This window comes from Brachybacterium timonense, assembly GCF_900258505.1.
Lineage (GTDB): Bacteria > Actinomycetota > Actinomycetes > Actinomycetales > Dermabacteraceae > Brachybacterium > Brachybacterium timonense.
Window position 1 is genome coordinate 115,344 of the sequence record NZ_LT984895.1, and the last position, 57,671, is coordinate 173,014.

Below are 57,671 nucleotides of genomic sequence, written 5' to 3' on the forward strand. Positions count from 1 at the left end.
CGCTCGACTATGACTCCACCTCCAAGGACCTGCAGCGCGTGGTCAAGACGAAGAAGACCGAGCTGCTGTTCTTGGCGTTGTTCCTACGTCTGCTGGAGCCAGGTGGCCGCGCAGCGGTGATCGTGCCTGACGGGGTGCTGTTCGGGTCGAGCAAGGCCCACAAGGATCTGCGCAAGAAGTTGGTCGAGGAGCAGAAGCTTGACGCCGTGGTGAAGCTGCCCTCGGGTGTGTTCCGCCCGTATGCGGGTGTGTCGACTGCGATTTTGCTGTTCACGAAGACGGACTCGGGCGGCACGGATGACGTCTGGTTCTATGACGTGCGCGCCGACGGTTTCTCTCTGGACGACAAGCGCAACCCTGTCGAAGCCAACGACCTGCCCGACGTGCGGGCGCGGTGGGCTGAGCGCAACGGCGCCGAGAAGGAGCGCGCTCGCACCGAGCAGTCGTTCTGCGTGCCGAAGGCAGAGATCGCCGAGCAGGGCTATGACCTGTCCTTGAACCGGTACAAGGAGATCGAGTACGAAGAGGTGGAGCACCGCTCCCCCGCAGAGATCATCGCCGACATCAAGCAGCTCAATGCCGAGATTGACGCGGGTCTCGCAGACCTGGAGGGGATGCTGGGATGAGGTATGCGCGCGTTCCCCTGGGGGAAGTTGCGGCGGTCGAACGTCGCAGCATCAAACCTGATGCTATTGATCTTGATCTGCCTTACCTTGGGTTAGAACACATCGAGCGCGGCGGACACATCCTCGATCATCCCACGGCAGGAGAAGCCGAACTCAAAAGTTCGAAGTTTCTCTTTACGCCACAACACTTGCTTTACGGAAAACTCCGTCCATATCTAGCTAAGATTGCACTGCCGCAAACTTCGGGCGTTTGCAGCACGGACATCCTCCCCGTCCTTCCCGGGCCTTCTCTGGACCGATCCTACCTCGCCCACTACCTCCGACAGGAGGCCATGGTCGAGTTCGCAAATTCTCGATCCTCGGGAGCCAACCTTCCACGCCTCAGCCCCATGGCTCTAAAGCAGTTTCCCATTCCGCTTCCACCCCTGGAAGATCAGCGACGCATCGCGGCGATCCTGAACCAGGCCGACGCCATCCGCACAAAGTACCACCGATTCCGTGCGCATCTTGAGGCTTTACCCAACTCGTGGTACCGATCGAAATTCTCGTCGACATGGCCGTTGATTCCACTATCGGAGCTCATCACAAGCCACCAGATCGGACTTAATCGTCGCGCATCTGCCCAGGGGCCCGATCTCGCGTACGAGTACGTCAAAATGGACGCCATCACATCGAGAGGAACACTGCAGCTCGACACTCTGACACGAATCGACGCCAACCTCTACGAGGTTAGCAATTTTACCCTGGAAGAGGGCGACCTAATTTTCAATACTCGTAACTCGCGTGATCTCGTTGGAAAATCCGCTGTTTACTGCGGGCCGCCCCGTCTTTATAACAATAACATCATGCGGCTTCGCTTCAAAGACTCGACTACTGCTCCATTTGTTCACGCTTACTTTTGGTCCGCACGTGGTCGATACGATCTCGAAGCTATCAAGTCGGGCACCACGAGCATCTTCGCTATTTACGCTAAAGACCTGCTGCGACTCCCAATCCCGCTCGCAGACGCAGGCACTCGGCAGAGTTACGCGAACATAGTGTTGGCCTCCCGTGCTAAATTAGATAAACTACGATCGATCTTGGATAAGCACGACGAACTCTTCGCCTCCCTCCAGTCCCGCGCGTTCACCGGAGAACTCTGATGGGAAACTTCGCCTTCCTGAAGCCTGAGTGGCCCACGATCTACGAGAGCTGCGCGAAGGCGGAGTCGTACCTGACCAGTGACCCGTCCACGGCGTGCATCCACGCCCGTCGGTCGATCGAAGTGCTGGTCATGCACCTGTACCGTCTGCGCGGCCTGCGTGAGCCCTACCGGCGGGACCTCGCCGCACACATCGCCGATGCGCAATTCAAACAGCTCACCGGGCAGGGTATCTCCACGAAGCTGCAGCTGATCAAGAACGTCGGCAACAAGGCCGTGCACTCCACGCAGCCGATCCCGCCGCAGACCGCACTGCAGGTGATGCGCGAGCTGTACCTGGTGATGGTGTGGGCCGCCTACCACCATTCCGCCGCACCGAACAGCGTGCCGATGGGCAAGCAGTTCGATCCACATCTGGCCGCACAGTCCGCTCCCCTCAGCCGCACCGAAGTCATCCAGCTCGCGCAGAAGTTCGCGGAGCAAGACGAATCCCACGCCCGTGAGCTTGAAGCCCGCGATGTTGCTCTCGCGGATCGTGAAGCCCGCCTGGCCGAACTCGAAGAACAGCTCGAGCAGGCGCGCGCCCAGGTGAAAGCCGCGCAGCAGGCGAAGACCCTGCCCGAGACACAGGACTACCGCGAAGACGAAACCCGCGACGCGTTCATCGACCTGCTGCTGCGCGAAGCTGGCTGGGCGCTCGATAAACCGCGCGACCGCGAATACCCCGTCACCGGGATGCCCACCACAAGCGGTGAGGGCCGCATCGACTACGTGCTGTGGGGCGCCGATGGTCTGCCGCTCGCCCTGGTCGAAGCCAAACGCACCCGCCGCTCTGCTCTTGAAGGCCAGCAGCAGGCGCTGCTGTATGCCGAGGCTCTGGAGAAGCAGTTCGGTCGTCGGCCGATCATCTACTACAGCAACGGGTACGAGCATTACCTCTGGGACGACGCCTCCGGCTACCCGCCCCGTGCCGTGCAGGGTTTTGCCACCGCCGGGCAGCTGGAGCTGCTGATTCAGCGCCGCAGCACCCGTCGGCCGCTTGCTGCTGAACCCGTCGATACCAGCATCGCTGGCCGCTACTACCAGACCCGCGCCATTGCCGCGATCGGCGACGCCTTTGACCACCGCCAGCGTCACGCACTTCTCGTGATGGCCACCGGCACCGGCAAGACCCGCACGTCCGTCGCACTCGTCAAACAGCTGATGAACGCCGGCTGGGTGAAGAACGTGCTGTTCCTTGCCGACCGTCAAGCCCTCGTGGGACAGGCTCACGGTAACTTCGCCGAACACTTCCCCGAATCCGCCCCGGTGAACCTGCTCAAGGATCCCAACCGTGCAGGTCGCACCTACTTCAGCACCTACCAGACGATGATGGGCCTCATCCAGCAAGTCGACGGCGACCAGCGCCGCTTCGGGTCCGGCTTCTTCGACCTGGTGATCATCGATGAAGCGCACCGCAGCGTGTACGCCAAGTACGGCTCGATCTTCGAGTACTTCGACTCTCTGCTGGTGGGTCTGACCGCCACCCCGAAAGACGAGATCGACCACAACACCTACCGGCTCTTCCAGCTGGAAGACGGCGTCCCCACCGACGCCTACCCGCTCGATCAGGCCGTCACCGACGGCTACCTCGTGCCACCCACCGGCATCTCCGTGGGCACCACCTTCCTGCGCCGCGGCATCCGCTACGACGACCTCACCGAGGACGAAAAAGACGCCTGGGACACCACCGACTGGGGTGAGGACGGCCCGCCGGACGTCATCGAGCCTGACGAAATCAACCGGTTCCTCTTCAACGAAGACACCGTGGACAAGGCACTCGCCCTGCTCATGGACTCCGGCCACAAAGTCGCCGGCGGTGACCGGCTCGCCAAGACGATCATCTTCGCCAAGAACCAGCGTCACGCCGAGTTCATCGCCGCACGGTTTGATGCCGGATGGCCGGAACTCGCCGGTCGCTTCGCCCGCGTGATCACTCACGGCATCTCCTATGCCGGCAAGCTCATCGACACCTTCAGCGACCCCACGTCAGACCCGCACATCGCAATCAGTGTGGACATGCTCGACACCGGCATCGACGTGCCCGACGTTGCCAACCTCGTGTTCTTCAAACCCGTGCGGTCCAAAACCAAGTTCTGGCAGATGATCGGGCGCGGCACCCGGCTGCGTCCGAACCTCTACGGCGACGGCAACCACAAGACCGACTTCTACGTATTCGACTTCTGCGGGAACCTCGAGTTCTTCAGCCAGAACCTGCCCACCGCTGAAGGCTCCACCCAGAAATCACTGACCCAGCGGATCTACGAACACCGCCTGGCGCTCGTGACAGGCCTGGATGCCGCCCACGGCGATGCAGACCTGCGCCGCTCCACCGCCGATCTGCTGCACGAGTTCGTCTGCGGGATGACCCTCGACAATGTGCTCGTACGTCCGCACCGTCGGCTCGTCGAACGATTCAGCGACGCTGCTGCCTGGCACGAACTCAGCACTGACGACGCCCACGACGCCCTCCAGCTCGGTGGTCTGCCCACCGCCGCCGCGCTCGGCGCTGAACCGGCCAAACGATTCGACCTGCTGATCCTGCGCCGCCAAGTCGCCCAGCTCGACGGCGACACTGCCCTGGCTGACCGCCTTCGCGAGACCATCCAGGCCATCGCCACCGACCTGCTGGGCCGCACCGCCATTCCGATGGTCGCCGCGCAGGCCACCTTGCTGGAAGAGATCACGGAGGAGCAGTGGTGGGTTGACGTCACCGTGCCGATGCTCGAACTCGTGCGCCTGAGATTGCGGGACCTGGCAGGGTTCGTGGTCACCGACGGTGCCCGCAACCCCGTCTACACCGACTTTGCCGACACCCTCATCGATGCCGAGGACATCGACCTGCCCGGTACGACCCCCGGCATGAACTGGGAGCGGTTCGTCATCAAAGCCTCCGACCATCTGCGTGTGCACGAGAATCACCTGGCCGTAAAAAAGCTGCGACGCAACAAGCAGCTCACCCCCACCGACCTTGGCGAGTTCGAGAACATGCTCTACGACCTCGGGGCACAGCAGACCCACCTCGACCGCGCCACCGCTGAAGCAGGCGGACTCGGCCTGTTCCTCCGCTCGCTCGTCGGCCTGGACCGGGAAGCTGTGGTGGAGGCGTTCTCCCGGTTCCTGGATGCCGACACCCACACCGTGGAGCAGATCCGGTTCATCGAGATGGTGATCGACGAACTCACCGCCAACGGGGTGATGGAACCGGGCCGGCTCTTCGAATCGCCCTACAGCGACACCCTTCCCCGCGCCGATGTCATGTTCCCCGAACGCGACCTGCACGGAATCGTCACCACCCTGCGTGACGTGAAGGCGCGCGCCATCCCGGAGAAGGAAACAGCCTGACCTCAGCGGCCGCCGCGCTGGGCGTCAGCGCAGCGGCACCGTGAGCACCTGAACGGGTTCCTCCGCTGATGACGGCACCAGTTCCAGCGCCCCGTCGGCCTCCCGCAGCTGCGGGGCCACGCGCCCGCGATCCATCCCGTCTGCCCTGGTCGCGCACCCATCCGCAGAGCCGCTCGCGCCGCCAGATGCAATCTCCACTGTGCCGCGCAGTGCCGCGGCAACCGCCGCTGGCAGACGGTACGGACCCGATGCCGGATCCAGGTCCAGGACGTGCAGATCCTCGTCGGTGCGCGTGAAGCGCAGGCGACCAGGCGGGCGATGCACGGCCGGATCCGTCCACGGCCGCGTGCCGTAGATCGCCTGACCGTGACGGTCCAGCCACGCGCCCAGGCCCTCCAGGGCGCGGCGCTGCAGCGGCGGCACCGTCCCGTCGGCCTGCGGGCCGACGTTGATCAGCAGGTTCCCGTTCTTGGAGACCACATCGGCCAGCAGCCGCACCAGCGCAGGCGCATCCAGAGCATGCTCCTCGGACTCATCACGGTTGTACCCGAAGGAGAGTCCCAGACCGCGAGTCGCCTCGAACACGTTCTCCTGCACAGTGTCGAGGTCCTCGTACTCGCGGGTGAGCACACCGTTGACCGGCGCGCCCCAGCGGTCGTTGACCATGCCGCCGGGCGTGCGGGCCAGGTGTTCGCGGAACAGCTGCGGCAGCGAGTTGGGGCCGGGCAGCTTCCCGGCGTCGGGCCATTCGAGGTCGTTCCACAGGATGTCCGGGGCGAAACGGTCCATGAGTTCACGCAGCTGCGCGGCAGCGAACGCCGCGAAGGCTGCATCATTGCGGCGGAAAGCGAACAGCTCATCATGCGAGGTGATCGGTGGGAAATCGGTGACGTGCCAGTCCAGCGCCCCGGAGTAGTACAGGCCCAGCCGCAGCCCCGCCTCCCGGGCGGCGCGGGCGAAACCGGCGATCAGGTCACGGCCGGGTCCACGTCGGGCAGCAGTGAACGTGGTGGTGGCCGAGTCCCAGAGGCAGAAGCCATCGTGGTGCTTCGTGGTGGGCACCAGGTAGCGGGCGCCGGCGCGCCCCGCCAGCTCCGTGATCGCCTGCTCGCTGCCAGCGGCCGGATGCCAGGCCTCGGCGAAGTCCTCGTACGTCGTGCCGATTCCGTGAACCTGTTCGTGGCGGATCGCGGTGGGGCTGCCGGGGATCCGCACGGTATTGGCGTACCACTCGGCGTACTGGTGGCGGGCGTACGCGTTCTCGGCGGTCACATCGGAGCGGTCCAGCACGTCGGCCCAGGCGGGAACCGAGTACAGGCCCCAGTGGACGAACACGCCGAGCTTCGCGTCGCGGTACCACTCGGGGATCGGCAGCGGCGGATAGTCGGCGGCGGGGGCGGCATCCTCGGGGCCCTCGCGGCCATCGAATCGGATCATCATCGGCTCCTGGGTGGGGGTCATCCGTCGGCTGCATCCGCGTCGATGACAAGATGGGCCCAGCCTAATCAACCGCTTCAGTTCGGGAGCTTCCATGTCCACGCCGCACCGCCTGCCCCGCATCGCCATCGCGGGCATCGCCATCGAGTCCTCCACCTTCACGCCATACCTCTCCGGCGAGGCGGACTTCGAGGTGCGTCGCGGCGCCGAGATCCTGGATCGCTACCCGTTCTTCGCGGAGCCGACGGCATCCGGCGCAGCCCTTCGGCAGGCCGCCGAGTATGTGCCGGTCCTGCATGCGCGCGCTCTTCCCGGCGGGGTGCTGCGTCGCGAGGCCTACGACTCCTGGCTCGCCGAAATCCTTGACGGCCTGCGCGACGCGGTGGCGCAGCAGCCGCTGGACGGGTTCTTCTTCGACATCCATGGCGCCATGAGTGTGCAGGGCCTGCAGGACGCCGAAGGGCATCTGATCACCGCCATCCGGGAGGTGATCGGACCGGACGTGCTGGTGGGAACGGCGATGGACCTGCATGGGAACGTGTCCGAGACGCTGTTCGACGCCTGCGACCTCATGACCTGCTACCGGCATGCGCCGCACATCGACGCCTGGGAGACGCGCGAGCGCGGGCTGCGCGACCTGGTGGAAGCCGCCACCGTTTCGGTGGCAGCCGGGCATCCCGTGCGGCCCGCGAAAGCGCTCGTGCATGTGCCGATCCTGCTGCCTGGTGAGAAGACCTCCACGCGGATCGAACCGGCGACAAGCCTGTACGGGCGGATTCCTGCGCTCACCGAGCGTGACGGGGTCACCGACGTGTCGTGCTGGATCGGTTTCGCGTGGGCGGACCAGCCGCGCTGCAAGGCCGCGATCGTCGCCTTCGGTGATGACGCCGCGGCGGTGGAGGACGCAGCCCTGGAGCTTGCGCGAGAGCTGTGGGCGGTGCGGCACGATTTCGTGTTCGTTGCCCCGACGGGCACGTTCGAGGACTGCCTGCAGGAGGCGGTCGCCTCGGATGCGCGCCCCTTCTGGATCTCGGACTCAGGCGACAACCCTGGCGCCGGCGGGGCCGACGACACGACATACTGCCTGGCTGGACTGCTGGCCAGCGCGGAGATTCGACGCGGGGACGTATCGGCGCTGATGGTGTCGCTCGTGGATGAGGTCAGCACCGTAGAGGCCTGGCGGCTCGGCGTGGGGGCCGACGGTGACTTCGCGATCGGTGGCCGGATCGATGCGCGTGAACCGGGGCCGGTTCAGGTGCGTGCCCGGGTGGTGGCGCTCGACGAGTCCACGCCGACGGGACATGCGGCCGTGCTGCAAGTGCTGGCCGTTGAGGATGGTGACGAGGCTGAGGCGGCTGGGCCGTCGGGGGCGTCTGGGTCATCAGCTGGGGCGCCGCGTTGGGTGCCGACGGGCCTGCAGGTTGTGGTCACGGCGCGGCGGTCGCAGTTCGCCACGGCCGACATGTTCGAGCGCCTGGCCCTGTCGATGACCGGCCCGGACGTGGTGGTCGTGAAGATGGGCTACCTCGAGCCTGACCAGTACGCTGCTGCGGCTGATTGGCGGCTCGCCCTCACGCCCGGCGGGGTGGACCAGGACCTGCTGCGTCTGGGGCATGAGGCCATCGACCGGCCGATGATCCCCTTCGACGCTGAGATCCCCGAGCCGACGGCAGCAGACGTTCGCCGGGGGTGACGAGGGGCCCAGCCGGTAGGACCTGGGCGGGGGTTGCCGGGGCACGGCCGGGCGTCCGGGCGCGTCCATGAGCGCCTTGTCGATGCGAACGGTCCCAGCCGGGCATCTCTCGTGGCGGGGTCCTCCCCCGGGCCGGTTATCCACATCCGCGGCGGTCCCGTGGCGTGGGCTGGTGGGGTCTGCCTACCGTGCTGGTGTCCCCGAGCCCGGATGAGTCGAGGTCCCCGCATGCAGCGCCGCACTGTCTCCGCCACGCCCCATCACGCCAAGCACAGCGATCACGCTGCTCTCTCGCCTGAGGCGATGCTGGCTGGCCCTGCCGGTGCGCCGCCTGGCGCCGGGCACAGCGCCTCCACTGGCCTGATGCCTAGCGCAACACCTGCCCGCTCAGGGAGGCAGCGCCGTGGCGCACGCGTGCTCGCCGCATCCGCCGCACTCATGCTCGCCCTGTCTGCCTGCGGTGGAGACGAGCCGCCCGACAACGGCCTCGACGGCACCATGCCCGATCTCAGCACCAACAGCGACAACGGCGGCGCCAGCGACAACGGCGGGACCGACAACACAGCAGCAAGCGACGCCGGCGGCGACAGTGGTAGCGATGACCTTGCCGCGAGCATCCCCGCTCCTGACCCCGCCGACTATCCCGGCATGGACCAGAACACCCCCGAAGGCGCCGAACAAGCCTTCAAGTACTACATCGCCGTCCTCACCTGGGCACACCAGACCGGGGACACCGAACTCCTTTCAACTCTCCACAGCGACGACTGCAGCAACTGCAAAGGTTTCGAATCACGCATCGAAACGCTTCGTGACTCGGACTCTCTTTGGGTAAGCGCAACCGTAACCCCCGGACACTCCGAAGTTATGGATGCGGAGAACTTCGATCACGAAGTCGGCTATATATACACCATCGATCGGAGTTTTCGAAATAACTCCATCGATGCACAGTCCGACGAACCGGAAGTCGTGGAGGTATCCACCGTCGGTGGACTGACATGGGTCGATAACTCGTGGATAGTCGGCGGATACTCGTCTGATCCGCGGGAGGTTTCGGCGTCGTGAGAAACCATATATCACGTCACATTCTACCAGGTCTGGCAATCTTCTCGCTTATTCTTACACTCGGGGGACATTACTCTCTTGCCGCTCCTACTGAGAACACCTCGGACTCGTCGGACTCATCACAGAGCGACGCAGAAGAACAACGGGAGGATTCACCCGATGATCCTCCTCCCAGCGATCAGTCGGCCTACGAGGGAAAAGCGGACGATGACAAACTCATGACATCTGGACAATCTTTTCGAGATAAGCTTGATCCCGGATCCACGCCTACGGATCGCACAGGCCAGGGACATAACTCATCGAGGCGTGGTCGCGCCACGGCAGCTCCGACGGTGCGGACGATCTGGCAGCGGCCCGAGGGCGGGGTCCGGTACGAGTGCGGGGCACCGGGCGCCGGCCAGTGGTCATGCACCGTCCCGGAAAACTCGTGCGAAGCCGCGTACGTCCCGCCCCTGCACGGGCAGGGCGAGGACGGCCTGCTGATCAACCAGCCCTCGCAACGCGGCACAGCCGACCCGAACAAGATCACCCAACGCGGCACCCGGATCACCCTCGCAGACGGCACNGGCCGCCATGAAGGGGGCGGACAGGGGTGTTCTGGTGATGAAGCGGCGCCCGCGGGGACCTGCACGGAGAAGGCCATCGGCAGCGCCAGATGTGTATAAGGGCCAGCCCGAGAACGAAGGCCCCACCGACCCCAACGCCACACACCGCACCATCTAAACCACCCCGGCACCAACCAGACACGACCTCACACGGCGCACCGCGTCGGCGCCGCCTCGGCCCTCACCGCCCCTCGATCTGATGGGGCTGAAGCACCGGTGGTCAGGACCCCTCGCGCTGGCCGAAGTTCTCATCGAGCGTGGTGGTGACCAGGAAGCGTCGGCCCTGGGAACGGACCACGGTGGCGGCCCGCGCGGTGAACAACTCCGGGATACCCATGGGGGCATCGACATCCAGGTCAAACGGCTGCACCATGCGTCCACCCAGGGTGTCTAGCACCAGCAGCGTGCCCTCCTGGGGCCTGATCGCGTAGGCCAGGCGCTCACCGGCACACAGCAGCGTCACCGGTTCCACGTCCTCGTGGTGCCGCACCTCCTCACCCGCATCATCCAGGCCGCGCACATCGCGGCCGCTCACCACCACCGTCACCTCCGCCGCGAGATCCTGCGCTGCAGCGTCGGCCTGCTCAGCGATCACAGCACCGGAGGAGCGATTCAGGAGCGTTCCCGCGGGAACGTCTCCACCCGCGTCGGCTGCTCCACCGTCTGACCCGGCAACCACAAGGAAATCGTCATCCGGGTGGATCGCGCCCGCGACGTGCGCCGTTTCTGCGTCGATCCCGTTCGGCAATGACACGGCCCAGTGCTCCGAACCATCATGCGCCTCCGCGAACACGAGCCTGTCACCCGCAATGAACAGCACCGACCCCTGATGCTCCGCAAGCACACGCTGTCCCTCCGCATCCAGCATCGCCTCCTCGCCGGAATCCGGGTCAAGCACCACAACGGCCTGCGGATCAGCCACGGACTGATCGCCAGGCGTATTGCCAGCCGGGCCGAACACGAGTCCTGGCGCAACCGGCGGCCCCGGCACAGGCACGGGACCCCAGAGAATCTCGCCGGTGCGCAGCTCAATCGCCGTCGCGGACAGGTCGGATCCATTCGACGAGGCGGACTCATTCGGCGAGTCAGACTCATTCGGCGGAGCCGGCCCGGCGGGCGCAGCAGCTGTGCCGTCCGTAACTCCGCCGTCTGCACCACCGCCGTGCAAACCTACGGCGTCCGCGCCCGCGCCATCCGAGCCTGCGCCATCCGCGCCCGCGCCATCCGAGCCTGCGCCATCCGCGCCCGCGCCATCCGAGCCCGCAGCCTCCGATCTCCCACCCTCGGCACGATCGTCCATGAGCACCGCACAGGCCCGGCCGTCACGCGTGCGAGAGAGCGCAAACCCTGTGCAGCTCGCGGGTCGCGTGGTGCGCCACAGGATGGTGCCGTCTTCGTGAACCGCCTGGAACTGCAGACCACCATCCTGCTCGGAGTACCCCACGAGGATCCCGTCGAGCTGCTGAGCCGGAGCAGTCCACCCGGGGTCGACCACGAGCATCACGGTCATCTCAAGCGGCAGCCGCAACGCGTCCCATGCCACAAGCGGCGCTCGCTCTCCTACCACCTCAACAGGCGGCGGCGTACGCGGCTGCAGCGATGCACCATCGCCCGCAGTGCCGCCGCCAGCGCCGGCTCCAGCCCCGCGTTCATCAGCGCCACCATCCGTGCTGCACGCAGCCACAGCACCCACCACCGGCAGGGCGATGCCGCTCGCACACACCGCTCGACGGCTCAGCACAGCCACCTCACCCCGCTGACTCATGACGCCCCGGTGCGTTGCTCTGTCCCGTCGAGTCATGCGGCCGCACCACCATGCGTCGGCTGCGACGTGTGCTCAGCGCCCACAACGCCAGCGCCAGCAGGCCCAGGACCACGATCACGGTGATCTGCAGGCCCACCCCGTCCAGCTCAGCTGCGCGGTTCTGCCACCGTGCGAGAGTCTCCGTCGGCAGCACCGACGGTAACGTGACCAGGCCATTCGTCACCCAGAACAGCACACCGAGCACGATGATGAGTGCGCCGGTCACGAGGTTCGTCGTGTGCAGACGTCGGCCGGCGACGGTGATCTCGCGCCCACGCAGCACGGCTGTGGCGCGTGGCGACAGCGCATCCCACACGGCGGCGAGCACCACCAGCGGCAGCACCATCCCCGCCCCGTACACCGCCAGCAAGAGCCCCGCCATCAGCGTGGAGCCGTGACCGAAAGCGAGCGTGAGCACCGCTCCGAGAATCGGTCCGGCGCAGAAACCCGCGACACCACCGGCGGCGCCGAGCAGGAAGGTACGCGGCAGACCGGAACCGTGGGCGGAGCGTCTCCGTAAGGCATCGGCACCGGGCAGCACACGGGCGGGATCAAAACCGATACCCAGCAGATGCAGCACGCCCAGCACAATGAGCAGCACAGACGTCGCGCCGATCAGCGCACCTCGATACGTGGTCAGCAGCGCACCGAGCGCCCCGATCCCGAGCCCGAGGGGTACGAGCGTCACCACGAGGCCCAGGTAGAACACGAGCCCGTGGATGGCGAGCGCTCCGCGGCGCGTGACGGTCGACGCGAGGAAGCCGGGCAGAAGCAGCGCGCCGCACGGGCTGAGCAGGGACAGTGCCCCGCCCAGGAGCGCTGCGAGCACGCTGACTTCCATGTCAGCCCTCGTCCTGGGTGCGCTCAAGCGCCTCGTCGACCGCGCCGACGAACACCTCGGTGGGCTGCGCCCCCACAAGCGGGCGGCCACCGATGATGAACGACGGGGTGGAGGTCACGCCGAGCATTGCGCCCTCTTCCACGTTCTTCCCCACCGCGTGAGCGGTATCTGTGCTGGTCATGTCCTTCTCGAACTGAGCACCGTCCAGCCCCAGCTCGTCGGCGAGGCTCACGAGCGCATCGGAGCTGAGATCGCCCTTTCGGGTGGTGCCTCCCTCGAACAAGGCATCGGCGTAGTCGGCATAGCGGCCCTGGAGGCTCGCGGCGTAGGCGGCGCGCGCTGCCCGCTCGGAGTCCTCGCCGAACACGGCGAGATCCCGGAACTCGATGCGCAGCTGACCCGCGTCGACCCGCTCGCGCAGCACGGGCAGGGTCTCCTGATGCCAGCGGGCGCAGAAGGAGCACTGGAAGTCGCTGTAGATGATGAGGGTGACGGGTGCGTCGACGGGTCCTTCGGCCAGCTGGTCGCCGTCGATGCGTCGCTCCATCGGGGAGAGGTCCGGGGCGGCGACCTCTGTCGGATCCGCGTCCGCGCCATCTGCCCCGTCGGCGGTGCCATCCCCGGCAGCCCCCTCATCTGAGGCGGCATCGCCGCTGCTGGATCCGTTATCGGCGTCTGCGCCCTGCGCCGCACCCTGGGCGCCGCCCGGACCCGCTTGCTCGTCATCGTGTCGGCTCGCGGTCCACAGCACCGCGAGGATCAGAGCACCGACGACGGCCACGATGATCAGTGGTGCCGCCCAGCTGCGGGATGCGGGAGTCTCAGATGTCATCGTCTTATCCTTCACGGCTCAGGCGGTCGCCTCGCGCAGCGCACGGTAGGCCTCGATCACCTGCGGCGTCGGCTCCGCTTCGACCAGGCGCCCGCCTCCCTGCTGCCAGACCGGTGGCTCCGCCTCGCCGCTGAGAGCCCAGGCGGCCTGGCGGGCAGCACCGAGCGCCACATACTCGGCCTCGGGAGCAATGGTGACGGGCCGTCCGAGCACGGCGGGCGCGAGCTCCTGGACGGCACGGGAACGGGCACCGCCGCCGATAAGCACGATGCGGGACGGCTGGGTGCCGGTGACCTGTTCGAGGGCGGCGATCCCGTCGGCGAGCGAGCACAGCAACGCTTCGACGGCTGCGCGGGCGAGGTCAGCTCGGGTGGTGCTGGTGCTCATCCCGGTCATGGTGGCGCGGGCGTCGGGCCGGTTCGGGGTGCGCTCCCCATCGAAGTAGGGCAGCAGCACAACACCATTGGCACCGGGTGTGCTCGACAGGGCAAGGCGCGAGAGCTCCTCATGGTCCACATCGAGCCAGCCGCGCATGGTCTCGAGGATCCGCGAGGCGTTGATGGTGGTGGTCATGGGCAGGAAACGACCGGTGGCGTCGGCGAATCCGGTGACGGTGCCGGAGGCGTCCTGCGGCCGATGATCGGACACCATGGCGCAGACGCCGGAGGTGCCGATCGACACGGACACGTCGCCGGGGCCAAGTGAGAGGCCAAGGGCGGCACCCATGTTGTCCCCGGTGCCGGCGGCGAGCGCTGCTCCGCGCCCGGTGCGGCCCATGACCTGGTTCGGAGCATCGGGGAGACGCGGCAGGGCGATGTCGTGGCCGATCGCCGCGGCGGCGAGGTCGGGGCGCCAGGCGTCCTGGGCAGTGGAGAAGTAGGCGGTGCCTGAGGCGTCACCGCGATCGGTGAACGGTTCGGTGCCGGGTTCGGCGAGGTGCGCGCTGACGTAGTCGTGCGGGAGCAGAACACTGGCGGCGCGGGCGGCGTTCTGCGGCTCCTCATCGCGCACCCACCGCATTTTGGTGGCGGTGAAAGAGGCGACGTGCAGCGATCCGATCTGCTCAACGGTGCGTTCGGGGCCGCCCAGCTCTGCGGTGAGGTCCTTCGCTTGGGGCGCGGAGCGGTTGTCGTTCCACAGCAGGGCAGGGCGCACCACGTCCCCGTGTTCGTCGAGCAGCACCATGCCGTGCTGCTGACCGGCAACGGCTACGGCCTCGGCCTGGTTGATCAGTCCCTCGGTGGCGTCGTCGACGGCATCGAGCCAGGCACGCGGATCCACCTCAGTGCCGTCGGGGTGGGCGGCGCGGCGTTCTGCGAGGACCCGGCCGGTGTCGGCGTCGACCAGCACCGCCTTGGTGGACTGGGTGGAGGAGTCGATGCCGAGGACTGCCGGTGCCATGGGCTCTCCGTTCTACGCGCAGGGGCCCGCTGCTGTGCGGGTGAGGGTGACGTCTCCAGCATCGCAGATCCGTCGTATGCCGCCGCGCGCCGCACGGGTCTCACGCCATCGCGAGCCTCACACCGGGCACGGTCTCACACGGCAGGGGGCCGCATCCCGCGTTGCCCTGGCGCCGTCGCAGGTCCCGGGGCTGCGTTGCCGGAGACTGCCACGGTTGGAGGATGAGGTGCCGAATGCTGCGGTACCGGTCGCTGCTCTGTTCGATACTGCGGTGTTCGGTGCTGCGGCACCTCCGGCTGCCGTGCCGGGTGCTTCCGCCCGATCAGGACACCGACGACGGCACCGATCAGCGCCAGCAGGCCAACCGCGATGCTGGGAAGCATCGGGAGGGCGGGCAGGAGCAGACGGACCATGGAGAAGGTGCCCTGCAGCGTGAGTCCCAGGCCACCTGCGATTGCTGCCCCGGCGGTGGCTGGGCGCAGCCACCACCACTGGCGAACATACCCGGCAAGCCCTACGGCAGCCGGAACCACAACCACAACGACAGTTCCCACAGCCACACCGAGGAAGACCGGGGCAATGCTCATGCTCAGCCCCACGAGAGCGAGCTGTACGTCCAGCAGCTGCGCACCCACCAGGAGATGTGCGCCCAGCAGTCCGAGCAGCAGCGGCAGGAGCCCTTCACGCCTCTGCCCCACGAGCAGACCGGTGGCGAGCATGAGAAGCCCGCCAGGCACAGTGACGACCAGCACGGCTGCAGCGCTGCTGCCCTCTGTCAGGCCCACCCACAGCGCAGAGCCCGCGGCCACGATCGCAATCGCCACGACCACCGCCGTCATCACGAGCCGCTGCCGGCGTGCGGCCGCCATCGGCACCACCGACACCACCAGCCCCATCGGCAACGTCATCACGACCGGGATCACGAACGCCGCGATCAGCGCAAAAAGCTGTGCGCTCATGGTCTCCCCCTTTCCCGGGCTCACCCTCCCGCGAGCCGTGGTCACGGTCCGGTCTCGCGGTTCATCCCGCACCCATCCGTCGGCCTTGAGGCTAGCCACAGAGCACTCTGTTGCGGGGGCGGAATCGGCGAATTGTGGACAGCGGACGGTGGGGAGGAAGGCTGACGCATCAGGCGCCGGGTCCCGCACGGGCTCACTCATGCGGGCGTAGGGTGGGGCGCACGTCGCCTGGGCCGCTGTGGCCCGGCACTCCGGCGCGCTCGGCGCGCCCATGTCGAGGAGACTGCGATGAAGCACTTCACTCTGCCCCAGACCACTATCAGCGCCCCGAACGTGGTGCTCGGCCTGATGCGCATCAGCGAGAAGACCGACGAGGAGATCCGCACGCTGGTGCGCACCGCGCGTGACGCCGGCATCGACTTCGTCGACCACGCCGATATCTACGGCGAAGACCTGCATCAGTGCGAGCGCCGCTTCGCGCAGGCGATGAAGCTGACCCCGTCTCAGCGCGATGAGCTGACCATCCAGACCAAGGCGGGCATCGTCACGGACGGCCCCTACTTCGACTACTCCTACGAGCACCTGATCAGCGCGGTCGAGGGCTCCCTGAAGGCGCTGAACACCGACAGGATCGACATTCTTCTGCTGCACCGCCCTGACGCACTGGTGGAGCCCGACGAAGTGGCGCGCGCCTTCGATGAGCTGCACACTGCCGGCAAGGTGCTGAACTTCGGCGTCTCCAATCACACGCCCGGCCAGATCGAACTGCTGAAGGCGTCGCTGAACCAGCCGATCGTCGCCAACCAGATGCAGCTGTCCATCACCCACTCCACGCTGATCGCGCAGGGCATTGCGGCGAATATGCAGGGTGTGGACCAGTCGGTGACACGCGACGGCGGCGGTCTGCTGGACTACTGCCGCCTGCATGGCATCACCGTGCAGGCCTGGTCCCCGTTCCAGGGCGGCTTCTTCGACGGCGTCTACCTGGACAACCCGAAGTATCCCGAGCTGAACGCTGTGATCCGGCGTCTTGCGGCGAAGTACGACGTCGCACCCGAGGCGATCGGCACCGCGTGGATCACGCGGCACCCCGCACAGATGCAGGTGGTGCTCGGCACCACGACACCGCAGCGCGTAGCCGACTCCGCTGCCGGCTCCGAGCTGCCGCTGACCCGCGCCGAGTGGTATGAACTGTTCCGCGCCGCTGGGTGGCGTGTGCCGTGATCGACTGAGGGCTGCCAGGCGCACTCGAGCCCGATGACGAACGTCGGACGCTCGCACCCCGATCGCTCGAGACAGCGGGAGCTCACAGCATCCGGCTCACGGCGGTCCCTCTCAGAGTGTCCGGCGGCTCAGGACACCCCGACACAGACCTGCGGTGCCGGGATCCGATGAGGATTCCGCGGCACCGCAGGGACTGTGCGCTCTGGCCTCTCAGGCTCGAGGATTCTTCTCGGTGGTGAAGTTCTCCGCGCTCAGGGTGAAGCTCTGCTCCTTGTTGAAGCACGCCACCGCGCCATCACCGAGGGCGCCGCAGCTGACGTCGCCCACCACGATCGACTCACCCGACTTCAGCGGCTTGAGGTCCGTCACGAAGTCACCGGTCTTCGGATCCCTCGGCAGGATCCAGCCCTCGGTGGTCGCCTCCGGGTACGCCTCCTTGCCGGTTTCCGTCTCCATGATCACGAGGTCAGCCGGAACCTCTTCACCCCCGTCCCCCTCCGGTGAATCCGCCTTCAGGGAGTCCGGCAACGTGCCATGGCATCCGGCCATCAGCATCTCGCTGTCGCTGGCTTCGATGATGGAGCACTGAAGGTCGCCGCCCTCGACAGTGAAGCTGTACTGAACCTGCTCGGGGTCTTTCTCCGACGGGTAGACGTACTTGTAGTCGTCGGCGTTCACCGGGGCGCCCGGGGCGAAGAAGTCTGCACCTTCGGCGCTGTCTTCTGCGTCATCGGAGTCGGATTCTGTCTGGTCTCCCTCGCTGTCATCAGCATTGGTGTCCTGCTCGTCCTCGCCGTCGGCGTTGCCGCCGGAGGTTGCGTCATCCTCGGCACCATCGTCGCTCGGCTCGCTGTCGTCGCTCTCGTTCTCGCCGCCGCCGTCGTCCGACATCTCCGGGGCCTCGGCACCGGGGTTCTGTGCGGCAGGTGCGTCGGCAGCAACATCGTCGGCGCCCCCACAGCCGGTCAGCGCCATGCCGGATGCAGCCAGGAAGGCGATTCCGACCGCGTGGAGGCTTCGTGTGCGCATGCGTCGTGTGATCATGGATGCCATGTGTGGTGGGCTGAAGCCCATCCCCCCTTAAAGGATTGGTAAAAACTGGACCATGCGCGTGCCAACTTAGCCACACGTGTTCTAGATGTCTAGGGCTCGCGTCGCCTTTCCGCGATCCGGACGACTGTCACCCGTGATTCACCTGCCCCTCCCCTCACTGTCGCCCTGACTTCCTACGGTGGTGCGCATCACCTCCACTCACCGACCTGGCCAGGACGTTCCCATGACAGCCCCCACTGCCCCGATCGCCCCCGCAGACCGCCGCCCGGACGTTCCGGCCACCGCACAGCCCGAGCAGCTCGGCCCCACAGCAGAAAACGCTCCGATCCCAGCAGCTCGCTGGCACAGCCGCAGTCTCAGCCGCCGTCTGATCGGCCGCGTCGCACTCCTCGCGGCAGTCCTGTGTCTGTTCACGCCGGGCGCGCTCACCCTGCAGGCATGGCATGCGCCTCACGCCGCGGCCGCCATCACCGATGAACAGCTCTCCGCCGGCGGCGTGCTGCGCGAGTCGACCACACAGCCGGTCGCGCCGGGCCTCGACCTGACCACCTTTTCCCGCCTCGAGGAGCCTGGCTGGAACGAAGGCAGTGTTCTCACGGCAGACCTGACCGAATCGACCCTTTCCCTCGACGTGCAGGACACCGGAACCGTCACCGGCCGGGCACCGCTGCCTGAGGTGATGCGCAGCGGTGAGAACGGCGAGCGCGCCGTCGCCGCCGTGAACGGGACGTTCTTCGACATCAACCACTCCGACGCGCCGATCTTCACGTCCATCTCCCGCGACGGTCTGCGCACCGGCAACGGCACCCCGCAGCCGTCACTGACCATCACAGACGGCCTCGCTGCCGTGCAGAAACTGTCCGCCACGGGAACTCTCACCGACGCGGATGGCACCACGCACGAGCTCGCCGGTATGAACACCCCTCGCCTGGATCCGGATGGGATCGGCCTCTACACGGCTGCGTGGGGTGACTACACCCTGGATCGGCCCGTCGGCGCACCGGACTCCCCAGCGGAACGGATCGCCACCGCCACCGTGGTCGACGGCACGGTCACCGAGGTCTCCGGCATCGTGGACTCCGTCGGCTCACGCAGCATCCCGGCTGGCGCGCAGCTGCTGCTGGGCCGCGAGGCCGGCGCCGACACCATCGCTGCTCTGCAGGTGGGCGACGCGGTAGACGTCAAGGTGGGACCCAGCGCCGATGTGGACCTGGGCATCGCCGGTTCGCACCAGATCCTCGTGGACGGCGAGGTCGCCGACATGGGTGATGACCCGCTGGCCACCGCCACTCATCCGCGCACTGCCGTGGGCATCAGCAAGGACGGCACCGAACTGTTCGTGCTGGTCCTGGACGGACGCTCCGCCCAGTCCCGCGGCATGAGCCTGTTCGAGCTGGCCGAACTGCTGCGCGACATGGGCGCCCACAACGCCGTGAACCTCGACGGCGGCGGCTCCTCCGCGATGGCGGCGCGTGTTGCCGGTGATGACGGGCCGCGGATCTGGAACTCTCCCTCCGACGGCACGGTGCGCGAGGTCCCCAACGCCCTCGTGTTCTACTCGGACGCCCCGGCCGATACTGTCTCCGACGTGCAGATCCGTGAAGCCCTGTCCGGTCAGACACGTGTGCTGTCCGGCATGCATCGCACGGTGACGGCCACGGGACTGGGCGGCAACCTCTCTCCGATTCCCGTCGACGGTGAGTTCGCCGCCGACGGGGCAGCTCAGCTGGCTGACGCCAACGCCGAGCGCGCCCTCGTGCAGGGCTCCGACGCCGGATCCGCACAGATCCGCTACCGGCACGGCGCATGGGAGGACTCCCTCGCGCTCTCCGTGCTCGGCGCACCGGTCGCCCTGACTCCCTCCGAGCGCGCCATCAGCCTGCCCGACGGCGAGAGCACAGCCACCGTGACCCTCACCGGCGTGGACTCTGATGGCCGTCGTGCCCGCGTGGAGACCGCCGACGTGAAAGTCACTGCCAGCGACGGCTTCACCGTGACCGACGACGGTCTCGGCACGTGGACCGTGCAGGGTACGGGCGCAGCCGATGCCGGCACGCTCACCTTCCGTCACGGGAATCTGAGCACCTCGGTCGCGCTGACCTTCGGCACCAGCACCGTGCCGGTCTTCGACTTCTCCGACACGTCGGCCTTCAGTGACGAATCGGCCCGCGCCACCGGCTCGTTCAGTGCCGCAGAAGGCCCCGTCGGCCCCGATGGCACACCGACTCCGGCCATCGGCATGGAGTACGACTTCACCACCTCCACCGCGACGCGCGGCTACTACCTGGTGGCCAACGATCCGGTCACTGTCGAGGGGACCACCCGCGCCCTCACCCTGGATGTGCGCGGCGACAGCACCGGGGCATGGCCGCGCCTCCAGATCAAGGACGCCGCCGGCACCGTGACCAACCTCGACGGCCCGCACATCGACACCGACGGCTGGCACCCGCTCACCTTCACTGTCCCCGACGGGTTGCCGCAGCCGATCACCGTGGAGCGGATCCGCATCATGGAGACGCGCCCCGATGCCTCCTACACCGGCTCGATCGCGGTGGCGAACCTGCAGGCGATCACCACACCCACCGCGGAGGTCGACCCTGAGCAGCACATTCACGACCCTGCGCTGCTGAGCCAGGGAAGCGTCGACGAGCGTCCCCAGCGCATCGCGGTCATGTCCGACGCCCAGTTCGTCGCCACTGATCCCGACTCGGCGTCGGTCGAGGGCGCCCGGCGCACACTGCGTGAGATCCGCGAGGCGGCACCTGATCTGCTGGTCATCAACGGGGACTTCGTGGATGAGGCCTCGCCCGAGGACTTCGCCCTCGCCCGGAAGATCCTCGACGAGGAGTGGGACAGCTCCATCCCCTTCGTGTACGTCCCGGGCAACCACGAGATCATGGGTGGGGACATCGCGAACTTCGAAGCCGCCTTCGGTGAGGTGACCACCAGCCAGGACCTCGACGGCACCCGCGTGATCACCCTGAACTCGGCGTACGGCAGCCTGAACGGCGGCGGCATCGACCAGATCGCTGAGCTCGAGCGGCAGCTGGAGGAGGCACGCGAATCCGAATCCGTCACCGGCGTCGTGGTGATGTTCCACCACCCGCCCAGTGACCCGCTGCCCTCCAAGCTCAGCCAGCTGTCGGATCAGCGTGAGGCCCGCGCCATCGAACGCGAGCTGGGCACCTTCCGGGCCGAGTCCGGAAAGTCTGCCGCCGTGATCAACGGGCATGTCGGCGTGTTCCACGGTTCTGCGGTCGACGGCGTCACCTACCTGATCAACGGCAACTCCGGGAAGCAGCCGGCTGGGACGCCCCAGACCGGTGGCTTCACGGGATGGACCATGGTGGGCATTGACCCGTCGGCCGGTGTCGTGGGCTCGAACCCCGGCACCCAGGATCGGGTGGACTGGCTGGCCGCGGAGACTCGTCCCTGGGTCGACACGCTGAACCTGGTCGCACCCGCGGAGCTGGACGCCCGCGCCGAGGATCCGGCCCAGGTCTCCGCGACACTGGTCCAGGACGGCCGTGAGGTCCCCGTCGCCTGGCCGGTCACGGCGCAGTGGGGCGGTCAGGGTGTTCTGATCGAGGACGGCAGCGGGGATGAGCAGGTGCAGAGTGCGGATGCTGTGGTGCGGCTGAATCCGCGCACGGGCATGCTCACGGCACTGCGCAACGGGACGGCCACGCTCACGGTCACGGTCAACGGCCGCACGGCCGCGCAGCAGATCACGGTGACCGGCGCCGACGCGGCTGATCCGGGCGCGCCCGGGGATCCCGGCGATGGGGGTGACGGGGACGATGGGGGCGATTCTGGCACCGGCGACGGTGACACCGGTTCCGACGACGGCGATGACTCGGGCGACGGGGGTGACTCGGGCTCGGGAGACGACCAGGGCTCTGACCCCGCTGATCCCGCTCCCGGCGACACCGCCGACGGCGATGACTCGGGCTCCGAAGGCGACGACGCAGGGTCCGGCAACGGTAGCGACCAGGGCGCCGGCTCGGGCTCCGGGACCGATCACCCCGGCAGCGACGGCGACACGGGAACAGCCGATGAGGCAGGGCCCGCTGACGGCACGCGCGGCGCCGATGGCGCGGGCGCTGACTCGTCGGGCCGCCGCTCTCCCTCCGGCCGCGATGACCTCGCGCGCACCGGAACCGACGCGGGCTGGATGCTGGGCCTTGGCGGTGCGGTGATCACCGTCGGCGTCGGCGCCCTTGCTGCCCGTCGGCGCATGGGTGCTGCGCGCCGGCGCATGGGCTGACGCGCCGACCACGCGCCGTCGACGTCCGCGCCGCACTCCCACCGCACCGGCCACGCAGCCACATCGTTCACGCGTGGCGGTATTCGTGAAGCCGCGGATATAGCGCCACACACCCACGAATACCGCCACGCGTGAACCACTTTCCCCCACCAACCCACGCCACCAGGCGTCGGCCACCTCGCCACGCAACCCGAACCAGCGGAGCCGAACCCCCATCCCACCTGCACCGCACCAGCTGACCCACAGGAATCCAGGTTCGGTCACCCCCGCCGCCGCTCAGGGCAACGGGATAGCCTTCTGTCAGACCTGAGACGAGGGACAGCAGGAGCGAGGGAGCCGGTGAGCGAAGGCAGTCGGCCGTCAGCCCAGCAGCGAACAGAGCACGTGGTGGACACGCAGACAGAACGCACCGCGGGCCACCAGCCCACGCCCGCCAACCGCACAGCAACCCCCACCACGCCGCACGTCCCGATCAACGAGGACGGCGCCAGGGGCCCCGGCAATAGGAACCGCCCCGAGCCCACTCACGCCGAAACCAGTGGCCGCGCCGCCATGCCGGGCAACCGTGACCTGCCGTGGAAGGCCACGGCGGAGCGCCGGAACCTCTGGGGACCGGTGGATCGGCCGCTCGAGGGCGAGGTGCACGAACCCCACTCCACCGCCCTCGTCAGGCCCACACCCCGTCGCGCGAACCCCCTGGTCAGATTTGGTATCCCCGTGATCACTGGTGGCATCGCCGCGCTCGGCGTCGTTGCGCTCGGCCTCACGGGGCTGATCGCCGTTCCACTCGCAGTGATGGGTGGCGCGGGTGCTGGCGTCCTCACCGCCGGAGGCGCCGGCGGCCTGATCCATCTGATCCGTCGGTCCACGCGTTCGGATCGCTCCCTCCCAGCAGCCACAGCTGACTCCCCCGACGGCACCCGCGAGATGCTTGAACGGATCCTCAGCGCATGCGCTGGCCTCGATGGCCGCATCCGTGCTCTACGTCGCTCCGCCTCGGAACCGACCGCGATCACCGTGCTGCAGGACGCCTCAGCGTTGATCACCCGTATCGAGGCGCTGGCAGGGTCGCCAGAGATCGCCACGCTGCGCCCAAGCTCCAGCGAGGTGATACTCCTGGACGGCGTGGCCTGTCGCTACGTGCCGGAGCTCCTAGATGCTGCCGAGCGCACCATCGAGTACCTCACCACCTTCCAGGGGCAGGCCCGCGCTGACGCCCTCGAGAACCTGCAGGATGTGGATCGACAGCTTGAGGTGCTCGCCGACGGTATCGAACGCATTGAGCAGGACCTCGTCTCCGGGGTGTCGCGCTCGCTCGAGGTGCACGCCGAGTTCCTCCGCACCCGCTTCGCTGACCAGCACCTGAACCCGATCATCGACGTCTGAACCAGACCCGCCCCACCAGATCAGACCCCGCTCATCCCCGTCCGCACCAGAACCGCCCAGCCGAGGAGGCCCCCATGGACAAGCTGCAGCCGCCCACCCCCGCCGACGACATCGTCCCCGCCGAGCCGGTCGAGGAAGTCAGCGAGAAGAAGGCCGTTTCCCTGCTCCCGGATATGCCGACGGAACAGCGTGAGGAGCTGGAGCGCCGCGCCGACCAGTGGGTCACGGAGATCTCGCAGCTGAACCCGCACTCGCAGGAGTTCACGGCGCAGGTCAATGCCCTGGGGGCGGTGGCGCAGCGCACCTTCGAGCGCACGTCCAGCACGAGCTCGCGCTTCATGGAGCAGTCGCTGCAGGATGCGAAGGACTCCGGTGGTGCGCAGAAGGAGGTTTCCAAGAGCCTTGCGGATCTGCGCACCACGATGGAGAACCTCGCCCCGCAGGAGGACACGTTCGTCTCCAAGGCGCTGAGCTTCCTGCCTGGCCGTAATCCGGCCGCCCGCTACTTCCGGTCTTTCGAGTCGAATCAGAAGCAGCTCGATGGCGTGCTCGCGGCGCTTGCACGCGGCCAGGAGATGCTACAGAAGGACAATGCCGAGCTTGCGGTCGAGCGTCGTGGCCTGTGGGAGGACTTGGGCGCGTTGCAGAAGGCCGCCGCTCTGCTGCAGCTGCTCGATGAGAAGACGGTGGCTCGCGTCGCGCAGGCCCGGGCAGAGGGGAAGGCGGATGCCGCCGACGCCCTCGAGCGCGATGTTCTGTTCGCGGTCCGTCAGCGCCGCCAGGACATGGCCACCCAGATCGCCGTCACGGTGCAGGCGTATATGGCGATGGGTCTGATCGAGGACAACAACACCAAGCTCGGGCAGGGCGTTGATCGCGCCCGCACCACGACGGTGACGGCGCTGCGCACCGCGGTGATCACGGCGCAGGCGCTGGAGAATCAGAAGCTGGTGCTGGATCAGATCGACGCTGTCAACGCCACCACGGATTCGCTGGTGGCGAGGACGTCCCAGATGCTGGCCGACAACTCCGTGAAGATCCAGGAGCAGGCCACGACCTCGGGGGTCTCCGCGGAGACGCTGCAGGCGGCGTTTGACAATCTGTTCACGACGATGGACGGCATCGATTCGTTCCGCATGCAGGCGAACGAGAACTTCCTGGCCACGGTCGGTGCGCTGGAGTCCCAGGTCAAGCGTGCCCAGCCGTACATGGATCGCATGCAGGGCGCAGCAGGCCAGCAGCAACAGCTCGAAGCGGCCACGTCAGACCTGTTGCGCATCGAGGAGGACTGAGCCGACGGAGCCGTGGCGCGGGCTGCCGGGTGTTGCTGCGTTGCGTCGGTCGCGCCTGGTCAGGATTCCAGCCGCACAGCCTCCCCGGTGCGCACGGACTCCTGCGCCGCGGCGACCACGCGCACAGTGCGCAGGCCGACCTCCCCGTCGGGGGCGACGGCCTCCCCGGTGCGGACCGCTGCGAGGAACGCCTCCAGGAGCTCGCCGTCGAGGTTCGTCCCGTAGGGGTGCCACTGGCCGGGACCGCCAACTCGCTGCGCGAAGGCATCGATCTGCAGCTGTCCGCCGGTGCCCAGAGCCTGCAGACGCAGACCGCCCCAGGTCGGGGAGTCGGCCGGTTCCGACCACGAGCAGTCGATGGTGGCGACCATCCCACTGCCATAGGTCAGGGTGACCAGACCGCCCGTCTCCGCGCCCTCGCCCGCCCGGTCGGCATACAGGATGCGATTGGCGACCGCGTGCACTGTCGCCGGCGGCCCGAAGATCGAGTCGAGGATCTCGGCGACATGCACGGTGTGGTCCACCATCGCGCCGCCGCCGGAGAGCTCGACATCGGTGAACCAGTCACGCCCCGTCGGCAGCTTGCCATTGTTGGTGCCGGTCAGGCCGACGATCTCGCCCAGGGATCCGTCCTGGACGGCGCGGCGCAGCGTCTCCACGGCCGGGGAGAAGTGGACCGGGAAGGCCGTCATCAGGACGACGCCGGCCTCGCGGCAGGCGGCCACCATCTCCTCGGCGTCTGCGACGGTGGTCGCGAGCGGTTTCTCGCACAGCACATGGACCCCACGACGGGCGGCCTCCATCACCAACGCATGGTGATGGGCGTTGGCGCTGGTCACGACGATCGCGTCGGGCCCGTCAGCCCAATGCGCCCAGGCTTCGTCGTAGCTGGCGACGACGGGGACGCCGGGAACAGAGACATCCCCGAACCCGTCCGGGTCGGCGATCACGAGCTCGACGTCGGCGCGAGCAGCGAGCAGACGCGCATAGCCGGAGGCATGGGTGTGCGCGCAGCTCATCAGCGCGACCTTCAGGGTCTGATCGATGGTCAGCATGTGATCCTCCGTCCGGTCGTCAGCGCTTCCAGGGCCGCGCGGGCGATACGCACCGCTTCCACACCGTCCTCGCAGGTCACGTCGGCCTCTCCCTCGCCGTGCAGGGCTCGGATGAAGTCTTCGATCTCCACGGTGTAGGGGCTGCGCATTGTGGAGACGTCGGGCAGGAAGCCTCCGCCGCTCGAGCGCCGACCCGCCGCGACGGCATCGAACTCGATGCCGGTCTCTTTGGCGGAGTCGTACTCGAGACGGCCGCCGTCTCCGGCAAGGCTGAAGGTGTAGCGGAACGCTGTTCCCGCCGGACCCCACAGGCCGCGGCAATGGGTGATCACACCGGAGCGGTGCGTGAGCACCACGTGGGCGGTGCGCACCGCATCGGAGTCCGAGGAGATCGACTGCTGGGCGTAGACGCTCTTGGCCGGGCCCGCGATCCACAGGGCCTGGTCGATGTCGTGGATCATCTGGTCCATGATGATCCCGCCGGATACGGACTCGTCAGCGAACCAAGGCTGCTTGGGCATCGCACCAGTGCGCTCGTAGCGCAGCACCGCCGGGCTACCGATGCGACCGGCCAAGACCGCCCGACGGGCTGCCTGGTACTGCGGGAAGTACCGCACCACGTGCGCGGGCAGAACCGTGCGACCGGCCGTCCGCGCATGCTCGAGGATGCCCTCGGCTTCCTCGACCGTGAGCGCCAGAGGCTTTTCGCAGACCACGTCGAGACCCGCGTCGAGCGCGGCGTGGACCTGCTCGGCGTGGACTGCGGTCGGTGTGCAGATGTCCACCACGTCGACGGCCCCCATCAGCGACTCCGGTGAGTCGTGGACGGTGGCCCCGTAGGCGTCGGCGAACGCCTCGGCCCCCTCGAGGGAGAAGCAGTGGATCTCGGCGCCGGCTTCCACCCAGCCAGGGGCGTGGGCGCGGGAAATGCCGCCGGTGCCGACCACACCGACGCGCAGGGCAGGGGTGCTCATCTAGGGGCTCATCCTTCCTCGAGGCCGACGCTCTCGCAGGTGCCGTCGTGCGGGCGGTCACCGAGGTAGCGGTGCCATAGACGACCCTGTCGGGGGTACGGATCGACCCTATCGCCAGCCACCGACAGACGACGGGACCACGCCGTCCCCCGGTAGCCCGATAGCTCGGTCCGGCAGTCGCCTCCCGAGCCGACAGGACAGGCGACAGTCAGCGGCACACAGCAGCCCACATCGTGGCACCAACGCAGGCTCAGCCCTCCAGTGCCGGCAGGATCTCGCGAGTCCAGGCGGCCACGGCGTCGAGGTCACGGAAATCGCCTCGCGGAACCCGCATAGCTTTCATCAGTGCCTTCTCGTGCAGCGGCAGTTTCTCGAGCAGCACCCAGCCGGGGAAGTTGCGCACGGCGACGGGGTCGAATCCGCAGTCGGCCACGAAGGAGTCCATGCCCTGCTGGCGCCCGGCCTTGGCGGGGTCTGAGGCGGAGCCGGAGCAGGAGAACACCGCCACCGGCATGCTCGCCAACTGACGGCGATGCCTCGATGTCCAGGTCACGGCAGACTTCTCGAGGCTGTCCATGCGGATGCCGGAACCGAGGATCACGGCGTCGTGACCGGACGGATCGGGGTTGTCGCGCACGTCGACGGCTTCCCCGGCGATGCCCATCTGACGCAGCTGCGCGACGATGGCATCGGCCAGGGTGCGCGTTGCGCCGGAGTGGGTCGCGTAGGCCACCAGGATGCTCATGGCGGTCAGTGTGGCAGGCGGCCACGCGCGTCTTCGGGGACCGTCGGCCCTCACGTGCTCTTGACCTGCACGCATGCAGCGTCCGTGTGGCTGGACAGTCCGCGAGCCGCGGTACAGGCGCAGAGTCCGTGCGCGATCCGATAGTGTCGGCTCCAGAAGCCGGATAGGAGACGGCGCGGCACCGTTGCCGTGGCGACGCAGCCACCGGTAGACGCGGGGAGTTGGGGGATGATGGACGAGTCGATGGAGTCAGCACCGCGAGCGGGGCGGGCGGTGCTGATGCCACCCGACCTGATACGTGTTCTGATCGCTGGCATCGCCGGGGTACTGCTGGCGGGTGGAACACTCCGCGCCCTGGGCCCGGGCATACGCGACGAGGGCGGAGCCTCATTGCTGTTCGGTCTGGTGTTCTACACCATCGTGATCACGGCAGCCGCCTACCGTCACGCAGGCGCAATGCTGGCCGCTGGCGGCGGCGCTGTGACGGTGGCCATCGGGGCGCTCAGTTCAACGATGCGTTTCAACCCTTACAACGACAAGCTGCGGACCCTCCGACTGGTATTACAGCATCCGTGGTACTCGCGGGTCTGCTGCTCGGCACCGGTCTCGGGATCAGTCTGCAGCGCTACCTGGCCGACTCCCGATACGCGCAGTGGCAGTGGCGACGGATCCTCACGGGGGTCGCTATCGCCGTGATCCCCAGTCTCATCGTGGGGTATGTGCTCTGGGATCTGATGGAGAGACTCTGGAACCACAATTGGGCCACGTTCATGATCCTCGTGCTGATCCCAGCGATCGCACTGGCCGCACTGTGCGCGATCTCGCCGGTAGCGGCAGTGCCCGCTCTCGTGATCCTGTTCTTGCGCATGGTCAGCGGGCCTGACATAAGCCCTGAGAATGTGCTGGAGACCCTCGTGGTGTGCAGCGTGCTGCTCCTGCTCACGATCACCTTCCTTGGTCCGATCGAATACGAGGACTCGACGGCCGACCACGTCGACTGATCCCAGATTGACCTGCAGGAACTATCCCTTCCGGGCACTGAGTCCCGCGCGAGTCTGGGTACGGTGGAGGTGTGCGCCGGTGCACCTGTAAGCGTGCCCCGGCGCCGCAGTTCGTGATCAACGATGACTCATGCGCGAAGGAGAGCTGACATGACTGCACTGCTTGAGGGACGCACCGCGCTGGTGACCGGCGGAACGCTGGGGATCGGTTTCGGGATCGCCACCCAGTTGCGCGAGCACGGCGCCCAGGTCGCGGTAACCGGCTTGACCGACGACGAATGCGGCCCGGCCCGCGAGGCGGGTTTCAGCGCGCATGTGCTGGATGTGCGCGATGGCGCCGCGTGCCGCCGCGTGATCGACGCTGTCGCCGAGGAGCTTGGTGGCCTGTCTGTTCTTGCCTCGAACGCCGGCGTGTACCCGCAGGCCACGATCGAGACAATGACCGATGAGGACATCGACCTGATCTTCGATATCAACGTCAAGGGCACCATCCATGCCGTCCAGGCGGCGATCCCCCACCTGGTGGCGTCTGGCCGCGGCCGGATCGTGCTGACCAGCTCCATCACCGGCAACTACACGGGCTTCCCCGCCTGGTCCCACTACGGCGCGACGAAGGCCGCGCAGATGGGTTTCGCTCGCTCCGCAGCAATCGAGCTCGCACGCAAGGGCGTGACCGTCAACGCCGTTCTGCCCGGCAACATCGTCACGCCCGGCCTCAAGGAGCTCGGGCAGGAGTACATGGATTCGATGGCTCGCTCGGTGCCGGCGGGCTTCCTGGGCGAACCCTCTGACATCGGCAATGCGGTCGCGTTCCTTGCCTCGGACGGCGCCCGGTACATCACCGGTCAGGACATCGTGGTGGACGGTGGCCAGATCCTGCCGGAAACCCCGGAAGCACTGGAGGGGCTCGACACGCTCTGACCTGGGCTCTGATAGTCATCGATCCCATGGCGGTTCGGCCTCATGCGATGCGCGGGGCCGTTGCGCGAGGACGCGAGGGAAGCCGACGGGCTCTAGGCGTTACTCGGCAGCGCCCGGGCGGTGATAGTGAGGGCGTTGGGGTCGGCACACAGGTCCCGGTCTGTCACCAGGATCGGGACATGCAGGAGATGCCGACCTGCCCCCAGCGACCGTTCCGTGATGGGCCGGCCCGCAGCCTGCACGAGAACCCGGACGGGCCGTGTGGTATCCACGCGCACATCGACGGTCACGGCATCGCCGGCCTGCATGCCGGTACGGACAGGACCCAGGCTGGCCTGCAGATTCTCGCGGGCGAAGCTGTGTTCGTTGCCCGGCATCATGGACTGCAGGCCGGCGGCGCCGGGGTGATCACGCGGATCGCGGGAGGCCGGCAGATCGCGGGGATGCGCGGGCGCAGCGGCCTGTGCGACCTGCCGCAGGGTGAGGTCGATTCGCGTCTCAGGTTCGGCCCGCCTCTCACCCAGCCCGGTGGTCGTCGGCGTGGCTGATGCGGATGCGCTCTCGGACGCCGGGGACGTGGCCGACGAGTCGGGCAGCTCGGCGGAAAGTGGTTGGTTGACGTCCTGCAAGCGCACGCGCCGGAACCGCAGCTCGCGATAGCCGTCGGCCTCCCAGAGCACACCGATCTCCCGCAGGTCCTGTGGACTTCGCGTGTCCGTCTGCGGGCCCTCGCCGGAGGTGGCAACTGCCTGTGCTGCGTGAGGGCTGAGGTCCACGAGGGCTGAGTAGGCCGCTGACCCGTCGTCGATCACGAGCTGGCGCGTCCACGTCTGGCCGCCGTCATCGCTGCAGGTGATCGCGAGGTTCCTGCGCACCTCCGGATCGGCGCAGTGGGAGACAACGAGAGTCTCCCCCAGGGTGAGCAGATCACCGTTGCAGCTGGGGTCCACAAGCGCGTCGATCGGCTCCCAGGGGCTGAAGCTCTCCCCGCCGTCGGTGCTGAGTGCCTGCAGCCGACATCCGCGGGCGCGGGCGTGCAGCACGACGGCGCCGTCGGGTCGCTGAGCGATGGCGCTCTCATCGCCGCCGGGCGGCATCACACAGGTCATCCGCCAGGTCCGGCCGTGATCATCGGAGGCGAGCACCGCGACGCGGATCTGCCCGTCGATACGGGCCACCGCCCCGGTGAGGAGCCGTCCCGGCGCCGTCGAGCCCTCATGCAGTGCGATGCCGTGGCCGGAGGCGACGAACAGGCCCGCAACATCGCCGTCGATGTTCTGGCGGGCGAGCGTCTCGCGAGCGCTCGTGCGGATCGTGCGGGTGTGCGTGCGATGAGTCCACGCAGCACGATGCTCGGGATCTTCCGCGAGCAGATCGGCGATGCGGGCAGTGGAGCTGGATGTGCGCAGCAGGTGGGGGTCGGTGTCGTCGTCACCCGATCGGGAGTCCCAAAAACCCACCGCGTCGGACTCCGCGTACAGCACGTGCAGCAGGTCCCCGTCGCCGATCACGCACGGATCCCCGTAGCCGCGTACACCGGTGCCGTCGTCGGTGGTGCGCAGAATGCGGATATCGGACCAGGTTGCGCCACGGTCGTGGCTGATCGCATAGGCAACGTCGATGGGGCCGGGCAGGTCAGTGAGGGTGGGCCGGGCATCGAAGACCGCGATCAGCGTGTGCTCATCAAGCCGAGCCAGCGCGGGAATGCGGAAGACGCTGGAAGGTAGGTGCTCGTGCTGCGTGCCGCTGCGGGCCACCACCACATGATCAGCATCAGCACGTGGTGTGATGGCGGGATCGGTGCTGATCACGAGCTGTGCGCGTGCATACGGCAGGGCGGCGTCAGGTGGTTCTTCTGCCGGACCGTCAGACGTGCCATCGACAGTGCGCAGCCAGCTCTCGGCGATGAGGCGGTGTCCGGCGGGTGTGGGATGGATGCCGTCGGCCGCGAGCTCTGCCGGCGGAACTGTGTTCAGCACGGCTTCATCCATCGCGCGCGCGAGGTCCACGAGCTCGGCTCGCTCGCGCCGGGCGATGCGTCGGACGACGTCTGCGGCCCGCTCCATGTCCGGACGCAGGGCATGGATCTGCTCATCGACGTCGAGGAGGAACGGCGTCATGAGCACCAGGCGCGCGAGCGGTGTCTCCGAACGAATCCGATGACACAGTGCCGTGAGCTGCGCGTCGAAGGCGTCGATGTCGAGGTGCCCGGCGTCGCTGCGGGCAGCGCGGCGCACATCGTTGATGCCCACGAGCACAGTCAACACATCGGGCTGCTCGGGGAGCGCGTCACGCTCGAAGCGTGCGGCAAGCTGCTCCACACCGTCGTGCGGGACCCCACGGTTCAGGACGCGCACTGAGGCTTGGGCGGCGTCGGAGGCGTTAGCCGCAAGGTGGTCGGCGATCAGGCGGACGAAACCCTGCCCCAGGCCGTCCTCATCGTGTTCGCGATGCTCGGCAGTGATCGAATCTCCGTAGAACAGAAGGATCCGATCGCGGTCCTGTGAGTGGTTCGTGCTGCTAAACGCCGGATCAATCATCATGGTCCTCCGTGACCTGAGCGTTCGTGTCGCAAGCGAACATCGCCGCTCCAGTGCATCGTTAACCGCCTGTGATCGCTTGCTCGACGGTGTAGCGGCCTATTGCCGCTGTCTACTCATGGAATGATGCAACCCCGGATCGCCCATCAGCGAGCTTAGCCGTGAGCCTAGCGGCCTGGCACCCCGACTCTCACCTGAACGTACAGCAGTCCCGCAAGTCATGGAGGTGACCTATTGGTCGGGTCTCGGCGGCTATCGCTCGGTGGATGCTTGGTCGAGCTTGGTGAGGGTGGTGCCGAGTTCGTGCGTCGAGGTCTGCGATGGTGCGGGAGTTGAGGGCCATCTCGAAAGGCGGCGTCGGCTTGCAGCATGGAGGTCGCGACGATGCAGTCGCGGACGCACTCGTCGGGTTGTGCTGCGCCGCACCCTTGTTGGCGGATTTCTGTGCAGTGATTCGCCGTATCCTGCTTCATTGCAGTTATGCGATGGTGATCTCCCGGCATACCGGAACCGCTGCCCAAGGTCCACAGATGGCATGTGGGGAGGCGTGACGGTGCCACGAGATCGGCGCAGCACGGGCGTTCCTACCGTGAGAGCTGTTGGTCGGTGGGCAATGGGTAGAGCGTGCGGATCACGTCAGCCGCTGGCCCGGTGGGCGCATTGCGATATCCGGTACCTGCCCACAAGTGGACGCGGTGGGGGTCGTGGGCTTGGGCGGCGGCTTGCCGCAGGGACCGTGTGAGGTGATGGACGGCCGGGTAGGCGGCTGGTGCGTGGGCGTCGTGTTGGGCGATGAAGTCGTTGGCGAGGGCTCGGGCGGGTCGTCCGGTGAAGGCGCGGGTCAGCACGGTGTGGTCGAAGTTGGGGGCAGCCAGTGCTGCTCGATGCACGGGTGAGGTTCCAGCCTCGTCCGTGCGCAGCAGGAGAGTGCCGACGGCGGCGGCGATGGCTCCGGCGTCGAGGACAGCGCGAACCGCGGTTGCGCCGTCTAGGCCTCCGGCGGCAATCAGGGGAAGCTCAGTAATGCTCTGGATGCTCGTGATGAGGGTTGGCAGGTCCACTGATGCTGGAATGCGAGTGGGGTCGAACGTGGCGCTATGGCCTCCCGCCGCTTCACCCTGGACGATCAACCCGTCCGCGCCGTGCTCTGCGGCCGCGTGTGCTTCATCCGGCGTCGTCACCGTGATCACCACGTAGGTCCCCGCCCGACGCAGGGCAGCCATGTCTGTTGCGGGAGGAAGCCCGAATGTGAAGGACACGACGGGCACGGGATGGGTGGTCAGCAACGCGATCTTCTCGTGCCAGTGGTCGTCGTCGGCGACTGGCTCGCGGCTTAGCTGCACGCCATGCCTGGCCGCGTCGGGGGCGAGTTCGCTGGCGTATGCGGTGAACGCTGCCGTATCGACCGTCTGGTCGCCGGGGGTGAAAATGTTGACCCCGAACGGTGCCCCCGTGGCGCGGATCTGCTCGATCTCTTGATGGAGAGCTTCCGCGGTCTTGTACCCACCGGCAAGGAAGGGGAACCCGCCTGCTTCTGCGACAGCGGTCGCCAAGCGAACGGTGGTGGGGCCGCCGGCCATCGGCGCAGCAATGATCGGTCTCGGGGTCACAAACGGTTGAATGCTCATGGAACGTGGTCCTCTCTGATCGGTGACACGGGTTGGGTGACAGCACGCATATGTCAGGGATGGTCGGCAGAGCGCCTACCGGTAGCGATCACGCAGGCGAGAGCCACTGAAGCGTCCTGGGTTTTGTTCCGTGGTCAGGACGCAACGGGCGCGGAGTCCTGGTGGTGAGTGTAGGCCGCCGTAGCCTTTGCGGGAGTGCGGTAGCCCAGGGCCTTGTGGAGGCGGCGCGTGTTCCACCAGTGCACCCACCCCATGGTGGCGATCTCGACCGCCTCGACGGACTCCCAGAACCGCTTGGAGTGGATGAGCTCGGCCTTGTAGAGCCCGTTGACCGTCTCGGCCAGGGCGTTGTCGTAAGAGTCGCCCACGGTGCCTACCGAAGCCGTCACCCCGGCGGTGATGAGGGCATCACAGTACGCCAAACTGACGTACTGGGCGGATTCAACTGGTCGTTGCAACACCCTGTCAGAGAGGGTGGTCATGGGTCGTCCAGCGGGATGGTTGAAGGAGCTCACGGGAAGGAATCCGATGATCTCGCCCGGGGCCCCATCGAGCAGGCGGAGCATCGAGCGAGAGTTCTGGGTGCGGATCGCCAGTGGGGCCTCGTCCGAGGATGCGGCGGCGGCGATCGGCGTGTCACCCGCGGTCGGGGCCCGCTGGTTCCGTCAAGGTGGCGGCATGCCGACGATCACGTTGTCCCCGCCAGGTGGACGGTACCTGTCATTCGCCGAGCGTGAAGAAATCGCGCTGATGCACTCCGGTGGTCTTGGTGTCCGCGAGATCGCACGCAGGCTCGGCCGGGATGCCTCGACGATCTCACGAGAGCTCCGCCGGAATGCGGCGACTCGGGGTGGGAAGCTCGAGTATCGGGCTTCGGTCGCACAGTGGAAGGCCGAACTGCTTGCCCGTCGCCCGAAGACCGCGAAGCTCGTAAGCAACCCAAGATTGCGCGAGTACGTTCAACAGCGCCTGGACGGGTGCCTGCGCTTGCCCGACGGAACTTGTGTCGACGGACCCAAGGTGGCGGAGTGGAAGGGCCGGAACAAGCCGCGCCGGGGCGACCGGAAGTGGTCTCTGGCGTGGAGCCCGGAGCAGATCGCTCAGCGAGTCAAGGTCGAGTTCCCCGATGATGAGAGCATGCGGATCAGTCACGAAGCGATATACCAGGCCCTCTACATCGAAGGGCGCGGAGCGCTCAGGCGTGAACTTGTCGCCGCGTTGCGGACCGGTCGATCACTGCGCAAGCCCAGAGCAAGGACGCGGAATAAGCCCCAGGGGCACGTCACTGCCGACGTCGTCATCTCCCAGCGGCCGGCCGAAGCCGCTGACCGGGCGGTGCCAGGCCATTGGGAAGGCGACTTGATCATCGGCACGAACCGATCTGCGATCGGCACCCTCGTCGAACGCAGCAGCCGCACGACGATACTGGTGCACCTGCCCCGCCTGCCTGGCTACGGCCAGCAGCCCCGAGAGAAGAACGGTCCGGCCCTGGCTGGCTACGGGGCCGGCGCGATGGCCCAGGCGCTGACCTCGTCAATCACGAACCTGCCGGCCCAATTACGCAAGACGCTGACCTGGGACCGTGGCAAAGAGCTCTCCGATCACGCGCAATTCTCGCTCGAGACGGGCACTCAGGTGTACTTCGCCGACCCCCACTCGCCGTGGCAGCGCCCGACGAACGAGAACACGAACGGGGTTCTGCGTCAGTACTTCCCGAAAGGCACAGATCTCACACGCTGGAGCGCACTGGAGCTCGAAGCCGTCGCATACACGCTCAACAACCGCCCCCGGAAAGTCCTCGGCTGGAGAACTCCCGCTGAGGTCTTCGCCGACCAGCTACACTCACTCGACAACACCGGTGTTGCAACCACCGATTGAATCCGCCTTGGGCTCCTCGGTCGCTGTGATGGATCAGTCCGCTCTGGCTGCGCACCGCGCCACTGGTCAGCAGTGCGTGCTCCAGCGCCAGCAGGGGCAGGCCGTCGGTGTGGAGGGTCGCAGAGACGGCCCATCCGACGATCTTGCGGGTGCATACGTCGGTGATGAAGGCGACGTAGCAGAATCCGGCCAGGATCCGCACGTAGGTCATGTCAGCGACCCACAGGCGGTTCGGCTGCTCTGCAGTAAAGCGCCGCTCGACCAGATCCGGGAGGGCATCGGGCACGTGAGTGGGGTATGTGGTGACCGGCTTCCGGCCACGCCGTACCCCCTGAAGGCCAGCTCCTCGCATGAGCCGGGCGACCTGGTCACGGCCCACATCCCAGCCAGCGCGCCGCATCGCATGGTGCATCTTCCGCACCCCGTAGACGCTGTAGTTCTCGGCGTGGATGCGCCGGATCTCCGGCAGGAGAACCTCATCCCGCAGAGCTCTGGCCGAGGGTGGGCGTGCCTTGGCGGCCCGGTAGCCGCGGGAGGTGATGAACCCACATTCTGTCGCGCTGAGCACGCGGCAGATGGCCTCGACCCCGAACTGATCACGGTGCTCGTCGATGAACCGGATCATCTCGTCGTGGGGCGGTCGAGTTCCGCGGCGAAAAAAGCCGAGGCCGCTTTGAGGATCTCGTTGGCACGGCGAGCTTCAGCCAGCTCGCGGCGCAAGCGCCGGTTCTCCTCCTCGAGCGACTCGCTGCTGCCAGCGGACGGTTCGGTGGGGCCGTAGCGGTTACACCAGATCCGCAGGGTCTCCAGGCCGACACCGAGTTGGGGTGCGATGGCCCGGATCGACTCTGCGCGCGGGCCTCCCTCGCGGGCCTGGCGGTCGTAGACCATGCGCACGGCGCGGTCACGCAGCTCGGGACTGAACTTCTTGGGCATACTCCGATTCTCCTTGCTGAGACTCGGAACAGAACCCAGGACGCTTCACGCCCTGCTTGGCTCGGCGCCCATCAACACTGGTGGTACACCCACCGCGAACTCCGCAAATGCCGTGCCTTGTTCCGCGGCCTTCTCCACCGCAACGAACTGTTCACCTGGCTGACCCTCGGCAATGTCCCACTGCCGAGGACCACCTCACCGCTCGAGGGTGGGCCGAACAAGGCCATCAAGGACCTTCTGCGCGTCCACCGGGGCCTGCCCGAAGACCATGCCCGACGCGGCATCGAATGGCTCCTCAACACCTGGTGCCAGTTCCCCCACGACCCATGGTCACTGGCCCAGCCTCACCAATGGACACCAACCAAGACCACACGGCGCGTCATCGACGAACCCGACGGGCCACAACCCGGCACCGCATTCTCATGGGAAGACGGCAACGGCATCCAGAAGGGCTGGGCAGGCCGCTGGCACCCATGACACGCCGACAGCCATACACACATTTCTGCCGCTAACCCACCGATGGAATGGGCCGCAAGAACTCAATGACCGCTCCCATTGCCTCGAACAAGAGACGAAAAGACCCCAGCACGAGCCCGAGTGCGATACCAAAGACGGACGCGATGGAGAGCCCGATGAACCAGGCCACCAACGTCGCTCCGACATCTTGGAGGAACGCCAGATCTACAAGGAGCCCGAACACGTCCACGATCACCTTTGACGCTAGCGGAAGCGCGCTGGGCGGAAGCACTCCAGTGATCGAGGCGAGCTCCAGAATAACCAAGGTGACCAGAGCTCCGACGGCGCCCAGAGCTGGTCGCCGAGTTTTGAGTCCGCTCGGCTTGGAACCAACGCCCGGGAGCCGCGCAGCATTCGCAGTGGCGCTCACATTGCCTCCATTGGGTAGCGGGATGGACGGGTCATCAACGAACCGCACCGACGACGCAGGCCAGCACATTCAGCGGTGCATGTACGCGAGTCTTTGGCATCCAGGCCAGCTGGCCATTCCGTGGACCACGTCAACGCGGGTCTTTCCCTGGATCTCCGACTGGAAAAGCAGGCGTTGAAACCACACCGGCCGAGGCCGTGGCAAACTCGTGGGCACGCCACAGCCGTTGGTAGGTGGGGCTGCTGCTCAGGAGTTGTTCGTGGGTGCCCGTTGTTTCCACGCCATGTTCGCTGAGCACGACAATGCATTCGCTGGAGCGAATGGTGTTCAGCCGGTGGGCAATGATCATCACCGTGCGGCCGGCGACTAGCGAGGAGAGGGCTCGCTGGATGCGCACCTCTGTCCGGGGATCAACCGACGCGACGGCCTCATCGAGCAGTAGGACCGGGGCGTCCTTGACAAGGGCACGAGCGATGGAGAGCCGCTGACGCTGGCCACCGGAGAGGTTTCCACCGGCCTCGTCGATCATCGCGTCGAGTCCGCCGGGCATGGCGGCAACGAAATCATGTGCTTGGGCAAGTTCGAGAGCATGCCACAGGTTGTCATCGCTGATGGCTGTCCCCATTGTGAGGTTGTCGCGCACGGTCGCGGGAAACAGGTAGACGTCCTGGTACACGGTTGTCACTTGGGCAGCCAGCCCTGCCGAGGTCAAGTCCCGCACATCGGTGTCACCGAACCGTACCGATCCATCGTCGACGTCCCAGAAACGGGCGACGAGGTTGGCGACGGTGGACTTGCCGGAACCCGACGGACCCACGAGCGCAGTGACGGTGTCGGGTCGAGCAATCATGCTGGCGCCGTCGAGCACCCGGTGACCGTCGCGATAGGAGAAGCCGACATCACGCAATTCCACCGGCACGCCGTTCTCGGCGTGCACGGGAGCTTCGAGGTGGCCCTCAGGTAGCGGCTCGATGTCCCACAGCTCGCCGATGTGCTCGGCGATGCGCCCCTGCAGGTGTCGGTAGCTCGAGAGCTCCAACATTTCCTGGTAGGGCCGGTAGAGACTCAACGAGACCACGAGCATCAGCAGCGCGATTTGCTGGGGCAATCCCCCATCGAGATGCCGCAGGCACACCACCCAGATCAGCGCAGCGAATCCCAACTCCAGCACGGCCGACGCCAGCGATGTGAGCGGGCTGGTACGCACGGCCATGGCGACGCTTCGGCGACGCAGCTCCTCGACGGTGGCGCGATAACGACCCGCTTGGGGCGCGTCGGGATTGGCTCGGATCACAGCGGTGCCCTGCACGAACTCGAGGAGGTCGCCACTGGCGCGCGAACGCACTTGCATCACACGTGCGAGCACATTCTTTTCGACTCGATCGGAGACCCAGAGCAGGACCCCGAACACTGGCACGCCCACGAGTGCAGCCACGGCAAGACGCCAATCGAAGATGAACAGGACCACGGCTGCCAGCAGCGGCTGCAGCAGGCCCACGATGATCTTCGCCGGCAGATTGATGAAGTCGACCAGCGGCAGGTCAGACACGACGAGCGTCGCTGTCCGCCCGACGTCGAGGCGGTCGTATTCACCCAACGGAATGCGACGCAGATGTCCCAGCACCGAGCGACGCAACTGCATCCAGGCCCGATTGGCCTTCGGCCACCAGGTGCTGGCCAGCCCAACGCCGATGAACCATCGCAGCAGAAAGATCCCCAGCAACATCAGGCCATGACGCCACCAGGCCCCCGTGGAGGGCTCACCACCGAGCACATCGAGCAGGGCCAGCACCACGACCACGATGGGTGCGCTGGTGAGCATGCCGTCGGCGATGATGAGCCAGAGCCCACCACGCCACAGGTCGCGGCGTTGGTGGCCGAGCATCGCCAGCCACTGCCGTACCGGATTCATGGAGCCCAGACCATGGACACGAGGCGTCTCACCGAGTTCTCGGTCACGGTTCGCCGACCTGTCGATGTCGGACGCATCGCTCGAGCGCTCGGAACGGTCAGCGTGGATGCCGGTTTCGCCCGCGCCACCGGTCAACTGCCAGCCCTGGGCATCCAGGTAGTCCGACCAGAGTTCGGCATAGTCTGGGCAGTCCTGCATCATCTCGTCGTGGGGGGCGCAATGCACGATGCACCCCTCGGCGAGGTAGGCGATACGGTCATGGCTGGCTATGGTGCCCAGCCGGTGGGCGACCGTGATCATCGTGGCGCTGGCGCGGAGCTCGGCAAGGGCTTCGTTCACAGCCGATTCGCTCTCCGCATCCAGAAAAGCAGTCGCTTCGTCGAGCAGCACGATCTTGGCACCCTTGAGCAGGGCCCGGGCCACCGAGAGCCGCTGACGCTGTCCGCCCGAGAGCTGACCACCACCGGCGGGCAGGACGGTGTGCCAGCCCTCGGGCAGTTCGGCGACGAACTGGCTTACGCGCGCCCGGTCGGCCGCGGCGATCACCTCATCGTCACTGGCCCCGGGGCGAGCCATGCGGATGTTCTCCATGATGGTGTCGGCGAACAGGTAGTCGTCCTGCTGGACGTAGGCGACGCGCCGCATCAGCTCGACCGGGTCGAGATCACGCACGTCGACACCACCAAGGCGCACGGAGCCCTCGGAGACATCGTGGAACCGAGCCAGCAGGCCGAGCAGCGTCGACTTGCCGCCCCCAGAGGGGCCGACGATTGCCAACGAGGTGTTCTCCGGGATGTCCAGGTTCACATCGGAGAGCACATCGGGCTCATCGTCGTCGTACCGGAACCACACATTGCGCAACTCCAGAGCGAACCCCTCCGGCTCATGGGCTTCGTTCGGCACCGGAAGATCGGGTTCGTCAAGGATCTCGGCGATGTTCTTCAACCCGGCCTCGACCTGATACTGCAGGACCGCGAGGCTGATCAGCAGACCCATAAGTGGTTGCGCGAAGCCAGTACCCACCAGCAGGAAGAACACCAGCGTCGCCGGGCTGATGATGCCCTGCGCGGTACACCACAATCCGACGGGCAGGATGAGTAGAACCGGACTCGACGACAGCGCCGTGCTGGCCACAGCCTGCCACTTGCCCCGGGCCTCCTTCCGGTTCTCGATATCTGCGGTCGCCGCTATAGCGGCATCGGTGGCACCGTGGCCGGCCCGCCCCGCCAGGAAGCCGCGCAGGACGCGCATTCCGCGCAAATACGAAATGACGCTGGTGTTGAGGTCGGCTTTGATCGTCGATTCCTGCTCGGCGAACCCAGCAGAACGGTTGACTCCCCAAACGATCAGCGCAACAGCCAGCACGACCACGAGAACAGCCGCCACACCGACCTGCCAGCCCATGATGAACATGACGATGATGCTTGCCACCGGCACCGCGATCGCCGCGGCGATGTCGGGGATGGCATGCGACAGGCCGAGCTCCAGTTGTTCCACATCGTCCTGCAGAACCTTCTTGAGGTGACCAGCGCTTCGAGCGCGAACGCGGCCCAGCGGCATGCGGGCCAACCGCTCGGCCAGCGCGACGCGGAGATCAGCGAGGATCCGGTAGGCGGCGTTGTGCGACACAGCATTGGCCAGTGCCTTGAACACCACCTTGGCGATGACCGCCAGCGCTGCCCAGACCGCGAGCGTGATCAACGCGAAACGATCCGGTTCGTCGCTCAGGAAGAGTTCGGTCGCCACGAGGTGGACGATCAGATACGGCGCCAGCCCCAGCAATGCTCCGACGATGGCCAGGATCGCACTGGCGATCAGGGCACCCTTGCGTCGGCCAATCGTGTGGGCGATGCGCTGCTGCCCGCTTGCTTGCACGTGATCAGGCATGGGACTCCGCTTCGTTCTCCGGGCTGGACGGACATAACTTTAGGTTTGCCTTACCTAACCACATCGCCTAGGGTTGTCGCCGTTGCCCGATCCGGCGTAGCGCTTGCCCGACAGGAGACCAGTCGATGGCCGACAACACTGCCCTGCCGGATCCCGCGGGATCCTCCCGCACGAGATCACAAACCATGGCTCGCGGCTCACGACTCGCACTGATCGCGAGTCTCTACAGCACGCAGAACCTGTCACTCGCAGCGTTCAACTACACCTTCCTGATCGCAGCGCAGAACGCGGGTGTCTCCCTCGAACTCATCGGCGCCGCCACCGGCGTCGCGATGATCCTTGTGCTGAAATTCGTCTGGGCGCCGTTGGTCGACCGAGTCGGGTCACGCAGCCTGGGGCACTACCGCGGGTGGATCATCGCGTGTCAATCGGCCCTGACGATCGGCGCCCTGGCACTCGCAGCCCTCGACCCGGGCCGACACTTCGCGTCGATCATGATTGTCTTCGCGTTGATCTTCCTGTTCGCCGGCACACAGGATGTCGCCACGGATGCCGCCACAACCCGGCTGCTAGACCCACAGGATCGCGGCATCGGCAACGGAATCCAATCGGCAGGGGCCTCCTTCGCACAGATTGTCGGCGGCGGCCTGCTGCTGCTGATCTCGGGCAGCGTGAGTTGGAGCGCCGCCATGGTGACGTTGGCCGTCTTCAGTGGCCTGCCGCTGATCCTTGTTGCGCGGTGGCGTGAATCGGAGACCACCGACCACCTTCCGACGCCCCATGTCTCGACCCGACAGGTCCTGTCGTTCTTCCGCCAGCCCGGCGTCGTTCGGTGGACCTTCGCCGTACTACCGCTGTACGTCGTGGGTGGCGTGATCACCTACAACGTCATCCGGCCCTTGCTCACCGACGCCGGGTGGAGCGAGGCCCGCATCGGAACCATTGTGGTCATCGGCGGCGGCACTGCCGGGGTGCTCGCCGGCGTGGCTGCCGGCTGGCTCATCAGCCGCGTCGGCCGTCAGCGCTCGATGGTCCTGCTGGGCATCGCGCAGGTCATCGGTACCGCAGTAACGATCTGGCTGACGCTGACTCCGACCTCGATTGCCGTTGCGGCGTTCGTCACCGCCATCTCCAATGCCTCCTTCGCCGCAACCGGCGCTTTCCTCTACACGATCGCGATGGATCTGACGCGGCCCGAGAGTTCGGGCACGGACTTCACCGCGTTCTCGACGCTCATTCAGATCGTCATGGTCATCGGCGGCGGCTTGGGAATCGCTCTGGCGGGGGTGCTCGGTTTCACCGTGGTGGCCATCGGTGCCACAGCCGTCAGCGCCGCCGGTATCGCGATCGCGACACTCCTGGCCCGACCGGTCATACAGCGCGCCGAAGCACTGGCGACAGCCGGAGCCATTCCCGAATCGGAGAACAGCAATGGATGACATTCCAACAAGTCTGGACCAGCTCATCGACCAGATCCGAGAAACGCTCGGCTCTCCGAACGAGCCGCTCGCCGCTGACGATGACCTGTTCACGGCCGGCCTGGACTCGATCCGACTCATGCACCTCACCGATCGCTGGGCGCAGGCAGGAGCGACGGTGGACCCCATGGCACTGCTCGACGAACCCACTCCCGCCGGCTTCTGGGATGCGCTCCAAGGAGCCTCCAAGACGACATGACCCGCAATGCACCAAGTACCCTCGCTGCCGTATGTTTGAAGCGCCCTGAGTTTGTTGGAGGCTCCTGACCTTGGAAACGAGGATGGGGTTATGCCGAAGGAACTGTCGAACGGGAAGCCGACGACGCGTCGCTACTCGGACGAGGAGAAGGCCGCCGCGGTGCGGATGGTGAGGACATTGCGCGCCGAACTCGGCGCCTCCCAAGGGACGGTGCAGCGAGTCGCGACGCAGCTCGGGTACGGGGTCGAATCCGTGCGGATGTNTTGAAGCGCCCTGAGTTTGTTGGAGGCTCCTGACCTTGGAAACGAGGATGGGGTTATGCCGAAGGAACTGTCGAACGGGAAGCCGACGACGCGTCGCTACTCGGACGAGGAGAAGGCCGCCGCGGTGCGGATGGTGAGGACATTGCGCGCCGAACTCGGCGCCTCCCAAGGGACGGTGCAGCGAGTCGCGACGCAGCTCGGGTACGGGGTCGAATCCGTGCGGATGTGGGTGAAGCAGGCCGACATCGATGACGGCGTCACGCCCGGTGTGAGTTCGGCGGAGGCGCAACGGGTGAAAGAGCTCGAACAGGAGGTCCGGGAGCTTCGCCGGGCCAACGAGGTGCCCAAGCGGGCCGCGTCTTTCTTCGGGGCGGAGCTCGACCGCCACTACCGGAAGTAGTCGCGTTCATCGACGCGAACAAGGACGACCTCGTCGACGGTCGCCGGCTCGGAGTCGAGCTCATCTGCAGACAGTTGCAGGTGGCTCCGAGCAGCTACTACGCCGCCAAGACCCGCACCCCGTCCGCCCGTGCAGTGCGGGATGAGGCGCTGATCCCGCGGCTCGTCGAGCTGTGGGAGGCGAACTACCGGGTCTACGGGGTCCGCAAGCTCTGGAAGGCGGCCCGGCGGGCGGGGATCGCGATCGGCCGCGACCAGACCGCGAGGTTGATGAAGGTGGCAGGGATCGAGGGCGCGAGGCGGTCGAAACGGGGGAAGACGACCAGGCCGGATCGGGCGTCCGCGCGACACCCGGATCTGGTGCAGCGGGAGTTCACCGCGACCGCTCCGAACCGGCTCTGGGTGACGGATCTGACGTTCGTGGCGACCTGGGCCGGTGTCGCGTACGTGTGCTTCATCATCGACGCGTTCTCCCGCATGATCGTCGGGTGGCGGGTCGCGTCGCACATGCGCACCGAGATGATCCTCGACGCCATCGAGATGGCCCGCTGGTCCAGAGGTCACCGCCACGCGGACCTGCGGTGTCACAGCGACGCGGGGTCTCAATTCACGTCCATTCGCTACGGCGAACGCCTCGCGGAGATCGGCGCGACACCGTCGATCGGGACCGTCGCCGACAGCTATGACAACGCCCTGGCCGAGACGGTGAACGGGTACTACAAAGCCGAACTCGTCCGCGGACCCGCGAGGTCCGGGCCGTGGAAGACGGTCGAGAATCTCGAGCTCGCCACCCTCGGTTGGGTGCACTGGCACAACACGCAGCGCCTCCACGGCTACCTCGGCGACGTCCCGCCCGCCGAGTTCGAGAACGCGTTCTATGCTGTCCAAGCCGACCGCGAACACCTGGTCGGAATCAAATAGCGCGAGTCTCCATCAGACCCAGGGCGATTCAAGTTCTTCGTCGATGCGGCCCGGGACTGGATCGCGGAACGCCGCGCCGTCGGACGCACCATCAGTGCCGAGACGGCCAAGGCCTACCGCGGGGATATCGCTTCGTGGCAGCGCTACCTAGAGGCCCAAACGGGCGCCCCTGTCAGGGTGCAGGACCTCACGAGCCCCGTCATCAAGGCCGCACTGGCCGAGATGAACAACGCTGGCCTCGCGCCGGCCAGCCGCCGACGCCTGGTGACCACGCTGCGCGGGCTATGCCGGTACCTCGTCCTCGAGTCCCGGTTGCCCACCGACCCTACGGCCGCGATCCAGGCGCCCCGCGCCCCCGCGCGCCTGCCCGTCGCGTTCACCGACGGCCAGATCTCCGCCCTCCTGGAGACAGCGAAGACGGAAGACCCGCAGGCGCGCCCAGCAGCGCCGCTGCTGGACGTGGCGATCGTGCTGATCCTCGCAGCTGGCGGACTTCGTGCCAGCGAAGCCGCCGGCCTGCGGGCCCTCGATTACCGGCCCGGTGATGAGCCCTCGCTCCGTGTCGTCGGCAAAGGACGCAAAGCCCGTACCGTGCCGCTGGATCCTGGCGTCGCCGCGCAGATCGACACCTACCTGCCCTGGCGCGCCGAGCGGCTACCCGGGCAGAGCGACTCCTCTCCCCTGCTCATCCGCCCAGATGGCCGAGCGCTGACTCGCGACACGATCTCCTACCGCGTCAACCGCCTCTACGCCCGGGCCGGTATCGCCAAGCCCGAGGGCGAAGCAGCTCACGCTCTGCGCCACACCTACGCCGTCTCCATGGTGGACGTCGGTGTCCCGATCTCCGAGGTGCAACAGCTGCTGGGTCACGAAAGCATCGCCACCACAGGCATCTACCTCAAAGCCTCAGCCGCCCGCCTCAGGGCTGCTTCCGCCGCGCCCTCAGCCGCCCGCCTGCTTGCCAGCAAGCTGACATGACAGCTCCGCGGCAGAGGAGTCTTCTGTACGCGCCGAAGGAGGCCAGCGGTGGTGTCGCTGGCCTCCTTCGCTGCGTCCCCGGGTCAGTGCGCCGCGGCGTATGCCTCGCGGATCTCTTTCGGGATACGCCCCCGTTCGCTGACCTTGTAGCCATTTTCGTTCGCCCAGGCGCGAATTTTGCCAGCGTCGCTTGAAGAGCTCCCACTCTGGGTGCCACTGATACGCCGACCACCGACACGGCGGGCTTTACTGGCCCACTCGCCGAGCTGATCACGCAGGCGCTGGGCGTTGTCATCGTTGAGGTCGATCTCGTACGCAACGCCATCCAAAGCGAAGCTCACCGTGCCGGTAGCTTCTGAACCGTCAATATCGTCGGTGAGGATCACCTGAGTCTTACGCGCCATTTTTGTGCTCCCTGCATAGTTCTGGACTGAATAGCGCGATAGTAGCGAAAGGATCTCCAAGGACTCTGCTTACTGCTCCGTTCTAGACTCTCTCCATCGACCCGACGGAGGTTCAGCAATGTGCGGAAGATTCACGCTGGTATTTGATCTGAGTGCGAGTGGCCAGGCGAGCCGTTGCGGCAAACCTGCGGACGGGTTCAGGTCTGTCGCAGCACGGTCTGCGCTGAGTGCTTGCCCCGGGTCGTAGCGATCCGGGGCATGCGCGGTACCGCTTCGCGTCCGACAGGTGAGTCTGCGTGCCTAGAAGTCCCAGTCGTCGTCGCTGGTGTGCTCGGCCTTGCCGATGATGTACGACGATCCGCTTCCGCTGAAGAAGTCGTGGTTCTCGTCGGCGCTGGGGGCGAGGGCGGCGAGGATCTCTGGGCTGACTGACGTCTCCTCGGCGGTGAACCGTGCCGGGTAGCCGAGGTTCATGAGGGATTTGTTCGCGTTGTAGCGCACGAAGGCGGCGACGTCGCCCATCAGGCCGAGGGGTTCGTAGAGCTCGCCTGAGTAGTCGAGCTCGAGGTCGTAGAGCTCTTCGAGCAGGGTGTACGTGAACTCCTTCATCTCGTCGCGGCGGTTGGGGTGAGCCTCGAGGCCGCGCTGGTACTTGTAGCCCGAGTAGTAGCCGTGCACGGCCTTGTCGCGCAGGATGAGTCGGATCATGTCGGCGGTGTTGGTCAGGGTGGCGTGCACGGAGAAGTGCAGCGGCAGGTAGAAGCCGGCGTAGAGCAGAAGGCTCGAGAGCAGGGTGGAGGACACCTTCCGCTTTAACGGGTCGGGCCCGTAGTAGTACTGGAGCACCTTCTTGCATCGCGCTTGAAGCAGGTCGTTTCCGATCGCCCAGCGGTAGGCCTCATCGATCTCTCGGGTACTGGTCAGGGTCGAGAACACCGAGGAGTACGAGCGGGCGTGGACGGACTGCATGAAGGCGATGTTGGTGTAGACGGCTTCCTCGTGCTCTGTGCGGGCGTCCTGGATCTGGCAGATCTCCCCGACGGTGGCCTGCACGGTGTCGAGCATGGTAAGGCCGGTGAAGACTCGCATGGTGAGGGTTCGTTCATGGGGCGCGAGTGCTTGCCAGGCCTGGTGGTCGTTGGACAGGGGCACCTTCTCGGGCAGCCAGAAGTTCGCGGTCAGGCGGTTCCAGATCTCGAGGTCCTTCTCGTCGCTCACGCGGTTCCAGTTGATCGGACGCAGCGGTGCGCTGGGGTCGTGTCGGTATGCCGGAGGGGTGATGGAGCCTTCTACGGCTGTTGTGGCGGTCATGCTGTTCTCCTCTGTTCGTTGTTCTTGTCGTTCGTCGTGGCTGTCCGTTGCCAGAACAGGTCGAGCCCTTCGTTCACGCACTCAATATCGCGCTGGGTGCCCAGGAGTTCGAAGCGATAGAGCTCTGGGACACCGCACTTTCGGGAGATGACTGGGCCGGCGAGGCAGTAGTGCTCGCCGAAGTTGGTGTTGCCTGCGGTGATCACCCCGCGCAGCAGCGCACGGTTGGCGGGATCGTTGAGGAAGGCGATGACCTGCTTCGGCACGGCCCCGGCCTGCTCGCCGCCGCCGTAGGTGGGGACCACCAGAACGAAGGGGCGGCACACGCGGACCATCCCCTCGACACGGGGGCGGAGCGGGATACGCACCGCAGGCCGCCCCAGCCTCTCCACGAAGCGCAGCGTGTTCTCGGAGACGCTGGAGAAGAACACGAGATCTGCTGACTCCTGTGGCGTCAGGTCACGTGTTCCGAGTCCCGGTGCTGCGCGCTCGATGCCTGCCGTCATCGATCCCTCCTTCGTCGTCGTCCCATCCGACTGACCTCGAACTACTAGATGTTGGGTCTGCACTCCGCGGGGGTGACACATGTAGTGATATCAGTCCTGGCAGCCCTCGACCATACGCCACGCCGGGTTTGTAACTTCGGCATACCGAACCATACGATTTGAGGGTCCGGAAGTGGCCACGCCTGTGGCCGTGAACGAAGAGAGGTCGCCGATGCACATGCGAGGACGATGGAAGGCTGCGCTCGGCGCAGTCGTTGCGAGTGCGGCGCTGGTGCTCACCGGCTGCTCCGCTGGAGCCAGGCCGGATGCTGCCGACGACGGAGAGAAGCCGGTGGTGTTGACGACGTTCACCGTGCTGGAGGACATCGCGGAGAATGTTGCGGGCGACCACCTCGTGGTCGAGTCGATCACGAAGCCTGGCGCGGAGATCCACGGGTACGAGCCGACGCCGGGAGACATCCGGAAGGCCTCGGACGCCGACCTGATCCTGGACAACGGCTTGAACCTGGAGGTGTGGTTCGGCCAGTTCGTCGAGGAAGTCGATGTGCCTCATGTCGTGGTCTCGGAGGGGATCGATCCCATCGACATCGCGGGGGACGCCTACGCGGGCAAGCCCAACCCGCACGCCTGGATGAGCCCGAAGAACGTGCAGGTGTACGTCGACAACATGGTCGCGGCGTTCAGCGATCTCGACCCGGAACACGCTGAGGACTACGAGAGGAACGGGGAGACCTACAAGCAGCAGCTCCAGCAGGTCCAAGATGACCTGACGGGCGAGCTCGAAAGTCTTCCGACCAGCCAGAGAGCGCTGGTGACCTGCGAGGGCGCATTCTCCTACCTCGCCCGAGATGCCGGGCTGACCGAGAAGTACATCTGGCCCGTCAACGCCGAGCAGCAGGCGACCCCGCAGCAGATCACCTCCGCGATCGAGTTCGTCGACGAGAACGAGGTCCCCGCCGTGTTCTGCGAGTCGACGGTCTCCGACGACCCCATGCAGCAGGTTGTGGGTGCTACGAATGCACGCTTCGGAGGAACGCTGTTCGTGGACTCGCTCTCCGAGGAAGGCGGCCCGGTGCCCACGTACCTGGATCTGATCCGCCACGATGCGGACACCATCACTGCGGGACTCACCGGAGAGGACTTATGACGACAGCGGCGATCGATGTCAAAGGTGTCACCGTCCGCTACGGCGATGTACTCGCCCTCGACGACGTATCTGTTGCGGTGCGGGCGGGTGCGGTGACGGGGTTGATCGGAATGAACGGCTCCGGGAAGTCCACCTTGTTCAAGGCGATCACCGGCATGGTCCGGCCTGACGCAGGCAGCGTCCTGCTGAATGGCACGCAGCAGGCGCCGGCCAGGCGGCGAGGACTCGTCGGCTACGTCCCCCAGAGCGAGGACGTCGACTGGGCTTTCCCCGTCTCTGTCCGAGACGTCGTGATGATGGGAAGGTACGGCCACCAGGGCGCCACGCGCCGAGTTCGGCCCGCTGACCGCATCGCTGTGGACGAAGCCTTGGAGAGGGTGGAGCTCACGGAGTACGCCGATCGACAGATCGGCCAGCTCTCCGGCGGGCAGAAGAAGCGCGCCTTCGTCGCCCGCGGGATCGCCCAGGACGCACGGATCATGCTGCTGGATGAGCCCTTCGCCGGCGTGGACAAGCGCAGCGAAGCCACCATCGTCGATCTTCTCCGCGCACTCGCTGACGACGGCCGTACCGTCCTGGTCTCCACCCACGACCTCCATGCTCTGCCGCAGCTCGCCGACGACGCCGTGCTGCTGCTGCGAACCATCCTCTTCCACGGCCCGGTGAAAGAGGCCCTCACACCCGAGAGGCTCGCTCTCGCCTTCGGCCTGGACGTTCTGCAGCAGGAGGGTGCCGCATGACCCCGCTCGACTGGCTCCTCGAGCCGCTCTCCTACGACTTCATGACCCGTGCGCTCGTCACGACCGTGATCGCTGCCGTGGTGTGCGCACTGCTGTCGTGCTGGCTGGTGCTCATCGGCTGGTCGCTCATGGGGGACGCCGTCTCTCACGCCGTCCTTCCCGGAGTCGTCATTGCCTACATCCTCGGTGTCCCGTTCGCCATCGGCGCGGTCGTCTTCGGGTTCCTGGCGGTCGGCATGATCGGGCTCGTCCGCGGGACGAGCCGCGTGAAGGAGGACGCCGCCATCGGCATCGTCTTCACCACTCTCTTCGCCCTCGGGCTGGTTCTGATCTCGGTCACACCCAGCCAGACCGACCTCAACCACATCATCTTCGGCAACATCCTCGGCGTCTCCCGCACAGACCTCGTCCAGATCGCGATCCTGGCTACCGTGGCTCTTGTCACCCTGGTGTTCAAACGCCGCGACCTCACGCTCTACGCCTTCGACCCGACACACGCCCACGCGATCGGCCTGTCTCCCCGATTCCTCGGCGCGCTGCTGCTGGGTCTTCTGGCGCTGACCGCAGTTGCCGCTCTCCAGGTCGTGGGAGTGGTGCTCGTCGTCGCGATGCTCATCATTCCCGGAGCGACGGCCTATCTGCTCACCGACCGCTTCGGGCGGATGCTCGTGATCGCGCCGGCCCTCTCGTCACTCTGTTCCGTGGTCGGGATCTACATCAGCTACTGGGTCGACGCCTCACCCGGCGGCCTCGTCGTCCTCACCCAGGGATGCGCCTTCGCACTCGTCTACCTCATCAGTCCCAAGCACGGCCTACTCAGCAAGAAGGTCGGAGCTCGCCGGTATCGACGCGATACGGCTCGCCGGCGTGAGGATCAGGTAGGCCCCGCAGAGACGTAGAGGGCATCTGTCGCAGAGCGTCCCAGCAACGTTGGCGAGCCCACTTCTCCAGAACGAACTTCCAGCGCATCGGAGAACGGCGCTCCCGCCGCGACCACAAGCGTGGCCCCGACTCCGATGCCCTGGGACTCGAAGAACTGCAACATCGCCGGGTCCGTGTCCGAGATCCGCTCGACCACAAACCTGCCCTCCGCTCCGACGTCGGTGAGACGCCGCGCATCAGGCACGGTCACTGTTCCGTCCGCTGCAGGGATTGGATCACCGTGCGGGTCACGCCGGGGGCGACCCAGAACGTCATCGATCCTCTCCACCATCAAGTCCGAGACGGCGTGCTCGAGCTGCTCGGCCTCCTCGTGGACCTCGTCCCACCGATACCCGAGGGTCTCCACCAGAAACGTCTCGATCAAGCGATGCCGCCGCACCATCACCAGCGCGTACGAACGACCGACCTCCGTCAACTCGACCGAGCCATACCTCGCGTGAGACAGAAGACCCTGCTCAGTCAGTTTCCGCACCGCATCCGAAGCGGACGACAGGGCAACACCGGTCCGCTGCGCGATGAGCTTCAACGTCACTGGCTCGTCACTCCACTCGGACAACCCCCAGATCGCCTTCAGAAAGTTCTGGGCACTCGCAGACAGCTCATCGACGGACATGGCACGACGATAGCCTCGAAGCTTCAACTTAGCTATATAGAACTCGAAGCTTCGGCGCGCCACGGACTCACGTAGTAGGCATCGACCGTGAGGTGCGTCCCGGGCCCGCGCCTCATCCGGCACTGACGCAGAACCCTGAGAACATTGCTCAGCCGAATGAATCTCTCCCCCGGCAACGGAGACGGGTTGCTGCGTGCCTACCTGGCGACGAGTCAGGACCGGGCAGCTGAGTGGGATCCGGTGTACAGCATCGCCCCGCGTACCAAGGCGCCGGTGGTGCGCGAGTTCGTGGATGACAAGGGCGAGCTGCACCGCAGCCTCGAGCTCGCCCGCTGGGGACTGCACCCCTCGTGGGCGAAGGACAAGGGGCCCCGCCCGATCAACGCGCGCCTGGAGACCATCGCGACCAACGGCATGTTCCGCGGCCCCTTCTCCTCAGCCCGGGCGGTGGTGCCCATGACGGGCTACTACGAGTGGGTCGAAGCCGACGACGGCGGCAAGGACCCCTACTTCATCCACCACCCCGACGGGCAGCTACTGCACGCCGCCGGACTCACCGCAGCCCGCAAAGACGAGAGCAGCGACGGCTGGAACGTCACCTTCACGATCGTCACGCGCGAGGCCCGGGACGCCGGCGGCGAGGTCCACGACCGCATGCCCGTCTTCCTCACCGAGGACATCCTGGGAGAGTGGCTGTCTCCTGGGAAGCTCGAGGCCGAGCAAAAGGATCCCCTACTCGCACAGCTCGACGAGGTCTCCACGTCGGTAGCCAGCCAACTCGTCACTCGGCGCGTGGACCGACAGGTCAACAACGTCCGTACCCTCGATCACACCGATCCATCGCTCATCGCTCCGTTGGAGGCCGACTGAGCGTCAGTCGGTGACTGTGTCGTTGGAGATCGCTTTTGCTGCGGCTTGGTAGGCGCGCTCGATGTAGGCCTCGAGTTCCGTGAGCTCTACTCGCCACTGGCCGCGGCCGCCCACCTGGATCGCGCGCAGATCCCCTGATCGAACCAGGGCGTACGCCTGGGAGCGGCTGATGGACAGGATCTCCTGGACGTGCTCGAGGGGGATGAAGCGGACCCTCGACGAGGCCAGGCGGCCTGTCCCTCGAGGGTCGGCTGAAGCGCCCTGAGTTTGTTGGAGGCTCCTGACCTTGGAAACGAGGATGGGGTTATGCCGAAGGAACTGTCGAACGGGAAGCCGACGACGCGTCGCTACTCGGACGAGGAGAAGGCCGCCGCGGTGCGGATGGTGAGGACATTGCGCGCCGAACTCGGCGCCTCCCAAGGGACGGTGCAGCGAGTCGCGACGCAGCTCGGGTACGGGGTCGAATCCGTGCGGATGTGGGTGAAGCAGGCCGACATCGATGACGGCGTCACGCCCGGTGTGAGTTCGGCGGAGGCGCAACGGGTGAAAGAGCTCGAACAGGAGGTCCGGGAGCTTCGCCGGGCCAACGAGGTGCCCAAGCGGGCCGCGTCTTTCTTGGGGGGGGAGCTCGACCGCCACTACCGGAAGTAGTCGCGTTCATCGACGCGAACAAGGACGACCTCGTCGACGGTCGCCGGCTCGGAGTCGAGCTCATCTGCAGACAGTTGCAGGTGGCTCCGAGCAGCTACTACGCCGCCAAGACCCGCACCCCGTCCGCCCGTGCAGTGCGGGATGAGGGGCTGATCCCGCGGCTCGTCGAGCGGTGGGAGGCGAACTACCGGGTCTACGGGGTCCGCAAGCTCTGGAAGGCGGCCCGGCGGGCGGGGATCGCGATCGGCCGCGACCAGACCGCGAGGTTGATGAAGGTGGCAGGGATCGAGGGCGCGAGGCGCTCGAAACGGGTGAAGACGACCAGGCCGGATCCGGCGTCCGCGCGACACCCGGATCTGGTGCAGCGGGAGTTCACCGCGACCGCTCCGAACCGGCTCTGGGTGACGGATCTGACGTTCGTGGCGACCTGGGCCGGTGTCGCGTACGTGTGCTTCATCATCGACGCGTTCTCCCGCATGATCGTCGGGTGGCGGGTCGCGTCGCACATGCGCACCGAGATGATCCTCGACGCCATCGAGATGGCCCGCTGGTCCAGAGGTCACCGCCACGCGGACCTGCGGTGTCACAGCGACGCGGGGTCTCAATTCACGTCCATTCGCTACGGCGAACGCCTCGCGGAGATCGGCGCGACACCGTCGATCGGGACCGTCGCCGACAGCTATGACAACGCCCTGGCCGAGACGGTGAACGGGTACTACAAAGCCGAACTCGTCCGCGGACCCGCGAGGTCCGGGCCGTGGAAGACGGTCGAGAATCTCGAGCTCGCCACCCTCGGTTGGGTGCACTGGCACAACACGCAGCGCCTCCACGGCTACCTCGGCGACGTCCCGCCCGCCGAGTTCGAGAACGCGTTCTATGCTGTCCAAGCCGACCGCGAACACCTGGTCGGAATCAAATAGCGCGAGTCTCCATCAGACCCAGGGCGATTCAGACACTGGTGCCGATCACGGCTTCGGTGGGGTTCGTGACTTTCCTGACCTACCTTCCCGCGGCATTTAGCGCGATCCACGGCTGGGACGCAGGACGGGCCGGGGCGATGATGCTCGTCGCGACCCTTCCCGTCATCCTGTCCCCGGGTGCGACCGTCTCAGTCATGAAGCGCCACCAGATTGGCATCGGTCCAGTCCTGGCCGCATCCATCGGCTGTCTGGTGGCAGGTTCGGTCGCGATGTTGGCGCTTGATCCGGGTATGCCTGTGTGGGCGGTCGTGCCTGCCCTAGCGCTAATCGGGCTCGGTTTCGGGCTTCCTCTCGGCGTGGTCGATGGAGAGGCCCTGGCCCGGGTGCCGGGCCACTCGTCGGGCAGTGCTGCCGGACTGCTGAACTTCGCCCGTATCGGATCCGAGGCACTAGCGGTGGCGTGCTACTCGGCATTACTCACTGTTCTTGTGCAGCGTCGTATTCCCGATCAAACGATTGCCAACCAGGTCGCAGCTGGAGCTTCCGGCCGGGCCGCTGACTATGCTAGCGCGCAACACATGGTCGCCCTGGGCTGTGGGGCGTTCGTGCTGGTGCTTGGTGTTGCGATCTGGGCACTGTCTCAAGGCGCATCGAACTCAAGTGAGCCTAAATCATGATGGACCTGACGCCGTCAACCAATGTCTCCGACCAAAACAGCTAGAGGACGCTCAACGCCAGGATGGCGCAGGAAAGTGCCAGCATCCCCAGGCAGTTGATCCAGAAAGCCGATCCTGTCGCTCTTGCTCGGATGTGGGCCGCAGCTGCGCATAGAAAGTAAGCGATGACCCCGCAGTTCGCCGAGAAGGCGAGTCCGGGGATCCAGATGCCCACGATGAGTCCGGATGCCGCAAGCGTCTTGACAACGAGAAGAACCCACCACCATTCCTCGGGGAAGCGAACACTGTGGAGACAGTCGCGGATGAAACGGACCGGTCTTACCGACAGTGCGACATCTACAAGGAGGACGGTTGCCAGAAACGCTGGTAGCACCCACGAGGACGGCAACAACATCATGAGTCGCCTTCCTCATGGTGGCAGATCGCCGCAAAGATCTCGCGAAGCTGAGCCAGGAACTCCGATGCGGATCGTTCCGGGGTTGCCGACCAGATGAACAAGCTTCCGATGTACGCCGCGTGAAGCGCTTCGGCTCGCTTGCGGACCTCCATCGGCCGTGAACATCCGCAGACAGTCAGGATCTGCTCGAACACAGCGATCAGCCGGCGCGCGAGGTCGGCGAAGACAACAGAGGAGTGCCTTCCGCTCGCAAGGATCGAGGCATAGGACTGGGCAAGGTGACGACGCTCGCCGAAGAGCACCACGAATGGCTCCACCACGGCGACCACGTCCGCGTCGCACCGGACATTGACGCCGAGCGCCTGCGTGCCAGCGAGTTGCTGGCGTTCCTCGATGAGGCCGTCGAAAAGTTCAACGAGCAAAGCCTCCTTGTCGCCAGATGCCATGACGGTCCCGACACTCACGCCGGCCTGCTGGGCGATGTCTCGCACGGTCGTCGCGAGGAAACCGCGCTCCTCGAACAGCCGAGCAGCAGCATGCAGGACGGCACGGCGCGTCGTCTGTCGCGCCTCAGTTCTAGAAGTAACCATTTTCACCTCCTGAACATGTTCAGTGAACAGGTTCAGGATACACAGCATGGCGGCAACGTGGTGTCATTGCGTCGTAGCGCCGCTCCCGGTCGGTGGGGGTCTGATCGTTGGAGTGTGCGCCTGGAAGCTGCAGACCCGACCGTTGAACGCATGCCGGACTCTCCCGATGCCCAGGGCCGCACAATGTCCGCTGAGGCGATCTACCAGTACATCTACGCGATGCCCCGCGGGGAGCTCGCACGGCGAGGGATCTTCCTGCAGTCCAAGCGCACCAAACGCCGACCCCGCAGACGGCTCGGCTACCTCACCCCCACCGAGGCACTCGCTCGACTGCTCGATGGCGAGCCCCATGTTGCTTCAACGACTTGACACCGCCCGCCCATATCTGCACCCAAGACAGCAACGAGGCCCGAACCGAAACCATCGATGATGGCAAGGGTTCGAGCCTTGTGCGTGGAGTGGAGCCTACGGGACTCGAACCCGTAACCCTCTGCTTGCAAAGCAGATGCGCTACCAATTGCGCCAAGGCCCCTGAGCGCCGCGTACGGCGCTGGGATGTCCCGCTCAGTTCCGGCCGACGGGTGCCGCGACAGGCTCTGAGCGAGGGACGGCGGTCTCCTTCTCGGGCGAGATGGACTCCGCCTGGGTCCACAGGTCCTCACGCAGCCGGTCTGATTCGACCTTGCGCCACACGAGCAGGCCGGTCACCGCGGCGCCGACCAGAACGGTGATGTACCTGAACACCTTCATCAGGGTCCTCCGATCCGTGGAGTGGGCCTAACTGGACTTGAACCAGTGACCTCTGTCTTATCAGGACAGCGCTCTAACCAACTGAGCTATAGGCCCGTGCGGCCTCACCGGATGCTACCGGCTGAGCTACCGGCGCACCACATTACCGTTCCCTGACCAGGTGGGTCCACTCAGATGCACAGGCTGTTCGCGAGGTCACATGACATGAAGCGCGCCGCATCCCCAGGGAGCGGCGCGCTTCTGGCGTGAGCAGGATCAGTTCACTCGTCGGTGAAGGTGATCCGTAGGCCACCCAGCAGGGCGGCCACGATGTTGTACAGGAACGCGAGCAGGGTGCCGAGCGCCGTGATGATCACGATGTTCACGACGGCCACGACAACGCCGTAGGAGACCATCTTGCGGAACTGGAACAGTTCCATGAACGGCAGCGGCTTGCCGGAGTTCATGTCGCGGCCCAGCTGATCGATCTTGGTCCACAGTCCGATCGCGTCCACCACGTTCCACAGCACGGCAACCGCCACCACGGTGGCGATGCCGATCGCGATCGCCACCAGGAATGACAGCTTCATCACCGAGAACGGGTCCAAGCGCGCCAGGGTGAGGCGCACACGGCGGGGTCCACGGGAGCCAGCCTCAGCTGCGGGCGTGCCCTGCTTGCGGGGGCTGCGGCTCGCGCCGCGGCTCGCGTCTCCGCGTGCTTCTTTCGTCGAGCCCCCGCTGCGGGAGCTGCCGCGGGACGTCGCGGCTCGATCATCGCTGCTCACCGGCAGGGTCGCAGTGGCATCGTCGGACGTGTTGCGAGAGTTCGCATCAGTGCTCGCCACGGATCACTCCTCGGGGGATTCGTCGGCCAAGTCATCGGCCGGATCGGACGGGTCCGAGCCTAGATCATCCGACTGCCCGTCAGCTGTCTCCGCGCCGTTGCTCGACGTACCCTTCACATCTGCCTGCGCGGCCTCAGGACCCTTAGCCTCATCGGCGGCGCTCACCGTCTCTTCGGACCCCGCGCCTGCAGCACCAGCAGCGCCACCAGCGTCGTCCACATCCTCCTCGGACTCCTGGGAGGTGGTCACCAGGATGATCCGGTCGCCCTTGTCAGGCTTGGCGAAGACAACACCCATGGTGGTGCGGCCCTTCACGGGAATCTCCGACACCTTGGAGCGGACCACGCGGCCCTTCTCCATCACGACCAGCAGCTCGTCGGTCTCCTCCACAACGGCGCCACCCACCAGCATGCCGCGGTCATCGGGCAGCTTCGCCACCCGGATACCCAGGCCGCCGCGGCCCTGCACACGGTACTCGTCGATCGAGGAGCGCTTGGCGAAGCCGCCGTCGGTCACGGTCACCACGAAGGTGTCCGGCGTGACCACGTCCATGCCCACAAGCTCGTCATCGTGACGGAACTTCATGCCGGTCACGCCGCTGGTGGCGCGGCCCATCGGGCGCAGAACGTCGTCAGCGGCGGGGAAACGGACCGACTGGCCGTTCTTCGAGATCAACAGCAGGTGGTCGTCACCATTCACGGCGCGGGCACCGATCACGCGA

Annotated in this window: 49 protein-coding genes, 2 tRNA genes, 2 pseudogenes and 2 other annotated features (2 of these 55 cut by a window edge); of the genes and pseudogenes, 25 read left to right on the top strand and 28 right to left on the bottom strand. The window is 66.4% G+C overall.

Annotation, left to right across the window (positions count from 1 at the left end):
* The 3 genes in view from C8271_RS00505 to C8271_RS00515 are tightly spaced (each overlapping or abutting the next) and all read left to right on the top strand, a layout consistent with a single transcriptional unit that may run on beyond the window.
* Positions 1-626: the final stretch of a type I restriction-modification system subunit M gene (locus tag C8271_RS00505; RefSeq protein ID WP_106505662.1), read on the top strand. 850 nt of this gene lie to the left of the window's left edge; the window shows 626 of its 1,476 coding nt (coding positions 851-1,476); the start codon falls outside the window, past its left edge; its stop codon occupies positions 624-626.
* Positions 623-1,768: a restriction endonuclease subunit S gene (locus tag C8271_RS00510; RefSeq protein WP_106505663.1), complete on the top strand. Its 1,146-nt coding sequence runs from the start codon at positions 623-625 to the stop codon at positions 1,766-1,768. The genes C8271_RS00505 and C8271_RS00510 overlap by 4 nt, the downstream gene beginning before the upstream one ends.
* Positions 1,768-5,151: a DEAD/DEAH box helicase family protein gene (locus C8271_RS00515; protein WP_106505664.1), complete on the top strand. Its 3,384-nt coding sequence runs from the start codon at positions 1,768-1,770 to the stop codon at positions 5,149-5,151. Before C8271_RS00510 ends, C8271_RS00515 begins: the two co-directional genes overlap by 1 nt.
* 24 nt (positions 5,152-5,175) lie before the next feature.
* Here the strand turns inward: C8271_RS00515 and C8271_RS00520 are convergent, their stop codons facing one another.
* Positions 5,176-6,612, bottom strand: coding sequence for an alpha-L-fucosidase (locus C8271_RS00520; protein ID WP_245920687.1), 1,437 nt, complete (start codon positions 6,610-6,612; stop codon positions 5,176-5,178).
* Positions 6,613-6,682: 70 nt separating this feature from the next.
* Between C8271_RS00520 and C8271_RS00525 the strand changes: the two genes are divergently transcribed.
* Both C8271_RS00525 and C8271_RS00530 read left to right on the top strand, forming a co-directional pair.
* The gene (locus tag C8271_RS00525; RefSeq protein WP_106505665.1) at positions 6,683-8,281 is read left to right on the top strand and encodes a M81 family metallopeptidase; all 1,599 of its coding nucleotides are present in this window, start codon (positions 6,683-6,685) and stop codon (positions 8,279-8,281) included.
* 228 nt (positions 8,282-8,509) lie between these two features.
* The gene (locus tag C8271_RS00530; protein WP_106505666.1) at positions 8,510-9,343 is read left to right on the top strand and encodes a DUF6318 family protein; all 834 of its coding nucleotides are present in this window, start codon (positions 8,510-8,512) and stop codon (positions 9,341-9,343) included.
* A gap of 825 nt (positions 9,344-10,168) precedes the next feature.
* On the opposite strand, the gene C8271_RS13785 is transcribed toward C8271_RS00530, so the two are convergent.
* The 5 genes from C8271_RS13785 to C8271_RS00565 form a co-directional block, all read right to left on the bottom strand.
* Positions 10,169-11,713: a hypothetical protein gene (locus C8271_RS13785; protein WP_170957738.1), complete on the bottom strand. Its 1,545-nt coding sequence runs from the start codon at positions 11,711-11,713 to the stop codon at positions 10,169-10,171.
* Entirely contained in the window at positions 11,697-12,593 is an 897-nt protein-coding gene (locus tag C8271_RS00550) for a cytochrome c biogenesis CcdA family protein (protein ID WP_106505670.1), read from the bottom strand. Before C8271_RS00550 ends, C8271_RS13785 begins: the two co-directional genes overlap by 17 nt.
* A 1-nt stretch (position 12,594) precedes the next feature.
* Positions 12,595-13,425, bottom strand: a complete 831-nt coding sequence (locus C8271_RS00555; RefSeq protein ID WP_106505671.1) for a DsbA family protein — start codon at positions 13,423-13,425, stop codon at positions 12,595-12,597.
* 18 nt (positions 13,426-13,443) lie between these two features.
* Entirely contained in the window at positions 13,444-14,826 is a 1,383-nt protein-coding gene (xylB, locus tag C8271_RS00560) for a xylulokinase (RefSeq protein WP_106505672.1), read from the bottom strand.
* 134 nt (positions 14,827-14,960) lie between these two features.
* Positions 14,961-15,785, bottom strand: coding sequence for a hypothetical protein (locus tag C8271_RS00565; protein WP_106505673.1), 825 nt, complete (start codon positions 15,783-15,785; stop codon positions 14,961-14,963).
* Between the two features lie 288 nt (positions 15,786-16,073).
* On the opposite strand from C8271_RS00565, the gene C8271_RS00570 reads away from it, so the two are divergent.
* Entirely contained in the window at positions 16,074-17,009 is a 936-nt protein-coding gene (locus C8271_RS00570; protein WP_106505674.1) for an aldo/keto reductase, read from the top strand.
* A gap of 210 nt (positions 17,010-17,219) precedes the next feature.
* On the opposite strand, the gene C8271_RS00575 is transcribed toward C8271_RS00570, so the two are convergent.
* A complete protein-coding gene (locus tag C8271_RS00575) occupies positions 17,220-18,038 on the bottom strand; it encodes a hypothetical protein (RefSeq protein ID WP_138774495.1) in 819 nt (272 codons plus the stop codon).
* 247 nt (positions 18,039-18,285) lie between these two features.
* Between C8271_RS00575 and C8271_RS00580 the strand changes: the two genes are divergently transcribed.
* From C8271_RS00580 to C8271_RS00590, 3 genes are all read left to right on the top strand, one after another.
* The gene (locus C8271_RS00580) at positions 18,286-22,329 is read left to right on the top strand and encodes a phosphodiester glycosidase family protein (RefSeq protein WP_106505676.1); all 4,044 of its coding nucleotides are present in this window, start codon (positions 18,286-18,288) and stop codon (positions 22,327-22,329) included.
* Between the two features lie 339 nt (positions 22,330-22,668).
* Positions 22,669-23,715, top strand: a complete 1,047-nt coding sequence (locus C8271_RS00585) for a hypothetical protein (protein WP_106505677.1) — start codon at positions 22,669-22,671, stop codon at positions 23,713-23,715.
* A gap of 74 nt (positions 23,716-23,789) precedes the next feature.
* A complete protein-coding gene (locus tag C8271_RS00590; protein WP_106505678.1) occupies positions 23,790-25,007 on the top strand; it encodes a toxic anion resistance protein in 1,218 nt (405 codons plus the stop codon).
* 59 nt (positions 25,008-25,066) lie between these two features.
* Here the strand turns inward: C8271_RS00590 and C8271_RS00595 are convergent, their stop codons facing one another.
* The 3 genes from C8271_RS00595 to C8271_RS00605 form a co-directional block, all read right to left on the bottom strand.
* Complete coding sequence (locus C8271_RS00595) at positions 25,067-26,062, bottom strand: Gfo/Idh/MocA family protein (protein ID WP_106505679.1); 996 nt, start codon at positions 26,060-26,062, stop codon at positions 25,067-25,069.
* Positions 26,056-27,036: a Gfo/Idh/MocA family protein gene (locus C8271_RS00600; protein ID WP_106505680.1), complete on the bottom strand. Its 981-nt coding sequence runs from the start codon at positions 27,034-27,036 to the stop codon at positions 26,056-26,058. The genes C8271_RS00595 and C8271_RS00600 overlap by 7 nt, the downstream gene beginning before the upstream one ends.
* A gap of 250 nt (positions 27,037-27,286) precedes the next feature.
* Complete coding sequence (locus C8271_RS00605; protein WP_106505681.1) at positions 27,287-27,781, bottom strand: flavodoxin domain-containing protein; 495 nt, start codon at positions 27,779-27,781, stop codon at positions 27,287-27,289.
* 572 nt (positions 27,782-28,353) lie between these two features.
* Here C8271_RS00605 and C8271_RS00610 point away from each other — a divergent pair.
* Positions 28,354-28,782 carry a hypothetical protein gene (locus C8271_RS00610; protein WP_106505682.1) on the top strand — a complete coding sequence of 143 codons (429 nt, stop codon included), beginning with the start codon at positions 28,354-28,356 and terminating at the stop codon, positions 28,780-28,782.
* A 150-nt stretch (positions 28,783-28,932) separates the two neighbouring features.
* Complete coding sequence (gene fabG, locus C8271_RS00615; RefSeq protein WP_106505683.1) at positions 28,933-29,703, top strand: 3-oxoacyl-ACP reductase FabG; 771 nt, start codon at positions 28,933-28,935, stop codon at positions 29,701-29,703.
* Positions 29,704-29,795: 92 nt separating this feature from the next.
* On the opposite strand, the gene C8271_RS00620 is transcribed toward fabG, so the two are convergent.
* The 3 genes from C8271_RS00620 to C8271_RS00630 form a co-directional block, all read right to left on the bottom strand.
* On the bottom strand, positions 29,796-32,246 hold the full coding sequence (locus tag C8271_RS00620) for a GDSL-type esterase/lipase family protein (RefSeq protein ID WP_106505684.1): 2,451 nt from the start codon (positions 32,244-32,246) through the stop codon (positions 29,796-29,798).
* Between the two features lie 581 nt (positions 32,247-32,827).
* Positions 32,828-33,871, bottom strand: a complete 1,044-nt coding sequence (locus tag C8271_RS00625; protein ID WP_106505685.1) for a nitronate monooxygenase — start codon at positions 33,869-33,871, stop codon at positions 32,828-32,830.
* Positions 33,872-34,005: 134 nt separating this feature from the next.
* Entirely contained in the window at positions 34,006-34,437 is a 432-nt protein-coding gene (locus C8271_RS00630; RefSeq protein WP_106505686.1) for an integrase core domain-containing protein, read from the bottom strand.
* Here C8271_RS00630 and C8271_RS00635 point away from each other — a divergent pair.
* The gene (locus tag C8271_RS00635) at positions 34,352-35,749 is read left to right on the top strand and encodes an IS30 family transposase (protein ID WP_425428177.1); all 1,398 of its coding nucleotides are present in this window, start codon (positions 34,352-34,354) and stop codon (positions 35,747-35,749) included. The two genes, C8271_RS00630 and C8271_RS00635, sit on opposite strands and share 86 nt — an antisense overlap.
* On the opposite strand, the gene C8271_RS00640 is transcribed toward C8271_RS00635, so the two are convergent.
* The gene (locus C8271_RS00640; RefSeq protein ID WP_106505688.1) at positions 35,646-36,374 is read right to left on the bottom strand and encodes an IS3 family transposase; all 729 of its coding nucleotides are present in this window, start codon (positions 36,372-36,374) and stop codon (positions 35,646-35,648) included. The genes C8271_RS00635 and C8271_RS00640 overlap by 104 nt on opposite strands.
* Positions 36,317-36,413: a sequence feature (AL1L pseudoknot), on the bottom strand. Its footprint overlaps the gene before it by 58 nt.
* Positions 36,371-36,685 (bottom strand): transposase, encoded by a 315-nt coding sequence (locus C8271_RS00645; RefSeq protein WP_106505689.1) that lies wholly within the window; start codon positions 36,683-36,685, stop codon positions 36,371-36,373. Its footprint overlaps the feature before it by 43 nt. The genes C8271_RS00640 and C8271_RS00645 overlap by 4 nt, the downstream gene beginning before the upstream one ends.
* 117 nt (positions 36,686-36,802) lie before the next feature.
* Between C8271_RS00645 and C8271_RS14385 the strand changes: the two genes are divergently transcribed.
* Positions 36,803-37,162, top strand: coding sequence for a hypothetical protein (locus C8271_RS14385; RefSeq protein WP_106505690.1), 360 nt, complete (start codon positions 36,803-36,805; stop codon positions 37,160-37,162).
* A gap of 539 nt (positions 37,163-37,701) precedes the next feature.
* On the opposite strand, the gene C8271_RS00660 is transcribed toward C8271_RS14385, so the two are convergent.
* Positions 37,702-41,370, bottom strand: a complete 3,669-nt coding sequence (locus C8271_RS00660) for an ABC transporter ATP-binding protein (protein ID WP_106505692.1) — start codon at positions 41,368-41,370, stop codon at positions 37,702-37,704.
* Positions 41,371-41,495: 125 nt separating this feature from the next.
* Here C8271_RS00660 and C8271_RS00665 point away from each other — a divergent pair, with 125 nt between their 5' ends.
* The 5 genes and pseudogenes from C8271_RS00665 to C8271_RS00685 all read left to right on the top strand — a co-directional run bounded on the left by C8271_RS00665 (position 41,496) and on the right by C8271_RS00685 (position 45,608).
* Positions 41,496-42,809: an MFS transporter gene (locus C8271_RS00665; protein WP_106505693.1), complete on the top strand. Its 1,314-nt coding sequence runs from the start codon at positions 41,496-41,498 to the stop codon at positions 42,807-42,809.
* On the top strand, positions 42,802-43,047 hold the full coding sequence (locus C8271_RS00670; protein WP_035007435.1) for a phosphopantetheine-binding protein: 246 nt from the start codon (positions 42,802-42,804) through the stop codon (positions 43,045-43,047). Before C8271_RS00665 ends, C8271_RS00670 begins: the two co-directional genes overlap by 8 nt.
* A gap of 90 nt (positions 43,048-43,137) precedes the next feature.
* Positions 43,138-43,308 (top strand): annotated as a pseudogene (locus tag C8271_RS00675) (IS3 family transposase); the annotation flags it as partial.
* 57 nt (positions 43,309-43,365) lie between these two features.
* A protein-coding gene (locus C8271_RS00680; RefSeq protein ID WP_245920693.1) for an IS3 family transposase occupies positions 43,366-44,630 on the top strand; the annotation gives its coding sequence in 2 pieces (ribosomal slippage) (positions 43,366-43,669 and positions 43,669-44,630; 1,266 coding nt in all).
* Positions 43,665-43,799, top strand: a sequence feature (AL1L pseudoknot). (Overlaps the previous gene by 135 nt.)
* A 90-nt stretch (positions 44,631-44,720) precedes the next feature.
* Positions 44,721-45,608, top strand: a complete 888-nt coding sequence (locus C8271_RS00685; protein ID WP_281260370.1) for a tyrosine-type recombinase/integrase — start codon at positions 44,721-44,723, stop codon at positions 45,606-45,608.
* An 83-nt stretch (positions 45,609-45,691) separates the two neighbouring features.
* On the opposite strand, the gene C8271_RS00690 is transcribed toward C8271_RS00685, so the two are convergent.
* The 3 genes from C8271_RS00690 to nrdI all read right to left on the bottom strand — a co-directional run bounded on the left by C8271_RS00690 (position 45,692) and on the right by nrdI (position 47,829).
* Positions 45,692-46,012: a histone-like nucleoid-structuring protein Lsr2 gene (locus C8271_RS00690; RefSeq protein WP_106505695.1), complete on the bottom strand. Its 321-nt coding sequence runs from the start codon at positions 46,010-46,012 to the stop codon at positions 45,692-45,694.
* Between the two features lie 300 nt (positions 46,013-46,312).
* A complete protein-coding gene (gene nrdF, locus C8271_RS00695; RefSeq protein WP_102237450.1) occupies positions 46,313-47,323 on the bottom strand; it encodes a class 1b ribonucleoside-diphosphate reductase subunit beta in 1,011 nt (336 codons plus the stop codon).
* A complete protein-coding gene (nrdI, locus tag C8271_RS00700; protein ID WP_106505696.1) occupies positions 47,320-47,829 on the bottom strand; it encodes a class Ib ribonucleoside-diphosphate reductase assembly flavoprotein NrdI in 510 nt (169 codons plus the stop codon). Before nrdI ends, nrdF begins: the two co-directional genes overlap by 4 nt.
* 217 nt (positions 47,830-48,046) lie before the next feature.
* Between nrdI and C8271_RS00705 the strand changes: the two genes are divergently transcribed.
* Genes C8271_RS00705 through C8271_RS00715 form a run of 3 tightly spaced genes read left to right on the top strand, consistent with a single transcriptional unit; the run spans position 48,047 to position 50,615 of the window.
* Complete coding sequence (locus C8271_RS00705; protein WP_212591309.1) at positions 48,047-48,976, top strand: metal ABC transporter substrate-binding protein; 930 nt, start codon at positions 48,047-48,049, stop codon at positions 48,974-48,976.
* Positions 48,973-49,716 (top strand): metal ABC transporter ATP-binding protein, encoded by a 744-nt coding sequence (locus tag C8271_RS00710; RefSeq protein ID WP_106505698.1) that lies wholly within the window; start codon positions 48,973-48,975, stop codon positions 49,714-49,716. The genes C8271_RS00705 and C8271_RS00710 overlap by 4 nt, the downstream gene beginning before the upstream one ends.
* A complete protein-coding gene (locus C8271_RS00715; RefSeq protein WP_106505699.1) occupies positions 49,713-50,615 on the top strand; it encodes a metal ABC transporter permease in 903 nt (300 codons plus the stop codon). The genes C8271_RS00710 and C8271_RS00715 overlap by 4 nt, the downstream gene beginning before the upstream one ends.
* Here the strand turns inward: C8271_RS00715 and C8271_RS00720 are convergent.
* A complete protein-coding gene (locus tag C8271_RS00720; RefSeq protein ID WP_106505700.1) occupies positions 50,591-51,271 on the bottom strand; it encodes a metal-dependent transcriptional regulator in 681 nt (226 codons plus the stop codon). The genes C8271_RS00715 and C8271_RS00720 overlap by 25 nt on opposite strands.
* A gap of 156 nt (positions 51,272-51,427) precedes the next feature.
* Between C8271_RS00720 and C8271_RS00725 the strand changes: the two genes are divergently transcribed.
* Positions 51,428-52,141 (top strand): SOS response-associated peptidase, encoded by a 714-nt coding sequence (locus tag C8271_RS00725; protein ID WP_245920696.1) that lies wholly within the window; start codon positions 51,428-51,430, stop codon positions 52,139-52,141.
* A gap of 3 nt (positions 52,142-52,144) precedes the next feature.
* Here the strand turns inward: C8271_RS00725 and C8271_RS00730 are convergent, their stop codons facing one another.
* The gene (locus C8271_RS00730; protein ID WP_106507770.1) at positions 52,145-52,369 is read right to left on the bottom strand and encodes a helix-turn-helix transcriptional regulator; all 225 of its coding nucleotides are present in this window, start codon (positions 52,367-52,369) and stop codon (positions 52,145-52,147) included.
* Between the two features lie 78 nt (positions 52,370-52,447).
* Here C8271_RS00730 and C8271_RS00735 point away from each other — a divergent pair.
* Both C8271_RS00735 and C8271_RS00740 read left to right on the top strand, forming a co-directional pair.
* Positions 52,448-53,712, top strand: a protein-coding gene (locus C8271_RS00735; protein WP_245920698.1) for an IS3 family transposase whose coding sequence is annotated in 2 segments (ribosomal slippage) — positions 52,448-52,760 and positions 52,760-53,712 — 1,266 coding nt in all. Because the reading frame shifts where the segments join, the coding sequence is not laid out codon by codon here.
* A 26-nt stretch (positions 53,713-53,738) separates the two neighbouring features.
* Positions 53,739-54,389: an MFS transporter gene (locus C8271_RS00740; protein ID WP_342751956.1), complete on the top strand. Its 651-nt coding sequence runs from the start codon at positions 53,739-53,741 to the stop codon at positions 54,387-54,389.
* Positions 54,390-54,429: 40 nt separating this feature from the next.
* Here the strand turns inward: C8271_RS00740 and C8271_RS00745 are convergent, their stop codons facing one another.
* Positions 54,430-54,786: a DoxX family protein gene (locus C8271_RS00745; protein WP_106505702.1), complete on the bottom strand. Its 357-nt coding sequence runs from the start codon at positions 54,784-54,786 to the stop codon at positions 54,430-54,432.
* Complete coding sequence (locus tag C8271_RS00750) at positions 54,783-55,424, bottom strand: TetR/AcrR family transcriptional regulator (RefSeq protein ID WP_245920700.1); 642 nt, start codon at positions 55,422-55,424, stop codon at positions 54,783-54,785. The genes C8271_RS00745 and C8271_RS00750 overlap by 4 nt, the downstream gene beginning before the upstream one ends.
* Positions 55,425-55,490: 66 nt before the next feature.
* Between C8271_RS00750 and C8271_RS14390 the strand changes: the two are divergent.
* Positions 55,491-55,664: pseudogene (locus C8271_RS14390) on the top strand (IS30 family transposase); the annotation flags it as partial.
* 171 nt (positions 55,665-55,835) lie between these two features.
* Here the strand turns inward: C8271_RS14390 and C8271_RS00760 are convergent.
* The 5 genes from C8271_RS00760 to gyrA all read right to left on the bottom strand — a co-directional run.
* Positions 55,836-55,908 (bottom strand) — tRNA-Ala (locus C8271_RS00760).
* A 32-nt stretch (positions 55,909-55,940) separates the two neighbouring features.
* Entirely contained in the window at positions 55,941-56,126 is a 186-nt protein-coding gene (locus C8271_RS00765) for a DLW-39 family protein (RefSeq protein ID WP_106505703.1), read from the bottom strand.
* Positions 56,127-56,148: 22 nt separating this feature from the next.
* Positions 56,149-56,222, bottom strand: a tRNA-Ile gene (locus C8271_RS00770).
* Positions 56,223-56,386: 164 nt separating this feature from the next.
* A complete protein-coding gene (locus C8271_RS00775) occupies positions 56,387-56,950 on the bottom strand; it encodes a DUF3566 domain-containing protein (protein WP_106505704.1) in 564 nt (187 codons plus the stop codon).
* A gap of 3 nt (positions 56,951-56,953) precedes the next feature.
* A protein-coding gene (gyrA, locus tag C8271_RS00780; protein ID WP_106505705.1) for a DNA gyrase subunit A crosses the window boundary here: on the bottom strand, positions 56,954-57,671 show its 3' portion. The gene runs 2,192 nt beyond the window's last position; only the last 718 of its 2,910 coding nucleotides appear in the window; its start codon lies beyond the right edge, outside the window — the gene reads right to left on this strand; the stop codon is at positions 56,954-56,956.

Coding starts and splice junctions, on each gene's coding strand:
- C8271_RS00510 (WP_106505663.1), top strand. CDS start 623: ATGAGGTATGCGCGCGTTCCCCTGGGGGAAGTTGCGGCGGTCGAACGT.
- C8271_RS00515 (WP_106505664.1), top strand. CDS start 1,768: ATGGGAAACTTCGCCTTCCTGAAGCCTGAGTGGCCCACGATCTACGAG.
- C8271_RS00520 (WP_245920687.1), bottom strand. CDS start 6,612: ATGACCCCCACCCAGGAGCCGATGATGATCCGATTCGATGGCCGCGAG.
- C8271_RS00525 (WP_106505665.1), top strand. CDS start 6,683: ATGTCCACGCCGCACCGCCTGCCCCGCATCGCCATCGCGGGCATCGCC.
- C8271_RS00530 (WP_106505666.1), top strand. CDS start 8,510: ATGCAGCGCCGCACTGTCTCCGCCACGCCCCATCACGCCAAGCACAGC.
- C8271_RS13785 (WP_170957738.1), bottom strand. CDS start 11,713: ATGAGTCAGCGGGGTGAGGTGGCTGTGCTGAGCCGTCGAGCGGTGTGT.
- C8271_RS00550 (WP_106505670.1), bottom strand. CDS start 12,593: ATGGAAGTCAGCGTGCTCGCAGCGCTCCTGGGCGGGGCACTGTCCCTG.
- C8271_RS00555 (WP_106505671.1), bottom strand. CDS start 13,425: ATGACATCTGAGACTCCCGCATCCCGCAGCTGGGCGGCACCACTGATC.
- xylB (WP_106505672.1), bottom strand. CDS start 14,826: ATGGCACCGGCAGTCCTCGGCATCGACTCCTCCACCCAGTCCACCAAG.
- C8271_RS00565 (WP_106505673.1), bottom strand. CDS start 15,785: ATGAGCGCACAGCTTTTTGCGCTGATCGCGGCGTTCGTGATCCCGGTC.
- C8271_RS00570 (WP_106505674.1), top strand. CDS start 16,074: ATGAAGCACTTCACTCTGCCCCAGACCACTATCAGCGCCCCGAACGTG.
- C8271_RS00575 (WP_138774495.1), bottom strand. CDS start 18,038: ATGCGCACACGAAGCCTCCACGCGGTCGGAATCGCCTTCCTGGCTGCA.
- C8271_RS00580 (WP_106505676.1), top strand. CDS start 18,286: ATGACAGCCCCCACTGCCCCGATCGCCCCCGCAGACCGCCGCCCGGAC.
- C8271_RS00590 (WP_106505678.1), top strand. CDS start 23,790: ATGGACAAGCTGCAGCCGCCCACCCCCGCCGACGACATCGTCCCCGCC.
- C8271_RS00595 (WP_106505679.1), bottom strand. CDS start 26,062: ATGCTGACCATCGATCAGACCCTGAAGGTCGCGCTGATGAGCTGCGCG.
- C8271_RS00600 (WP_106505680.1), bottom strand. CDS start 27,036: ATGAGCACCCCTGCCCTGCGCGTCGGTGTGGTCGGCACCGGCGGCATT.
- C8271_RS00605 (WP_106505681.1), bottom strand. CDS start 27,781: ATGAGCATCCTGGTGGCCTACGCGACCCACTCCGGCGCAACGCGCACC.
- fabG (WP_106505683.1), top strand. CDS start 28,933: ATGACTGCACTGCTTGAGGGACGCACCGCGCTGGTGACCGGCGGAACG.
- C8271_RS00620 (WP_106505684.1), bottom strand. CDS start 32,246: ATGATGATTGATCCGGCGTTTAGCAGCACGAACCACTCACAGGACCGC.
- C8271_RS00625 (WP_106505685.1), bottom strand. CDS start 33,871: ATGAGCATTCAACCGTTTGTGACCCCGAGACCGATCATTGCTGCGCCG.
- C8271_RS00635 (WP_425428177.1), top strand. CDS start 34,352: ATGGGTCGTCCAGCGGGATGGTTGAAGGAGCTCACGGGAAGGAATCCG.
- C8271_RS00630 (WP_106505686.1), bottom strand. CDS start 34,437: ATGCTCCGCCTGCTCGATGGGGCCCCGGGCGAGATCATCGGATTCCTT.
- C8271_RS00640 (WP_106505688.1), bottom strand. CDS start 36,374: ATGATCCGGTTCATCGACGAGCACCGTGATCAGTTCGGGGTCGAGGCC.
- C8271_RS00645 (WP_106505689.1), bottom strand. CDS start 36,685: ATGCCCAAGAAGTTCAGTCCCGAGCTGCGTGACCGCGCCGTGCGCATG.
- C8271_RS00660 (WP_106505692.1), bottom strand. CDS start 41,370: ATGCCTGATCACGTGCAAGCAAGCGGGCAGCAGCGCATCGCCCACACG.
- C8271_RS00665 (WP_106505693.1), top strand. CDS start 41,496: ATGGCCGACAACACTGCCCTGCCGGATCCCGCGGGATCCTCCCGCACG.
- C8271_RS00670 (WP_035007435.1), top strand. CDS start 42,802: ATGGATGACATTCCAACAAGTCTGGACCAGCTCATCGACCAGATCCGA.
- C8271_RS00690 (WP_106505695.1), bottom strand. CDS start 46,012: ATGGCGCGTAAGACTCAGGTGATCCTCACCGACGATATTGACGGTTCA.
- nrdF (WP_102237450.1), bottom strand. CDS start 47,323: ATGACCGCCACAACAGCCGTAGAAGGCTCCATCACCCCTCCGGCATAC.
- nrdI (WP_106505696.1), bottom strand. CDS start 47,829: ATGACGGCAGGCATCGAGCGCGCAGCACCGGGACTCGGAACACGTGAC.
- C8271_RS00705 (WP_212591309.1), top strand. CDS start 48,047: ATGCGAGGACGATGGAAGGCTGCGCTCGGCGCAGTCGTTGCGAGTGCG.
- C8271_RS00710 (WP_106505698.1), top strand. CDS start 48,973: ATGACGACAGCGGCGATCGATGTCAAAGGTGTCACCGTCCGCTACGGC.
- C8271_RS00715 (WP_106505699.1), top strand. CDS start 49,713: ATGACCCCGCTCGACTGGCTCCTCGAGCCGCTCTCCTACGACTTCATG.
- C8271_RS00720 (WP_106505700.1), bottom strand. CDS start 51,271: ATGTCCGTCGATGAGCTGTCTGCGAGTGCCCAGAACTTTCTGAAGGCG.
- C8271_RS00725 (WP_245920696.1), top strand. CDS start 51,428: ATGAATCTCTCCCCCGGCAACGGAGACGGGTTGCTGCGTGCCTACCTG.
- C8271_RS00745 (WP_106505702.1), bottom strand. CDS start 54,786: ATGATGTTGTTGCCGTCCTCGTGGGTGCTACCAGCGTTTCTGGCAACC.
- C8271_RS00750 (WP_245920700.1), bottom strand. CDS start 55,424: ATGCTGTGTATCCTGAACCTGTTCACTGAACATGTTCAGGAGGTGAAA.
- C8271_RS00765 (WP_106505703.1), bottom strand. CDS start 56,126: ATGAAGGTGTTCAGGTACATCACCGTTCTGGTCGGCGCCGCGGTGACC.